The 57,671-nt window shown below is 43.7% G+C and carries 52 protein-coding genes and 1 tRNA gene (1 of these 53 running past the window's edge); 16 read left to right on the top strand and 37 right to left on the bottom strand.

The genetic code is table 11. The features are described 5' to 3' along the window. Nucleotides 1-1,507: the start of a hypothetical protein gene (locus N5J47_RS15400; RefSeq protein WP_279958585.1), read on the bottom strand. 6,950 nt of this gene lie to the left of the window's left edge; the window shows 1,507 of its 8,457 coding nt (coding positions 1-1,507); the start codon lies at nucleotides 1,505-1,507; its stop codon lies beyond the left edge, outside the window. 510 nt (nucleotides 1,508-2,017) lie between these two features. On the opposite strand from N5J47_RS15400, the gene N5J47_RS15395 reads away from it, so the two are divergent. Then, nucleotides 2,018-2,094 (top strand) — tRNA-Arg (locus tag N5J47_RS15395). A gap of 60 nt (nucleotides 2,095-2,154) precedes the next feature. Here the strand turns inward: N5J47_RS15395 and N5J47_RS15390 are convergent. Then, a complete protein-coding gene (locus tag N5J47_RS15390) occupies nucleotides 2,155-3,453 on the bottom strand; it encodes an SRPBCC family protein (protein ID WP_279958584.1) in 1,299 nt (432 codons plus the stop codon). A 195-nt stretch (nucleotides 3,454-3,648) separates the two neighbouring features. Between N5J47_RS15390 and N5J47_RS15385 the strand changes: the two genes are divergently transcribed. From N5J47_RS15385 to N5J47_RS15375, 3 genes are all read left to right on the top strand, one after another. Continuing rightward, nucleotides 3,649-4,146: a YcxB family protein gene (locus N5J47_RS15385; RefSeq protein WP_267980648.1), complete on the top strand. Its 498-nt coding sequence runs from the start codon at nucleotides 3,649-3,651 to the stop codon at nucleotides 4,144-4,146. A 29-nt stretch (nucleotides 4,147-4,175) separates the two neighbouring features. Next, entirely contained in the window at nucleotides 4,176-4,817 is a 642-nt protein-coding gene (locus tag N5J47_RS15380) for a fumarylacetoacetate hydrolase family protein (protein WP_279958583.1), read from the top strand. A 76-nt stretch (nucleotides 4,818-4,893) separates the two neighbouring features. Beyond that, on the top strand, nucleotides 4,894-5,229 hold the full coding sequence (locus tag N5J47_RS15375; protein ID WP_279958582.1) for a septal ring lytic transglycosylase RlpA family protein: 336 nt from the start codon (nucleotides 4,894-4,896) through the stop codon (nucleotides 5,227-5,229). 52 nt (nucleotides 5,230-5,281) lie between these two features. Here the strand turns inward: N5J47_RS15375 and N5J47_RS15370 are convergent, their stop codons facing one another. After that, on the bottom strand, nucleotides 5,282-6,544 hold the full coding sequence (locus tag N5J47_RS15370; protein WP_267980645.1) for a YihY family inner membrane protein: 1,263 nt from the start codon (nucleotides 6,542-6,544) through the stop codon (nucleotides 5,282-5,284). A 111-nt stretch (nucleotides 6,545-6,655) separates the two neighbouring features. Between N5J47_RS15370 and wrbA the strand changes: the two genes are divergently transcribed. Then, the gene (wrbA, locus tag N5J47_RS15365) at nucleotides 6,656-7,255 is read left to right on the top strand and encodes an NAD(P)H:quinone oxidoreductase (protein WP_279958580.1); all 600 of its coding nucleotides are present in this window, start codon (nucleotides 6,656-6,658) and stop codon (nucleotides 7,253-7,255) included. Here the strand turns inward: wrbA and N5J47_RS15360 are convergent. Together N5J47_RS15360 and lgt are read right to left on the bottom strand one after the other, a co-directional pair. Next, on the bottom strand, nucleotides 7,252-7,626 hold the full coding sequence (locus N5J47_RS15360) for a type ISP restriction/modification enzyme (RefSeq protein ID WP_279958579.1): 375 nt from the start codon (nucleotides 7,624-7,626) through the stop codon (nucleotides 7,252-7,254). The two genes, wrbA and N5J47_RS15360, sit on opposite strands and share 4 nt — an antisense overlap. A 117-nt stretch (nucleotides 7,627-7,743) precedes the next feature. Next, nucleotides 7,744-8,556 carry a prolipoprotein diacylglyceryl transferase gene (lgt, locus tag N5J47_RS15355; protein WP_279958578.1) on the bottom strand — a complete coding sequence of 271 codons (813 nt, stop codon included), beginning with the start codon at nucleotides 8,554-8,556 and terminating at the stop codon, nucleotides 7,744-7,746. A gap of 121 nt (nucleotides 8,557-8,677) precedes the next feature. Here lgt and N5J47_RS15350 point away from each other — a divergent pair, with 121 nt between their 5' ends. Continuing rightward, a complete protein-coding gene (locus tag N5J47_RS15350; protein WP_279958577.1) occupies nucleotides 8,678-9,460 on the top strand; it encodes an NRDE family protein in 783 nt (260 codons plus the stop codon). 43 nt (nucleotides 9,461-9,503) lie between these two features. Here the strand turns inward: N5J47_RS15350 and N5J47_RS15345 are convergent, their stop codons facing one another. From N5J47_RS15345 to rdgB, 5 genes are all read right to left on the bottom strand, one after another. Beyond that, a complete protein-coding gene (locus tag N5J47_RS15345) occupies nucleotides 9,504-11,492 on the bottom strand; it encodes an alkaline phosphatase PhoX (protein WP_279958576.1) in 1,989 nt (662 codons plus the stop codon). A 201-nt stretch (nucleotides 11,493-11,693) separates the two neighbouring features. Then, nucleotides 11,694-12,464, bottom strand: coding sequence for a twin-arginine translocase subunit TatC (gene tatC / locus N5J47_RS15340; protein WP_279958575.1), 771 nt, complete (start codon nucleotides 12,462-12,464; stop codon nucleotides 11,694-11,696). Continuing rightward, nucleotides 12,461-12,901, bottom strand: coding sequence for a Sec-independent protein translocase protein TatB (gene tatB / locus N5J47_RS15335; RefSeq protein WP_279958574.1), 441 nt, complete (start codon nucleotides 12,899-12,901; stop codon nucleotides 12,461-12,463). The genes tatC and tatB overlap by 4 nt, the downstream gene beginning before the upstream one ends. 12 nt (nucleotides 12,902-12,913) lie before the next feature. Next, on the bottom strand, nucleotides 12,914-13,129 hold the full coding sequence (gene tatA, locus N5J47_RS15330) for a Sec-independent protein translocase subunit TatA (RefSeq protein WP_151974925.1): 216 nt from the start codon (nucleotides 13,127-13,129) through the stop codon (nucleotides 12,914-12,916). A 167-nt stretch (nucleotides 13,130-13,296) separates the two neighbouring features. Further along, nucleotides 13,297-13,920 carry an RdgB/HAM1 family non-canonical purine NTP pyrophosphatase gene (gene rdgB, locus N5J47_RS15325; protein WP_279958573.1) on the bottom strand — a complete coding sequence of 208 codons (624 nt, stop codon included), beginning with the start codon at nucleotides 13,918-13,920 and terminating at the stop codon, nucleotides 13,297-13,299. A gap of 150 nt (nucleotides 13,921-14,070) precedes the next feature. Here rdgB and N5J47_RS15320 point away from each other — a divergent pair, with 150 nt between their 5' ends. After that, the gene (locus tag N5J47_RS15320) at nucleotides 14,071-14,361 is read left to right on the top strand and encodes a hypothetical protein (protein WP_279958572.1); all 291 of its coding nucleotides are present in this window, start codon (nucleotides 14,071-14,073) and stop codon (nucleotides 14,359-14,361) included. Nucleotides 14,362-14,435: 74 nt separating this feature from the next. On the opposite strand, the gene N5J47_RS15315 is transcribed toward N5J47_RS15320, so the two are convergent. From N5J47_RS15315 to N5J47_RS15275, 9 genes are all read right to left on the bottom strand, one after another. Further along, on the bottom strand, nucleotides 14,436-15,074 hold the full coding sequence (locus N5J47_RS15315; protein WP_279958571.1) for a hypothetical protein: 639 nt from the start codon (nucleotides 15,072-15,074) through the stop codon (nucleotides 14,436-14,438). 77 nt (nucleotides 15,075-15,151) lie between these two features. Continuing rightward, nucleotides 15,152-15,739 (bottom strand): tetratricopeptide repeat protein, encoded by a 588-nt coding sequence (locus tag N5J47_RS15310; protein WP_279958570.1) that lies wholly within the window; start codon nucleotides 15,737-15,739, stop codon nucleotides 15,152-15,154. After that, on the bottom strand, nucleotides 15,736-16,329 hold the full coding sequence (gene metW, locus N5J47_RS15305) for a methionine biosynthesis protein MetW (protein WP_267980634.1): 594 nt from the start codon (nucleotides 16,327-16,329) through the stop codon (nucleotides 15,736-15,738). Before metW ends, N5J47_RS15310 begins: the two co-directional genes overlap by 4 nt. Next, complete coding sequence (locus N5J47_RS15300) at nucleotides 16,329-17,489, bottom strand: homoserine O-acetyltransferase (protein ID WP_279958569.1); 1,161 nt, start codon at nucleotides 17,487-17,489, stop codon at nucleotides 16,329-16,331. Before N5J47_RS15300 ends, metW begins: the two co-directional genes overlap by 1 nt. An 81-nt stretch (nucleotides 17,490-17,570) precedes the next feature. Next, nucleotides 17,571-19,268, bottom strand: a complete 1,698-nt coding sequence (leuA, locus tag N5J47_RS15295) for a 2-isopropylmalate synthase (protein ID WP_279958568.1) — start codon at nucleotides 19,266-19,268, stop codon at nucleotides 17,571-17,573. A 404-nt stretch (nucleotides 19,269-19,672) separates the two neighbouring features. Beyond that, nucleotides 19,673-20,776, bottom strand: coding sequence for an alpha-hydroxy acid oxidase (locus tag N5J47_RS15290; protein ID WP_267980631.1), 1,104 nt, complete (start codon nucleotides 20,774-20,776; stop codon nucleotides 19,673-19,675). Beyond that, on the bottom strand, nucleotides 20,776-21,459 hold the full coding sequence (locus tag N5J47_RS15285) for a Fe2+-dependent dioxygenase (protein ID WP_279958567.1): 684 nt from the start codon (nucleotides 21,457-21,459) through the stop codon (nucleotides 20,776-20,778). The genes N5J47_RS15290 and N5J47_RS15285 overlap by 1 nt, the downstream gene beginning before the upstream one ends. A gap of 200 nt (nucleotides 21,460-21,659) precedes the next feature. Next, nucleotides 21,660-23,987, bottom strand: coding sequence for a TonB-dependent receptor (locus N5J47_RS15280; RefSeq protein ID WP_267980629.1), 2,328 nt, complete (start codon nucleotides 23,985-23,987; stop codon nucleotides 21,660-21,662). A 470-nt stretch (nucleotides 23,988-24,457) separates the two neighbouring features. After that, nucleotides 24,458-26,869 (bottom strand): TonB-dependent receptor, encoded by a 2,412-nt coding sequence (locus N5J47_RS15275; RefSeq protein WP_279958566.1) that lies wholly within the window; start codon nucleotides 26,867-26,869, stop codon nucleotides 24,458-24,460. A gap of 276 nt (nucleotides 26,870-27,145) precedes the next feature. On the opposite strand from N5J47_RS15275, the gene tig reads away from it, so the two are divergent. From tig to N5J47_RS15255, 4 genes are all read left to right on the top strand, one after another. Further along, complete coding sequence (gene tig, locus N5J47_RS15270; RefSeq protein WP_267980627.1) at nucleotides 27,146-28,477, top strand: trigger factor; 1,332 nt, start codon at nucleotides 27,146-27,148, stop codon at nucleotides 28,475-28,477. A gap of 197 nt (nucleotides 28,478-28,674) precedes the next feature. Next, on the top strand, nucleotides 28,675-29,280 hold the full coding sequence (clpP, locus tag N5J47_RS15265) for an ATP-dependent Clp endopeptidase proteolytic subunit ClpP (protein WP_004678498.1): 606 nt from the start codon (nucleotides 28,675-28,677) through the stop codon (nucleotides 29,278-29,280). A gap of 41 nt (nucleotides 29,281-29,321) precedes the next feature. Next, nucleotides 29,322-30,632, top strand: a complete 1,311-nt coding sequence (gene clpX / locus N5J47_RS15260) for an ATP-dependent Clp protease ATP-binding subunit ClpX (protein WP_279958565.1) — start codon at nucleotides 29,322-29,324, stop codon at nucleotides 30,630-30,632. 161 nt (nucleotides 30,633-30,793) lie between these two features. Further along, nucleotides 30,794-31,510 carry a DUF2846 domain-containing protein gene (locus N5J47_RS15255; protein WP_279958564.1) on the top strand — a complete coding sequence of 239 codons (717 nt, stop codon included), beginning with the start codon at nucleotides 30,794-30,796 and terminating at the stop codon, nucleotides 31,508-31,510. A gap of 18 nt (nucleotides 31,511-31,528) precedes the next feature. On the opposite strand, the gene N5J47_RS15250 is transcribed toward N5J47_RS15255, so the two are convergent. The 3 genes from N5J47_RS15250 to N5J47_RS15240 all read right to left on the bottom strand — a co-directional run bounded on the left by N5J47_RS15250 (nucleotide 31,529) and on the right by N5J47_RS15240 (nucleotide 34,708). Further along, a complete protein-coding gene (locus N5J47_RS15250) occupies nucleotides 31,529-32,071 on the bottom strand; it encodes a DUF2059 domain-containing protein (RefSeq protein ID WP_279958563.1) in 543 nt (180 codons plus the stop codon). A gap of 101 nt (nucleotides 32,072-32,172) precedes the next feature. Beyond that, entirely contained in the window at nucleotides 32,173-33,699 is a 1,527-nt protein-coding gene (locus N5J47_RS15245; protein ID WP_279958562.1) for a fumarate hydratase, read from the bottom strand. A gap of 148 nt (nucleotides 33,700-33,847) precedes the next feature. Further along, nucleotides 33,848-34,708, bottom strand: a complete 861-nt coding sequence (locus N5J47_RS15240; RefSeq protein ID WP_279958561.1) for an AraC family transcriptional regulator — start codon at nucleotides 34,706-34,708, stop codon at nucleotides 33,848-33,850. 179 nt (nucleotides 34,709-34,887) lie between these two features. On the opposite strand from N5J47_RS15240, the gene N5J47_RS15235 reads away from it, so the two are divergent. Continuing rightward, entirely contained in the window at nucleotides 34,888-35,793 is a 906-nt protein-coding gene (locus tag N5J47_RS15235) for a DMT family transporter (RefSeq protein WP_279958777.1), read from the top strand. 329 nt (nucleotides 35,794-36,122) lie between these two features. Here N5J47_RS15235 and pta read toward each other — a convergent pair whose 3' ends face one another. The 3 genes from pta to N5J47_RS15220 form a co-directional block, all read right to left on the bottom strand. After that, nucleotides 36,123-38,258 (bottom strand): phosphate acetyltransferase, encoded by a 2,136-nt coding sequence (pta, locus tag N5J47_RS15230; RefSeq protein ID WP_279958560.1) that lies wholly within the window; start codon nucleotides 38,256-38,258, stop codon nucleotides 36,123-36,125. Nucleotides 38,259-38,289: 31 nt separating this feature from the next. Then, nucleotides 38,290-39,465: an acetate kinase gene (locus N5J47_RS15225; RefSeq protein ID WP_279958559.1), complete on the bottom strand. Its 1,176-nt coding sequence runs from the start codon at nucleotides 39,463-39,465 to the stop codon at nucleotides 38,290-38,292. A gap of 305 nt (nucleotides 39,466-39,770) precedes the next feature. Beyond that, nucleotides 39,771-41,036: a glutamate-5-semialdehyde dehydrogenase gene (locus tag N5J47_RS15220; RefSeq protein ID WP_267980613.1), complete on the bottom strand. Its 1,266-nt coding sequence runs from the start codon at nucleotides 41,034-41,036 to the stop codon at nucleotides 39,771-39,773. A 354-nt stretch (nucleotides 41,037-41,390) separates the two neighbouring features. On the opposite strand from N5J47_RS15220, the gene N5J47_RS15215 reads away from it, so the two are divergent. Continuing rightward, nucleotides 41,391-42,704: an alpha/beta hydrolase gene (locus N5J47_RS15215; RefSeq protein WP_267980611.1), complete on the top strand. Its 1,314-nt coding sequence runs from the start codon at nucleotides 41,391-41,393 to the stop codon at nucleotides 42,702-42,704. A gap of 67 nt (nucleotides 42,705-42,771) precedes the next feature. On the opposite strand, the gene N5J47_RS15210 is transcribed toward N5J47_RS15215, so the two are convergent. Both N5J47_RS15210 and nagZ read right to left on the bottom strand, forming a co-directional pair. Beyond that, nucleotides 42,772-43,614: a class I SAM-dependent methyltransferase gene (locus tag N5J47_RS15210; protein ID WP_279958558.1), complete on the bottom strand. Its 843-nt coding sequence runs from the start codon at nucleotides 43,612-43,614 to the stop codon at nucleotides 42,772-42,774. Between the two features lie 286 nt (nucleotides 43,615-43,900). Further along, entirely contained in the window at nucleotides 43,901-44,920 is a 1,020-nt protein-coding gene (nagZ, locus tag N5J47_RS15205; RefSeq protein ID WP_004683210.1) for a beta-N-acetylhexosaminidase, read from the bottom strand. Between the two features lie 469 nt (nucleotides 44,921-45,389). On the opposite strand from nagZ, the gene N5J47_RS15200 reads away from it, so the two are divergent. After that, nucleotides 45,390-47,573, top strand: coding sequence for a carboxy terminal-processing peptidase (locus N5J47_RS15200; protein ID WP_279958557.1), 2,184 nt, complete (start codon nucleotides 45,390-45,392; stop codon nucleotides 47,571-47,573). Nucleotides 47,574-47,637: 64 nt separating this feature from the next. Here N5J47_RS15200 and N5J47_RS15195 read toward each other — a convergent pair whose 3' ends face one another. The 6 genes from N5J47_RS15195 to N5J47_RS15170 all read right to left on the bottom strand — a co-directional run bounded on the left by N5J47_RS15195 (nucleotide 47,638) and on the right by N5J47_RS15170 (nucleotide 51,494). Further along, a complete protein-coding gene (locus tag N5J47_RS15195; protein ID WP_279958556.1) occupies nucleotides 47,638-48,081 on the bottom strand; it encodes a DUF2147 domain-containing protein in 444 nt (147 codons plus the stop codon). 235 nt (nucleotides 48,082-48,316) lie between these two features. Continuing rightward, the gene (locus N5J47_RS15190; protein ID WP_267980869.1) at nucleotides 48,317-48,757 is read right to left on the bottom strand and encodes a DUF2147 domain-containing protein; all 441 of its coding nucleotides are present in this window, start codon (nucleotides 48,755-48,757) and stop codon (nucleotides 48,317-48,319) included. A gap of 90 nt (nucleotides 48,758-48,847) precedes the next feature. After that, a complete protein-coding gene (locus N5J47_RS15185; RefSeq protein WP_279958555.1) occupies nucleotides 48,848-49,516 on the bottom strand; it encodes an LrgB family protein in 669 nt (222 codons plus the stop codon). 12 nt (nucleotides 49,517-49,528) lie between these two features. After that, entirely contained in the window at nucleotides 49,529-49,891 is a 363-nt protein-coding gene (locus tag N5J47_RS15180; RefSeq protein ID WP_279958554.1) for a hypothetical protein, read from the bottom strand. A 42-nt stretch (nucleotides 49,892-49,933) separates the two neighbouring features. Next, on the bottom strand, nucleotides 49,934-51,280 hold the full coding sequence (gene hflX, locus N5J47_RS15175) for a ribosome rescue GTPase HflX (protein WP_279958553.1): 1,347 nt from the start codon (nucleotides 51,278-51,280) through the stop codon (nucleotides 49,934-49,936). 73 nt (nucleotides 51,281-51,353) lie between these two features. Then, nucleotides 51,354-51,494 (bottom strand): hypothetical protein, encoded by a 141-nt coding sequence (locus N5J47_RS15170; protein WP_267980598.1) that lies wholly within the window; start codon nucleotides 51,492-51,494, stop codon nucleotides 51,354-51,356. Between the two features lie 182 nt (nucleotides 51,495-51,676). On the opposite strand from N5J47_RS15170, the gene N5J47_RS15165 reads away from it, so the two are divergent. Continuing rightward, nucleotides 51,677-52,507, top strand: coding sequence for a lysophospholipid acyltransferase family protein (locus N5J47_RS15165; protein ID WP_279958552.1), 831 nt, complete (start codon nucleotides 51,677-51,679; stop codon nucleotides 52,505-52,507). Here the strand turns inward: N5J47_RS15165 and N5J47_RS15160 are convergent. Then, nucleotides 52,500-54,128: a phospholipase D family protein gene (locus tag N5J47_RS15160; RefSeq protein ID WP_279958551.1), complete on the bottom strand. Its 1,629-nt coding sequence runs from the start codon at nucleotides 54,126-54,128 to the stop codon at nucleotides 52,500-52,502. The genes N5J47_RS15165 and N5J47_RS15160 overlap by 8 nt on opposite strands. Before the next feature lie 104 nt (nucleotides 54,129-54,232). Between N5J47_RS15160 and N5J47_RS15155 the strand changes: the two genes are divergently transcribed. Beyond that, nucleotides 54,233-55,243, top strand: a complete 1,011-nt coding sequence (locus N5J47_RS15155; RefSeq protein ID WP_279958776.1) for a metallophosphoesterase — start codon at nucleotides 54,233-54,235, stop codon at nucleotides 55,241-55,243. Nucleotides 55,244-55,294: 51 nt separating this feature from the next. On the opposite strand, the gene N5J47_RS15150 is transcribed toward N5J47_RS15155, so the two are convergent. The 3 genes from N5J47_RS15150 to N5J47_RS15140 are packed head-to-tail and all read right to left on the bottom strand — an operon-like array spanning nucleotide 55,295 to nucleotide 57,485. Continuing rightward, the gene (locus N5J47_RS15150; protein ID WP_279958550.1) at nucleotides 55,295-55,774 is read right to left on the bottom strand and encodes an OmpA family protein; all 480 of its coding nucleotides are present in this window, start codon (nucleotides 55,772-55,774) and stop codon (nucleotides 55,295-55,297) included. An 8-nt stretch (nucleotides 55,775-55,782) separates the two neighbouring features. Next, entirely contained in the window at nucleotides 55,783-57,006 is a 1,224-nt protein-coding gene (locus tag N5J47_RS15145) for a diguanylate cyclase (RefSeq protein WP_279958549.1), read from the bottom strand. 5 nt (nucleotides 57,007-57,011) lie between these two features. Further along, entirely contained in the window at nucleotides 57,012-57,485 is a 474-nt protein-coding gene (locus N5J47_RS15140) for a YfiR family protein (RefSeq protein ID WP_279958775.1), read from the bottom strand. Nucleotides 57,486-57,671 lie beyond the last annotated feature (186 nt).

The following is a 57,671-nucleotide window of genomic DNA, read 5'->3' as shown; positions in this document are numbered from 1 at the left end:
TGGTGCCGTCAACATCGTCGCCGTTGCCATTGCCAATCCCGTAATTTTGTTCACCATTGCCTGCCGCAGGACCATTGCCTAAGCCGCCAACGCCTGTATTTCCAACCCCTGTCGAATTATTGCTGTTATTGGTGGTGTCATTGTCCTGAATATGTGTAGTGGAGGTTGTTGCTGATGTATTGACAGAATTAACATCGCCACCGCCAATGATGGTGGCTGCATTTCCTACCGCCTGAACAGGGGTCGTCCATGGCGTTGTGATATCAACATCGTCACCGTTGCCATTGCCAATGCCATAGTTATGTTCATCATTGCCTGCTGAAACACCGTTTAATAAACCACCGCCATTGCCATTACCCGCCGTACCGACACCATTGTTGCTGTTGTTGATCGTGTCATTGTCTTCAATGAGTGTGCTGGAACTGGTTGAGGTGTTGTTCACAGAATTGACATCGCCGCCACCCACTCCAGTAATGGCATTGCCTACCGCCTGAAATGGGACGGTGACTGGCATGGTGGCATCTACATCATCACCATTGCCACTGCCGATTCCATAGTTTTGTTCACCATTGCCCGCAGCAGGGCCATTACCCCAGCCACCACCATTGCCATTGCCTGCACCACCTGTACCGTTATTGCTGTTATTGGTGCTGTCATTGTCCTGAATATGGGTGGTAGAGCTTGTGGTGGCTGTATTAACTGAGTTTATATCTCCTGCACCAATCGCAGAAATTGAGGTGCCCACAGCCTGAACAGGTGTGGTCCATGGTGTGGTGATGCTGGCATCGTCACCGTTGCCATTGCCGACACCATAGTTATGTTCACCATTGCCTGCTGAAACGCCCGTCAGTAAACCGCCATCATTGCCGTTGCCTGCCGCACCAGCGCCGCTATTGCTGTTGTTGGTTGTGTCATTGTCTTCAATAATGACCTGAGAAGTGGTGGGTGCAGTGTTGATCGCATGAGTACCACCACCAACGGCAGAAATTGAACTGCCTACGGCATCAAATGGCATGGTTAGGGATGGCGTGAGATTGACATCATCACCGTTACCATTGCCAACGCCATAATTGTGATCCCCATTACCTGCCGCCGCGCCACTCAATAAGCCGCCACTGCTGCCATTACCAGCAGTACCTGTATTGCCATTATTGGTGGTGTCGTTATCGTGGAGCAAAACGGAGGAACTGGTTGAGGTTGTATTGATAGCTGGTGTCGTGTCTGTGGCTGGATTGTTGATTGAATGGAAAGCTGTTGTGAAAGGAAGAGGGAAAGTGAGACCGTAACCGTTACCTACACCAGCACCATAGTTCTGTTGACCATTACCTGCTGAAATTCCATTTAATAAGCCTTGCCCGCCGTTAAGGCCACTATTTGTAGTGACTGTACTGCTATCGACCACCACGTTATTCGTCGTGTGAGTTATAGGTGTAGTCGTTGTTTGGCTATTGCTATTAGAATGAAAGAGGATGCCTGTAATTGGTGATAAAATACTTTTAAATAACATATCGATATACCTATAATTATTGGAGTTTTGTTTTATTTACTTCTAAATAATTATGTGACTCATGTCTCATAATTTAATCAATAGTATTTATTGGTTATCTATTTATTGTCAATATAGTTATTTTTATCACGATATTTTTATATTGCTTTGAAGTTTAAATAAATCAAAAGCTTATATTTGATTAACGATATATTTAATTTAGGCGGGATATATGCAAAGGCCATCAAGAGGCAGGGAAAATACAGGGTTTTAGGCCATTAACAGTCTATTTAGTTAAATTAAAATAATTTTATTATGTTGAAATTAAATAAGAAAAGAATGTGAAAATGGATATTTTTATTGTTTCTCATAAACAATTTATAAGCCTGTATTTGAATTGAAAATAAATGTTTCGTTTATGTATGCATGTTTTTAGGCAGAAAGTGTTGAATCTATAATCAGTTAAACTTGTTTTGAGCGAAAGTTCTTATCAATTGGAAAAAAATGCGTATAATGCCCTCCATCAAATATGCGCTCATAGCTCAGCTGGATAGAGCACTTGGCTACGAACTAAGGGGTCGGGAGTTCGAATCTCTCTGAGCGCACCAATTTGATTTATCGAAAGATAAAGATTGAAAAAAACCGCTTAAATGCGGTTTTTTTGTGCTTTATGCCTTTGTCTTGATTTTCTGCACAAACACAGCATTACCGCCAACTGCTGGCAATACGTCATGATATGGCAGGCTTCGCATTGCCCTGAGTAAAAATGGCGCTTTTTCATCAATTTTCATGCTGGTGGTCATTTTAAATAAAGTACCCTGATTAAGCTCGGTAAATCCCATCTGGCCTTTAATAAAACGCAAGTCACCGCCATTGGCATAAAAATTATTTTCAGTGGCATTTGGATAATTAAAATGCAGTTTAAAGGCAAATGGAATATTAATGACACCTAAGCCCACATTGACCTGAATATCTGCATCCTGTCCCTGATTCTGAATGGGGGTGATCACCACCTTTTTGATTTGCCGAGGGAATAAATCCTTATAGGCCAATGGGGTGAGCCATTTTTTTAGCTGTTGTGGTGTCTGTTTATAAAACTGATAGGTGGTGGAAAACCGCATGGCTTCACGTCCATGCGTGTACATGATGCTGGTCGGGGCATGCAGAAAGCTAACGGGTTGCTGTGATGTCTGGCTGAGCTGGGCGATTTTTGTGAGCTGGGCTGCATTGAGTTGAGGACTTGGCATTTGCCCGCCATCAAGTGGAGCAGTGTTTTGTCCAATAAAACGGGTTCTTAAAGCCTCTAGAACAAAGGCGTTGCCAGTGCTGGGAACTCCAAGCTTGACCTCAGGAATCGCGTTTAAAATTTTCTTTAAAATAAATCCTTTCGGTTGGTTGAGGTCACCCCACTGGGTTAATGTCACCAGGGTCCGATGCTCATCCAGCGCAAACCATTCCAGTTTTCCGACCCCATAGGGAATGGGGGCGTCAATGACCAGACTGGCGATGCTGTTTGGCTTGATCTGGTGTTGCAGGGTGACATCCTCATTGAAATTGAGTACAGGAATTGGTGTTGGAATTGAGACCTTGTATTTCACCTGTACGATATTGCCCGACTGTTCAATGGTCTTGGCCGATTTTAGGGTTGGAAATAGTCCTACATAATGGCTAAAGTCCGTCAGCGTTTTCGCCACCTGTTGTGTATTGGCGGGAACGATGATGGCGGCGGAAGTAAAGCTGACACTGGGTTGAGGATTGCTTTTCAGGGTGGGTACTGAGGTTTTGACCGCAGGGTGGCCATAAATGAAAATAGTATCCTGGGTATAACTGGCCAAGAGCTGTGGATTGTTATGAAAAGGCTGCAAGGCACTTGGGATATTGTCTGTCCATGTAATGATTTGAGTAAAACCAATTTGACTTATCCCGAATAAAATACCTGTACATAGCAGGCGGGTAAAATAAGACATCACATTCCTTTGATTTTTTATAAGTGACTGAGTTAGAAATTCAGCATTTCAATCTTGATCAATGCCAGTAAATTGGAAAATAGTTATAAATTTTTTTGTGTGTAAAGAATAGCCATATTGTGTAAAACAACGTCTTAGCCTCTAAACTGGTGTAATATTTACGCCCATCCATGATGAAACAAATTGAAGTCGAGCATGTCTGAACAACGTCCAGCGCTATCCCTGCGTTATTACCTGAATTTAGAAGAGTCCCAGGATGGTTTTGCTTTAGTGACCTTTGGTAAAAAGACCTTTACCCGTTTTTTAACCCCACTGATTAGTATCGCCATTATTGTATGGGGTGTTTATCTGGGTTTTTCGGGTGTCGGGCGTTACTACGTTGCATTGGGTGCCTTTTTCCTGATCATGCAGGGGCTGATGCGCTATTGGTTGCTGCCGATGTTGTTTAAACGCCAGTTTGTCCGCTATCAGTTTGGCAAGAGTGAACAGGGCATTGACCTGTATCAGGATCATTTTGAGCTTTATGCCACAGGTAAAAAGCAAAGTGCGCAGTATGCCGAGGTGCAGTCTTTCGCCATTGGTAAACTGACCTATATGCTGGAACTGAAAAACCATACCGTGGTGATTGTGCCAAAGCGGGCGTTTACAGATTCAGCAGCGCAAAGTAAATTTGAAAATAGCTTTAAAAAATAAATAATCTTTCGCATAAATAAGGAAATGCCATGAGTATTCATCCATCAAAAATTGTGTGTGTCGGTCGAAACTATGCAGAGCACGTTAAGGAGCTGGGCAATGCCATGCCTGAGCGTCCCATGTTATTCATGAAGCCACCCAGCAGTTTAGGCACTTTGCAACAGGGGATCACTTGGAACAAGGCCTTGGGTGAATGCCACTATGAATGTGAAATCTGCCTGCAAATCGCACATCCCCTGTCTGGAGAAACAGATCGGGAAAAAGTGCTGGAGGCGGTGGGAGCACTGACACTGGGACTGGATTTAACCCTGCGTGATTTACAGGGTGAGCTAAAAGCCAAGGGACATCCGTGGGAACGTGCCAAAGCCTTTGATGGTGCATGTATTTTGGGTGAATGGATTGAAACCGATGAGATTGGTGACCTACAGGAACTTGAACTGATCTTGACCATCAATGGTGATGAACGCCAGCATGGTTTCACCAAAGATATGATATTTGATATTGCCGATTTATTGATTGATATTAATCAGGCATTTAGCCTACAGACGGGCGATGTGATCATGACGGGAACACCAGCGGGTGTAGGTGCTTTACAGCCAAATGATCAACTCACCCTAAAACTGATTACCCAGTCTGGGGAATATGACTGGAATACTTTTGTCCGACCATAATTATGCATTTGCAACATGCTGAGGGTTAAGATTGCAAATATCAGCATGTTGTCATGTGTATAAGAAGTCATCAAAAATGAAATATATTTTCTTCGTCTTCTGTTTGGTCAATAGTTCTGTATTTGCCCAGGTGGGTACAGCAAGTCTCTATGCAGACCGTTTTCAAGGGCAGAAAACCACCAGTGGGGAACGTTATAATCCCTCACAGGCAACGGCTGCACATTCCAGTTTGCCATTTGGTACCAAGGTGCAAGTGACCAATCTGGAAACCAATAAATCGACTGTGGTACGGATTAATGATCGTGGTGCATATGGTCGCCATTTGATTGATTTATCAAGGGCTGCCGCACAGGAAATTGGTTTAACGCCTAAACAGGGAGCCTGTAAGGTAAAAATTAAAGTTTTAAAATAAATATCTGAAAGCAGCCAATGACTCACCTGTTAAAGTCATTGGCTAGGCAGATTTATTTTGGTTCCGTTGACATCTCAAAGATGGTTGAAAGGGGAATAGACAGTTTAGCCGCCAAATAGTCGTTGCTTTCAATCAGGGCTGGGCCAAGTCGCTCCATCCATTCATCATCCTGATGCACATTGAATACATCAGGGCGTAAAGGCAAGGGATAAGGAAGAGCGGTAAAGAAACTCCAGAAATCAACCTGTGCCAAATTCCGTACCAACACATATTCATCCTTATCTGTGCGCTTGATGAGATTTTGATTTTCAAGTTGCAGGACATAGGCAGGTAAACGCCCCAATTCACCACGACCAATAATATCTAGTAGTTCCGTTTCACTGACACTTTCACCGATTTGCTGTTTTTTATAAAACAGCTCCAGCATGTCGAGTAGCATCAAAATTGGGTGGCGCTTTTGCTCCTTGCCTGAATGAAATGCAGTGAGGGCATAGCTGACTTCCACACCCAGTAAGATGATGTTCCAGGACAGGTAGATCCAGAGCAGGAAAATGGGAACGGCAGCAAATGCACCATAGACAATTTCATAGCTGGTGAAGTTGCTCATGATCCAGCCAAATAAACGTTTCAGGGTTTCGAAAACCGTTGCACTAAAACAGGCGGCAATGACTGCTGAAAAGATCGGGACAGTGCGGTTTGGAATGGTCCAGTATAAAATGAAGAAGCCAGCAATCGTAAGTAGAAATGAAATCAACCATAGGATTAATGAACCATTAAGTTGATAGCCTGCAAAGTTGTTGCTGAGAATGTTCATTGAGGCGACAGTTGAGGAAAGTACAAACGCACTGCCTAAAATGATCGGGCCCAGTGAAATAATGGTCCAGTAACGCATAAAGCCAATCAGGCCTGTACGGGTTTCCTTGACCCGCCAGATACGATTGAAAACGGTTTCAATCGAAGACAGCATTAATACGGTGGTGACAAAAAGAAACAGCACCCCAATCACGGTGAGGTTACTGGATTTCTCGGTAAATGCGTTCAGTGCCTTATCAAAGGCAATCGTGCTTTTAGGCAAAAAGTTGCTGTAGATCAGTTGTTGCAGTTGTTGTCGGGCAGGTTCCAGTGCCTTGATGGAGGAAATGATGACCAGAAAAACGGTCAGCATGGGAACAACGGCAAACAGGGTGGTATAGGTGAGGGAACCCGCTTGTTCCTGACAGCGATCGGCCTTGAAACGCCGTAACACAAATACAATAAATTGAAACCATGTTTTTTCTAAAAAAGGCAGTTTGTTTAGATATCGTTCGAAGATCATGGGTTCATCCTATTGTTTTAATCAAAATCCTATGCGTTTCACAGGACTTATTACCGCTAAAAATATAAAAAATATCGTATAGTGTTCTTTTTAACAAAATTATTGAAAGTGATGCAACCTTACGTTCTTGTTCTCTATTACAGTAAATATGGTTCAACTAGACAGATGGCACACCTGATTGCAGATGGAATTGAGGCTGCGGGTGTCACTGCCCGTATTCGTACCGTTCCAAATCTCACCACTGTGGTGACTGAGGCTGAGCCGAGTATTCCTGTTGAGGGAGACATTTACTGTACCCTGGATGACCTCACCCATTGTTCAGGTTTGGCGCTTGGTTCACCAACACGTTTTGGCAACATGGCCAGTGAGATGAAGTATTTCTGGGATCAAACCACCAGTTTGTGGCTGAATGGCGCATTGCACAATAAGCCTGCCTGTGTGTTTACCTCTTCAGGTTCAATGCATGGTGGGCAGGAAAGTACCTTGCTGAGCATGTTACCGCCGTTATTTCATCATGGCATGATGATACTGGGCTTACCCAATTCAATTCCTGCATTATCCAATACCAAAACAGGTGGCACCCCCTATGGTGCAAGCCATGTCAGTGGGCCTCGCCATGACCAGGGTCTCAGTCAGGATGAAAAAGTCCTGTGTGAGGCGCAGGGCAAACGCCTGGGTGAAGTGGTTCAGGCTTTGGCTGATAAACTTTAGCTCAGGGAAAGTCGATATTGCTGGCCCAATTTTACCAATTTCCAGAAATTTAGGTTGTCAGTAGGATAGGGAATCGCGGGTAAGCTTGGACTGAGCAGTTGTATTCTGTCAGTAGTTCCCTTTTCTGAGATCAACACTGCATAAACATAATCCAGTAAATCAGTTGCGGTAAACACCTGTTTATAGGCATCCTGAAGTTCTGCGTTCTGGTTGGCAAAACAAACCCGATGTGGCTGTTGTTCTGAAATAAGGGTGAGGCCTAAAGTTTTTTCAATCTGGGTAACAATATCAAGATTAAGTTGCAGTGGGGATAGGGATAGAAACAGTTGATCAGTTTTAAAATACTGTGAATTTCCATGTGCTGTTTCCATTTGATAAATTCCCCCTAGTCTTAGATGAACTATAAAGGCTGCTATTCAAGATTGGCAATTCAATTGAATGGATGACAATTTTAAAAATAAAAATGGGAGCATCAGCTCCCATCATGTTTATTTGGTTATTTGCCAGTCATAGATTTTTCTACGGTAGGCATACCACATCATCCATAGCCCAATAATAATCATTGGGAAGCTTAGGATTTGCCCTTTGGTCATCCAGCCAAACAGGATGAAGCCCTGATCCGCATCGGGTTGGCGGAAGAATTCCATAAAGAAGCGCGCCACACCATAGCCCATCAGGAATAAAGCTGAAACTGCCATACGTGGACGGGGCTTTGAGCTAAACCACCACAACACGATAAACAGGATGAGGCCCTCACACAGTGCCTGATAAATCTGTGACGGGTGACGAACCAAGCCTAACGGGTCTGTTGGGAAAATCATGCCAAAAGGATAATCTGGATTGGTTACCTGACGGCCATAAAGTTCGCCACCAATAAAGTTGCCGATACGACCAAACATCAGGCCTGTTGGTACACAGGGTGCAATAAAGTCCAGTGTTTGAAACCATGTTTTTTGGTATTTCCGACACCAGAACAGCATGGCGATCATCACACCAAGGAAACCGCCGTGGAAGCTCATGCCCCCTGTCCAGACCTGAAACAACCACAGTGGGTTTTCCAGAAACTTGCTGAACTCGTAAAACAGGACATAGCCCACCCGACCACCCAGCACCACACCCAAAGCGCCGTAGAAGACCAGGTCGGATACCATGTCGGCTGTCCAGCCATCGCGCTGTTTGGCTCGGTAAGATGCCAAGCCCCATGCACATAAAAATGCCAAGAGATACATCAATCCGTACCAGTGTACCTTGACTGGCCCTAAACTCAGTGCCACTGGATCAATATTTGGATAGGTCAGCATCGCTGTTCCTCAATTTAGAATTTGAAATTAAGTTTTGAGCAGATTGTAGCGGAATGATGTGAAAAATGTTGTACATTCAATGTGAAAGTCAACAGACGCTAAATGAGTGAAAACAGGATCAATGTGTATTGTCGCTTTTGCATGGCATGTGCTGGATGATATGCCACTTTGCCTCATTTCAAACCGTGATGAGTTTTACCATCGTCCCAGTGCTCCCCTGCATCAGTGGGAAAACTGCCCAATTGTGGCAGGGCAGGACTTGCAGTCGGGTGGAACATGGATGGGCGTGACCGCAGCAGGTCGCTGGGCGATTGTGACCAACTTCCGCAATGGTCGGGACAAGAACCAGTACAGCACTTCACGCGGACACCTGATTCAGGACTTTCTGGAAAGTGATTTAGCTCCCATCCGCTTTGCACAAATGCTGGAACAGAAGCAGCAGGACTATGCGGGCTTTAACCTGTTTGTGGGTGATCGTGAACAGGCGGTGTATATGAGCAATCGTGGTGAAGCGCCACAGGTTCTGGCCAATGGTGTCTATGTCGTCTCAAATGGTTTAATGTCTGAGGACTGGCAGAAAACCAGACATTTGCGTAAACGCTTTACCCAGGAGCTTTTACCCATGCTACAGCAACCCCGAGTCGCAGAATTGGATTTGGAGTCTGCGGTTTGGGATATTCTGGAGGATGAGCGGAAAATCATCCCAAACCTATTGCCAGATACAGGTATTAGTCAGGAAATGGAAGCGTTGCTGTCCTCGACTTTTATCCAAAGCCCGATTTATGGGACACGCTGTTCAAATTTTTTAAGGCTTACATTTGAGCAATGGCAGTGGCTGGAAAAGTCACAACAGGGTGAAGATCAGGGAAATACTGTGGAAATGAAGATTGACTTACTGAAATAACAAATGCCGACATAAGGTCGGCATTTGCATTGAACAATCTGGTCTATTTGGTGGTTGTAGTCTTTTTCTCAACCGATGGCAACACATCCGCCGTGATATAGCCAACACATGCACTAAAACCATTGTTATAGTTGTTCAGCACCGCTGTTTTTACATCTGCTGGAATCTTTGAACTGTCGCCTGGATGCTGGAAATTGCTCATGATATAGGTCCAGCCGTTGACCGAATCTACTGCATGTAAACCTGTTGACTCTGCACCTGCTGGGGTGGAAAGAATACGGTCCAGCGTCTTGTTATCGACATTGTATGCCCATAGGAAGTTATTGGTATGGTTACCACTATCTTCACCAATAAACAGGGTACGCAAGGTTTCAGAGAACTTCAGGTTGTCTGGGCTGGCAATGTTGTTTGGATCAGCAGTGTTTTTCAATGCATCTTCCGCAATGTCTGTACCAATCAGCAGCATATGGCTTTGGGCAGGCACCCATTCACTGTTGATCACGCCGTTCTGCTGGTCAACCTGACTGCCTTTAAGGTCATGGGCAAGCACGCCACCTGCCTTAATAGTTTTCTTGAATTTTACGTTATATGACTCAACCCAGGCTGAATTTCCACCAATCATGGAATCCTGAATATTTGCCAGCGCGGAATAAGCCACTTTATCCTTGATATTGACTGTGGTGCCTTCCATCTTGGTAAATGCCATGCTACCGCCTTTCAACGCCGCATAGCGGTGGGTTTCAAGGAACGCGGCAGCCAGTTCAATCTCAGCCTTGCTAAAGCCGTTGTTGGCTTCCTTGAGTTTTACCCAGAGTGATTTTCCATCCAGCACAATCTTGGTATAGCCTGTTGCATCAGCAGGCTCAGCTTTCAGGCTTTCCATGATGTGTTCAGCCTTGATGCCACGAACATTGACCAAGTCTTCAATGGTCTTGCTGTTGGTCTGACCGAGCTTGATCCACTTGATGGCAGCGGTAGAGCTCTCATTTAGCTCAGAGGTGTACTTGGCCACATACAAGGTCCCCGCAGATAGGTCTTTTTCCTTATCCGCAATGAACATGAAGAAACCGCCATTGGTAAAGTCATCACCCATGATCACGGTACGGTTGTCTGGCATTACTTGAATCAGTTCGTGTGAGATACGGCCCAGGCAGTAATGTTTAACAGCTTTTGCACGTCCCTTACCATCCAGGATGATTTCTGGCAGATGACCATAGTTATATACATTCGCCGTGGTTTCATTGCCATACAGGTTTTTACTGTAGGCTTTGAGCATGGCAAGGTCTGAACCGATCTGGTCAAAGGCATCGGGTTCATATTCTTCACTTGAAAGGTGGGTGTTCCAAGGAGAAAGGCTTGCACCACAGGTAATCCATAAACCATGCACTTTAGACATATCAACATTGTGGTATTTTTTTAATGCCAAATGACCTGTCTTTTGGTCCTGATCCAGCGTAAGCACCGCAATTGGTGATGGCAACTTGCCATACATGCTTTGATTTGCCAAGTTTTTAGTCGTGTATTCAAACTGAACCACATGGAATACAGGGTTGGTTACGCCTGAAACACTTGCGCCCTCAAGATAAATCAGCGATGAACCATCAGGAGAGTCAGAGAAGAACTGGCGTGTCTGTGCTGGAACAGAGCTGTCCTTGATTGGCTGGTTGTTAATGTCGTAGTAACTACCCGCAATAATCTTGCCACCATCAATGTTGTCAACTTCCGTACCTGTACGGAAAAATTCCTGATAACCCAGTTTGTACTCGGTGGTTGTATTGTCATCCCAGGTAATGGTGAGGCCTGACTTGACCGAAGTGGTGGCCATTTCCGCAGTGGTTGATGGCGCCGCCATTGGGGTGAATTTGGCATTCTTGAATTTAGCCAGTTTAGGCGGGGTAACAACATTATTGTCATCATCATTGCAACCCGTTAACACGGCTGCTGTGCTCATTGCCCCCAATGGTAAAAACGGAACACCCGCGAACCATTTTAAAATATCACGACGACTTGGCTGATTGGTATTGGCTGTCATAATAAATCCGTATCTTTAATTAATGGTAAATAAGTCCTGATAGATTCTATGAATGACAGATGACATTTTTTTGACACTTTTAAGGCAGTTTAAAGACACTTTTCTATGTGAAATCAAAATAATATAAAACTGCAATAAAAATGAGGCCAATGATAGGCCTCGATTCTTGTCGTATTTTTATCTCAGGTAAAAGCTATTCTTTTAGCTATTTTCATTTTCAAGTTTGCGTTTTTCCAGTAACTTTCCTAACAACAGTCCTAACTCGAACAGCATCCACATCGGTACAGCCAGCATGATCATCGACAAGGCATCGGGTGGGGTCACGAACATGGCAATAAAAAAGCAGCCCACCACAATAAAACGTCTTTTTTCAATCAGGCTTTGTGTACTGACTACACCAATTAAAATCAACACTAAAGTAATAATTGGAATTTCAAAGGTGAAGCCAAAGACCAGAAATAGCTTTAGACAGAAACTCAAATAACTATTGATATCTGTCATGGGTGCTACAGTTTCAGGTGATACGCTAATAAAGAAATGCAGAATGGCTGGCAAGGTAATGAAGTAGGCAAAAGCCACTCCTAAATAGAACAACACAATACTGCCCAACAATAGGGGAATGGCTAAGTGGCGTTCTTTCTCATATAGCGCAGGCCTGATAAATGACCAAACCTGATAAATGATGTAGGGCATTGCCAGCATAAAAGCGACAAACAGGTTTAGCTTAAAGGGGGCCATAAATGTCGCCGTGACATCTGTGGCGATCATGGTTGAAGTGGCTGGCAATTGCTGTCTTAGCGGTTCAGACAGCCATTGATAGGTCTGGTTTCTAAATGGCAATAAACAGAAAAATAGAAAAATCGTCACGCCAACGATCTTAAACAGGTATTGGCGCAACACAATCAAATGCTGCATCACAGGCATTTGTTCAAGGCTTTCAGCACTGACTGAAGTGGAGGGCAACTGACTCATACGGCAATCTTTAATTCTGTTTCAAAGGTATTGGTCGATGGATTGAACTCAGGCTGTTGAGCCAATAATGCTTGATATTGAACACTGTAAGGGAAAACAGCCTGTCTGGAATGAGGCGTGTATTTTGCTGGACTTTTGGCTTGATGCTGTACCTGTTCAGGTTCAGTTGCTGCCTGAGTATTTTTTAGCTCATCCAACTGTTTTTGCACTCTACGTTCGAGTTCGGTAATTTTCTCAATCTCTTTTTGCATTTCTTCCCGAAACTCGGAAAGTTTTAGCTCACGATCAATCTCATTCTGAATGTTGTTGATAAACTTCTTGATTTTTCCATACCACTTGGCTACAAAACGTGCAGCTTCAGGGAGTTTTTCAGGACCGAGCACCAGCAATGCAATCACGGCAAAGCAAAATATCTCGGTCATTCCCAAATTCAGCATAGTGACGCTCGCTTAGCTTTTAACTGAGCTTTCAGTATTTTTAACCTGGGCATCAATGGTGCGAGGTTCATTTAAAGATGCTGCCGCCTCATCTTCTTTCATTGATTTTTTAAAGTCCTTGACTGCACCGCCCACATCTTTGCCGAGATTTTTAAGCTTTGATGTACCAAACAGTAAAATGACCACAATTGCAAAAATCAGCACATGCCAAATTGATAAACCCGCCATAATGATATTCCTCTAAAACTCTGGATATATCTCAACAGTTTGGCATGACAGGGATGTGACACTTATATTGCAGTTTTGCGACAAGAATGATGCAAAATGATTTTTATACGAAAGGGAAAGAATGAGGAGAAAGAAGCCTGAATATGCGGTTCAGGCTTCTATGGAAATTAGCTCAAACTCGCTTTAAACAATTGCATTGCCTGACCACGGTGACTGATTTTACTTTTCTCTTCCTTGCTGAGTTCCGCACTGGAAAGATTGAGTGCAGCCAGCCAAAATAGGGGATCATAGCCAAAACCATTTTCTCCACGGGCAGCTTCTAAAATCTCACCTTTCCAAATGCCCTGAAAGATTTGTGGCAGTGGGTCTTCTGCATGAGTCACCAGCGCCAGAACACAGACAAACATGCCCTCAATCGCTTCACCCTCTTTGCGGAATGGTACAAGGTCAGCCAAAAGCTTTTGGTTATTGGCAGCGTCATTGCCATGTTCGCCTGCATAACGTGCGGAGTAAATACCAGGTGCACCACCCAGAATTGGTACACAAAGTCCTGAGTCATCTGCAATCGCAGGTTTACCCGAAATTCTGGCTGCATGACGTGCCTTGATAATGGCATTTTCCACAAAGCTCAAACCATCTTCGATGGCATCTTCAATATTGAGTTTTCCTTGTGGAATGATTTCAACAGGCAGATTGAGTTGCTGAAAAAGATGTTCAAATTCTGCAACTTTACCTTTGTTATTGCTTGCGAGGACAAGGCTGCTTTGATTGAACCAGTGAGGAGTAGACATATTAATTTTGAATGCTTTATTAAGAAATAAACTGGATTTTAGAACTTTTTTTAAAATTATAGTAGAGATTATGTATGTCTTTAATAATTAGATCGTATAAAATGATTGTTTTTTAGTCTGTAATAAATATTTTATCGTTAGGGGAAGTTCTTGAAAAATATAACATTATCTTTATTCTTGTTTTTAATATTAAGTGGATGTGATTCTTCAAATAACGATTTATCTAGTAATAAAGCAGAGTCAAATGTTCCAGCATTGGAAAGTGAGTGTGTGGAGTTGCGAAATCAGTGGAAAAGTATTATGGAATTGAATGTAACAACAAAGAATGAAGAGCAGGCTTTCAAAATAAGAAATGAATATAAAAATAAAGGTTGTTTTGAAACGTGTGGTCGTTTAATTGAGGATACTGATACTATCGAAAAAGAAACATGGTGTGAATAAATATTAGACCTTTTGCATAAGTTATTTTTTTCATCCAATAGCTTTTCTTTTGTAAAGGGTCTATTTGTAAATTATTATTCAGTAAGCATTTTTTCATAAATTTTTTTTCTTTCAGAATAAACAGCTCGTTGTGCACCAAAAACCCCAATCATATTGCAAATTAAATGAGCTTTTGCTGCTATTATATTATTTTGTTTATACAGTGGTTTTTCTTCAATATTTTTTGAATTTTTATAATATCCTTGGAAGATAACTTTTTCCTCTAGTACTTTGTCATTTGGTTCAAAATGCATAGCAACAAATCTTTTATGACCATTTTCATCGTGATATACTACTTTATGTTCTGTTGTTGTTTCAATAACTGGACAGTTGATTATAAGCGTGTCAAGTCCTTTTGGGGATTGCGATATTCTATTATCTATAGTCTTATAAGGAATAAGAATTTTTGTTTTATTGTATCCATTCTCTGGGTGGACATAGATAATTAAGTCATTGAAAATTAAATTGTATTTAATATTTTTGTCAATAATAATACTATTAACTTCTTTATATAATTCTTCAGTTTCTTCTTTTGTTAATTGAACGGGGTTTTTATCAATAAAAACGCTATTACTTTCCCCATCAACTGATTTTACTATTTCAAACTCTATCTTTTCATTAGAAAATGTATTAGTTGAAATTACTAAGATAGAATATAAGAAATATTTTTTCATTATTAATTTAACTCAATTTTTAAATTAATAGAGAAAGCTAGATTATTGGTTATCAAGCTTTCTTCTTTTAGGTGTAATTACTGTGCCTGAATCCATTTATCCGCACGGTCACGCGCTGTACGAATCTGTTCCTGGGTCAGGTTGGCAGCCAAAGCAGTTTTCTTACCTTCAGACAGGCTAATCACTTTAGTGTCAAGCATGCCATCACGGGTTGAAAGCTCATACCACTGGTAAGCACCCACATAGTTTTTCTTCTGTTCTTCCATCATCGCAAGGTTAAAGCTGGCGCGGTTATCGCCATTGCTTGCTGCCTTTTCAAAATACTTGCGTGCCAAAGCCTCATCTTTATGTGTGCCAATACCATCAGCATACATACGTCCAACATTGAGCTGTGCAGCAGACAAGCCTTGGTCAGCCGCTGCCTTAAACAGTGTGAAAGCCTGTTTCTCATCTTTGGCAACATCTTTACCATACTGGTAACGCGTTGCTAAATAAAACTGTGCACCTGCCTGACCTGCTTTCGCTGCGCTTTGTAATTCACTGACACTCATCACTGAATACCGTGCTGCCTGCGTTGCAACCGATTGCGGTTGGGCAACATAGTCAGCGTGCGCCTGCATACCGATCAGACCAAATAAAAACGTGCTGATTAATGTCTTTTTCATAGAGCGCTCACTCGATAAATTGCGACTTCACCAAATAGGTTCGGCATATGCTTGCTCAGCATACTACCTTGTTGGTCACCATTAACGGCAAGTCGATTAATAATTTTAATCCGATTCTCAGCACATAAGGCTTCAAAGTCACGGAAAGTACATAAATGAATATTCGGCGTGTTATACCACATATACGGTAAAGCTTCCGAAACAGGCATTTTCCCTTTTAATGCTAGAAAAGATCGGGTCTTCCAATATGCAAAGTTTGGAAAAGTAATGATTGCCTGCTTGCCAACACGCACCATGTCACGGAGCAGTACATCGGGCGCATCGACCGCCTGCAATGCCTGTGCCATGACCACGGAGTCAAAAGACTGGTCGGCAAAACGACTTAACCCCAAGTTTAAGTCCTGTTGAATAATATTTAACCCCCGACTGATGGCAATTGCAATCTTTTCTTGATCAATTTCTAATCCATAAGCACGAATATTATGCTGTTTGCTCATATGGGCCAGTAATTCACCATCACCACAGCCTAAATCCAGTACGCTGGAATCAGGTTTAATCCATCTTTCAGCCAGTCGTTGATCTATACGCATCAGATATTCTCCAAACGGGTCGATTGCAACTGTTGCGCTCCACCTAAAAATGCCCGTAATGTTTTCACATACAGGGGGATAGGGAACAGGAACGAGTCATGACCCTGTTCAGCATCAATATCCAGGTAGCTGACAGGCTGATGATTATCAAGCAAGGCATCTACCAGTTCCTGCGAACGGCTTGGACTAAAGCGCCAGTCGGTGGTAAATGAGATCACCAAAAACTGGCATTTCGGTTGACGCATGGCCTTGGTCAGGGAATGTTCATATTCACGGGAGGGGTCAAAATAATCCAATGCCTTGGTCATAATCAAGTAAGTATTTGCATCAAAATTACGGCTGAATTGTTCGCCCTGGTAACGCAGATAGCTTTCAACCTGAAACTCAACATCAAAGCCATACATAAACTTGCCCGATTTTAAGTCCCGACCAAATTTCTGTTTCATCGCTTCTTCGGATAGATAGGTGATATGACCCACCATCCGCGCCAGAATCAAGCCACGTTTTGGATAACTGTCATGTTCCAGATAACGTCCATGATGGAAATCAGGATCAGACAGAATCGACTGACGGGCAACCTCATTAAAGGCAATGTTCTGTGCCGAAAGTTTTGGTGCACTGGCGATAATGGCACATTTCTTTAAGCGGTCTGGATAGTCCAGAGACCATTGCAGGGCCTGCATACCGCCCAGCGAACCACCGATAATGGCAAACCAGATTTCAATGTCCAAACGGTCAGATAGCATGGCTTGGGTTTTAACCCAGTCACGTACAGTCACTAATGGAAAGTCTGGACCGTAAGGACGGTTTTCATTTTCTGGATTCGGTGAGGTGGGACCTGTAGAACCGTTACAACCGCCAATATTATTTAGTGACACCACAAAGAAATGGTTGGTATCAATGGCTTTTCCAGGTCCAATGCAACCATCCCACCATCCCGCCTTTTTATCATCTTCGTGATGATAACCAGCGGCATGGTGATGTCCTGACAATGCATGGCAAATGAGAATGGCATTGGATTTGTCAGCATTGAGTGTTCCATAGGTTTCAACCATTAAATCAAAACGGGGCAATATACGCCCACACTCAAGTTCTAAAGGTGCTTCAAATGAAAATTTTTGTGGAGTGACTAAGCCCACAGAATCCGATGGAAAAGACACTGGAATCGTTCGTCCTATAAATCTTTTATCAATAATAAAAAGGATACCAACTCTGGTATCCTTTTTAAATGATTGTTTTCGTTAAACAGCTGCGGCAACCACTTGCTCCGTCGTCAACACACCCTGTTCAATCAAGCGGTTGGTACAGGCAATAATTGCCTCAATGGACGAGGTGACGATATTGTCATGTACACCTGCACCAAATGCGCTCTTACCTGTGCCTTTGACCTGAAGTTCAATCAAGGCAAGGGCCTTGGCATTCGCACCTGAACCGATGCTGCGCTCTTCATAGTTCACCACATCAATTGGCAACTGTAATGCATTTAACATGGCAGAGATTGGACCATTGCCTTCACCACGCAAGCGCTGGATTTCACCCTCAATCTCAATGTCCAGTTCAATGATCTGTGTACCATTAATATCAGACAATTGATAATGCTTGGTTTGGTAATGACGATTTTTCACATCAACATAAGTATTTTGGAACAATTCCCAAATTTGATGCGCGCTGATTTCTGTACCGTTTTCATCGGTATGCTGCTGTACGATCTGGCTAAACTCGATTTGTACACGGCGTGGTAAAGCCACGTTGTAGTTCGATTCCAACAAGTAGGCGATACCACCCTTACCAGACTGACTGTTGACACGAATTACTGCGTCATAATCACGTCCCAAGTCTTTCGGGTCGATTGGCAAGTATGGCATATCCCAGATCTCTTCATTTTTCTGGAACTCAAAGCCTTTCTTGATTGCATCCTGATGTGAACCAGAGAATGCGGTAAAGACTAAATCACCTGCATATGGATGACGTGGGTGCACAGGCAAGCCCGTACATTCCTCAACGGTTGCAATGATTTCATTGATGTTGGAGAAATCCAAGTTTGGTGCGACACCCTGTGTGTACATATTCAAGGCAATTGCGGCAACGTCAACATTACCTGTACGCTCACCATTACCAAATACACAGCCTTCAACGCGATCAGCACCTGCCATGATGGCCAATTCGGAAGCGGCGATACCACAACCACGGTCGTTGTGACAGTGAACTGAAATGATCACGCCATCACGGCGTGCCAAGTTGCGGTGCATCCACTCAATTTGGTCGGCATAGACATTGGGTGTAGACACCTCAACTGTGGCAGGCAAGTTCAAGATTACCTTGTTGGTTGGAGACGCTTCCCAAATTTCAGTGACCGCATCACAGACATCTTTGGCAACTTCCAATTCGGTTGCAGAGAAACATTCTGGGCTGTACTGGAATATCCATTCAGTTGCAGGATATTGCGCCGCATATTCCTTGACCTTGTTGGCTGCATTGATGGCAAGCTGTTTTGAACCATTGGCATCGACATTCAATACTTTCTTACGGAAAGTCGGAGAGTTTGAGTTGTAGATATGCACAATCGCACGTTTTGCACCGACCAAAGACTCAAAGGTACGTTCGATCAAATGGTCACGGGCCTGTACCAACACTTCAATATACACATCATCAGGAATCAAATTCTCCTGAATTAATTTTTGAGTAAAATCAAAATCAATTTGTGAAGCCGATGGAAAACCAATTTCAATATGTTTAAAACCAATTTTGACCAACATATGGAACATTTTTAATTTCTGGTCCATGTTCATCGGTTCAAAAATGGCCTGGTTACCATCACGAAGATCGGTACTCATCCAGATTGGCGCCTGATTGATTTCATTGTTCGGCCATTGGCGATCTGGTAAATCCACGCGTTGATACATACGGCGGTATTTTTTGCTTGGGTCAGCCAACATCATGAGATAACTCCTTGTTGTAGCATGGGTTGCCGCTTCAAAATAAATGCAACGTGCTACGAATATATATGGTGTCTATAACAATTAATTTAAAGAGAATATGTTTTAAGTACCTGAAACCAGGCAGAAAAATTTATACGCGCGCGAGGCGCAGCATCAGCAGGGCAGCGAGGTTTTTTATATAAGACGGATGGATAAAGTCATCACTTGTTTTCATCATCTACCATTCACAGAATGAGTTATTCGGTTTTGCAGCTATATTAATCACCTGACAAGAATCAGTCTAGGTGAAAATGCAAGCCTTAGCAAAAGGTCTATGCTGCTATTTTAATATGTATGGATAAAAAATATTTCCCTATTTTTTGCATCATATAGCGAAAACTAGAAAATATTTTCCAAAATATAAATCAATCTTGGTAAATATAATCCTGATTAATCTCGTTTATGGTTGCCGTTCCCATCAGCGCCATGGTGATTTCAAACTCTTCCTTTAAGATGCGTATGACATGGGCGGCACCCAAAGCCCCCGCAACTGCCAAGCCATAAATATAGGGGCGGCCCACCAGCACTGCATTTGCACCCAAGGCAATCGCCTTGAAAATATCCGTTCCACGACGAATCCCACCATCCAGTAAGACTGGATAATTGGCTGGGACAACGGCCCGAATTTTCTGTAACGCAGTCAGGGGTGAAATGCTGGTATCAAGAATACGTCCGCCATGATTGGAAACAATAATGCCTGATACGCCATAATCCAGTGCCTTTTGTGCATCGGCTGGGTGGAGAATACCTTTAAGAATCACAGGGAGTTTTGTGTTTTCAATCACCCATGCAATGTCTGACCATTTCGGTGCAACCTGCATCAGACCCTGAAATAACGGATGCTCAGAGGGGGATACATTGGGAAAATCAAGGTGGGTTGGCGTATGTGGATGAACCATGTCTTCAGGTAACTGAAAGCCAATTTTCCGTTCCCGATCGCGTATTCCGACATGCGGGGCATCAACTGTAATCACCAGGGCACGATAACCATACTGTTCAGCCTGCTGAATCAGGGGCAGGGACTTTTCACGTGAACCCTGCCAATACAGTTGAAACCATTTATAGGGATGTTCAGGATTGGTCTCGCCCATATGGGTATTGCTAAAGGTGCTCAGCACAATATTGCTGTGCATGACCTGTGCCGCGAGGGCAGAAGCCTTTTCCGCCTGTGGATGGAATAAAGCCTGATGACCAATCGGTGCAAGAAAAATGGGATGTGGATAATCACAGCCAAATAAATTGATCTGGGTATGCCCTTGCGTTAAATCGTTTAAATGACGTGGTACTAACTGAATATCCTGAAATTGCAGCATATTTTGTTGCACACTGATTTCATGCATCGCACCGCCATTCAGGTATGACCAAACTTCCTCGGTCAGGTGTTGTGGTGCCTGTTGCTGATAATCCAGCACGGTTTGAAGATGTGCAGGAATCGCATTTAAAGGTGGGAGAGGGACACGCTGTGACATTACAAATCACCCCACTGTCTTAGAAGATTATGGTAATGACTGGTGAGTGCCACGGTCTCTTCAGTGTCTCCTAATTGCTGGCGCAGTTTTAAAATGGTCATGTCCAAATTAAACAACATAGTTCGTTGCCAGTCATCTTTTACGATACTTTGAATCCAGGTAAAAGCGGCAATTCTTGCGCCGTTTGTGACGGGTTCAACCCGATGGAGACTGGTAGCAGGATAGACAATCGCATCACCTGCATCTAGCTTGACTTCATGGGCACCATAGGTGTCCTCAATAATCAGCTCACCACCTTCATATTCGTCTGGTTCTGATAAAAAGATTGTCATTGAGACATCGGTTCTGACATTTTTGCCTTTTTCATTCATATAAAGAATGGCGTTGTCGACATGGTTGCCATAGTTCCCCGAATCCTGATAGCAGTTAAACATTGGTAAAAGTATTTCATTGGGTAGGGCAAACGACTGAACCAGTAAGCTTTTCTTAATATTTTGTATCACGAATTGGCTGAGTTGCTGATATAGCTCGCTTTCAATGTCGATCTGTAAATTATTTTTAATTTTAATGGCCTGACTACCCGCAGTTTTTTTCCCAGAGACCCATTGGTTGTCTTGTTGTATTGCCTGACGAATAGATTGAACTTGGTCCTTACTCAAAACATTGGGGACATGTAGTAACATTGTGATAACCTTTTCTATGTCAGGTGAGTTAGATGGGAATAAAAATCATTCTACTCATGTTTCTGGCTTTTTAAAAATGATATTGTCATTCAATGATGAGGAGAGGTTGGGGTTCCTAAAATAATAAAAATCAGTAAATTTAAGGCAAATAAAAAAACCCTAATATGAAATTAGGGTTTTTGGGTAATGCTTAACTCAAATTAGAATTTGTAGTTAACATTGAATACGCCTTGACGACCTTCACCTGGAGTAGCCCAACCGTTGTTACGGATACGAGCATAGTATTCCTTGTCGCTTAAGTTTTTACCAATCAACTGGAAGCTAAGGTCTTTGTTATAACTATAGGTTATAGAAGCATTATGGATCAGATAGTCCTCTGATTGTACTTGAGGAATCAGGTTGGTTGTTGCACTTACACTTGATAAATACATTTTACCCTGATATGTCAAGCCATAACCAACCTGCCACTGGTCATTGAATTGATAAGTTGTCCAGAGGCCACCAGATAATTCTGGCACATTCGTCATTTTTGCACCTTTGGCAAAGTCTGTTGCCGTTGCCGCGCTTGCAATGGTCTGGTCGTACTCACCTTTCATATAAGCCAAGCTTGCAGAAATTCCCCATTGTGGTGTGATGTTGCCAGCCGCGCCGATTTCTACGCCGTCTACATGGTTTTTACCATCAAGAACATTATTCATGCCAGCAATTGCGCTTGCAACACGAACTTTATTTTGCTCATTGCGGAACACAGCCGCGTTGATCAGGAAGTTCGGGTTCATTTGCCATTTTGCACCTAACTCATAGTTTACAGCTTCTTCTGGTTTGGTGTCACAGGTTGTACCTGTTGTACAGCCAGCATTGGCAGAGTTCTGCGTTGGTTTTTGGGCATTGGCATACGTTGCATATAAACTTGTACTTTCCGTAGGCTTATAAGTAAGGCCCAGATTATATGAAACGAGATTATTATCCTGTGAGGTAGCTGGGTTGGTTGTCCAAGTGTTTTTCAGTGTACCTTGAACCAGAGTAGGATCTTTTTTAACATCATCAGCAGTTACGCTGTCTCTTGATGTGGTTGCATACTGACCCTCGGTACGATCAAAGCGTACACCAGCATTCACAAGGAATTGTGAACCCAACTTGATTGTGTCAAATAGATAAGCAGAATAAATATCAAGCTTGCCTAGACCTGTGCTGTTGGCAAAGTAGTTGGTTTCACCATGCCAGTAATTGTCAGGATGATAAACATCCATATTCGGCTTAGCTAAAGGCGTGCCGTTGCTGTTATATAGATAGCCACCAACATTTAAAGCGTAATCTTCAGTGCTGTACGACACACCCGTTACCAATGCATGTTCAAGAATGCCCGTCTTAAATTTGCTGATCAGGTTGGTATCATTGGAAAACTGTTTTGTATTGGTTTCACGGTGATAGCCACGAGGTCCGCTTGGAATGTATTGTCCAATAATGCCTTTTTTACCACAGTTTGCATCTGTATAACCTGTTTGGTTGTCATTAGTAAAACCAGTTGGTGACAAACCGTTAGCCAGGCAATATGTACCCTGTGGAGCGGTAACCACCATGTCCTGAGTAATATCACTAAAGCGGGTGATTGAGTTCAAGGTAAACATATCGCTAATAGCGCTAGTTACCTTTAACGTGGTAATATCGGTATCTGACGTTTGGTTGTCTAGATTACGGTAGCCATAGTTGTTTGCTGTGGAGATACCAGGTACGGCTTTACCATTGTAGTAAGGTACGCCATATAGTGGGTCATTATCATCTTCCTGATGGAAGTAAGATAAGGTTGCCTGGGTAGTATCATTGATACCTACTGTAATAGATGGGGCATATCCCCAGCGTTTACGTTCTTCTGGACGACCAACATAAGTGTCCTGATGGTTCATCACATTTAAACGTACCGCAACATCATCACTAAGGACTTTATTGAAGTCTCCTGTGATACGTGTGTAGTCATCGCTGCCTTTACCAAGGGTCACTTCATTAAAGTCACGATTTTTTGGTGCCTTGGAAGCAAGGTTGATACCACCACTGACCTGTCCAACACCACTTTCTGATGAGTTGGCGCCTTTAGTGATTTCCACAGCTTCATAGTTGAATAAATCTGAACGTGTCTGAACGGCAGCATCACGTAAACCATCAATGGTGATGTTGGATTGGGCATCATAACCACGTAGATTGATTTTATCTCCATAACCGCCTCCACCTTCACCCGCACCAAAGCTAATACCAGGAGTGGTTGCCAAGGCATCCTGCAAAGACAGTAAGTTTTGTTCTTTCAACGATTGTGCAGTAATGATTTGCGTTGTTTTTGCGGTATTTAGAAGTGATTCGGTTCTTTTGGTTGAAGTGGATTCAGCCTTATAGTTGTTCTCTGCATTCACTTCAATTGTTGGAAGTTTTGCAACATTGTCCTCTGCGGGTGCAGCATGTGCCGCCAAAGGTAAGGTTGCCGCAAGTGCAACTAACTGTGTAGTACCAAGATGTTTACGACTTTTGATCTTTGCCATTGAGAGAACCCTTGAAATTGAAGTGGCGAATGACAGAACTTTCAACCTGAGAAAACTTTTACAAAACTGTAGTAAAAGTGGATAAATTGTTAATCAATGTAACAATCTGTGCGAAGTCTAATGATAATTATTATCACCATCAATGCTTTTATTTGTCGTAGAAAAGTTGGTATATATTTAACAAATTGATTTGTATATTTTTTTATATTAAATTGATATTAACGATACAAATTCTATAAAAAAACGAAAAAAATGATAGGTAAAAATAAAAATCATTTATTGTTATGAAAATCAAATAATTATGTAAGTAATTTAAAGAAATATTGAAGATATCAAGTTCCTTTAAATTAGCTGGGCTATGCCGATGTAGCATGCTGGCTAGATTGTTAAACTTCTCATGAGGAAAACAATTTGAACCCATATAAATAAAAAATGCCACCCTCAGGCAGCGCTTTGTGAATTAAGGATACTTAGAATTTCACATTGACACTTAACCAGTAGTTACGTGCCTTATCCTTGTTGTTGTAATGATCTAGATAGCTTGGCTGGAAACCACCCACACAGGTGCTGCCACTGGTACATTCGGTAAAGCTGAGATCATAAGTGGTAAAGTCACGGTCAAAAAGGTTGTTGACTCGACCATTGAATGTCACTGTATCACTAGCTTTATATGATGCGCCTAAATGGAAAACCTCATAGTTTTTGAAATATAAAGGCTTGTTGTTGACAGCATCCCAAGAGCGGTAACGGTCAGAACGGGCTTCTGTGGTTAGGAACAGGCTGAAATTATTGGTGGCAGCCCAGTCAATTGTTGCGTTTGCCATATGTTTTGCAGTGTTGCCTAAAGGACGTCCCTTATTGGCACCACTTTTCTGTTCACTGTCGGTATAGGTGTAGTTGGCGCGGAAAGACAGGTTGTCCAGAATTTCATAGCGGCCCGCGAGTTCAAGACCCTGGATTACTACTTCATCAATATTGGTTATACGAGTGGGATTTGCAGAAAAATCAGAGTCATATCCTAAATCACGATATTCAGTTGATGGTGCGCATGCTAGGTTTGTATTTGTTCCACATGGCTGATCTGCAATTTTATCATCAAATTTATTGTGGAAAATGGTGGCATTCAGGTTGTGACCTGCTGGATGTTGCCAGTAAACCGCCAATTCAGAACTCTGGCTGGTTTCAGCCTTTAAGTCTGGATTGCCGAACATAGGTGAAGTTCCTTGACCACCAAAGCCTTTAATTCCATCATATAAGTCAGAGGTTTTTGGGGTTTTATAGCCTGTACTGATTCCACCTTTAAAGGTGAGTTGGTCATTTAAGGTATAAACACCATAGAGGCGAGGGCTGACCTGGCTACCAAAAATCTCATGATTGTCGTAACGCAGGCCAGCGGTGATGGCTAAAGGATCAATAAGGCGGTAGGTATCTTCGGCAAACAATGACCACATATTGTGTTCCTGCACTTCACCTGGCGTACCTTTTTCCATACCAAACACGCCATCTTTTAATTCACCACGAACGATTTGTGTTCCCACAATCGTGTTATGGGAACCATAAAAGTCAAATGGCATATCCAGTTTGGCGTCCAGGGTATATTGGTTACTTTCCATCACACGCTTGTTGCGGGGCAGGAAAGTGGACTCAGCCAGTTTCTTGCGATCGGTCTCGCTCATTCCAGCATAAGCACCCGTTCCATCAATCATGGCCAATAGCTGTGTACGTTCAGCCACAGTAAATGGCAGGGTACGGCCATCATTATTGGTCTCAACATAAGCAAGGGAAACAAAACTCTTACCGATGTTCCAGTCACCCTCATGGGTAAGGGACCAGGTGTCACGGGTGAACTTCTGGTCTGCCGCATAACCGACCTGTGGATTGGCACGGCGTTCCCAGGTTCCGCCATTGCCTGTACAGGCATTCTGGTTATTGCCCGTTGCACCCTTACAGAAGTTAGCTGCTGACCAAACTGAACCGATGTTGTCCACTGTACCGACAGGATATTCCTGTGTGCCTGAATCATTCAGGCGAGGCGCATTGTCATATTCCTGCTTTGATGTATCCATTTCAAACGAGATGCTTTGGTTCTCTGTTGGTGTCCATGAAAGTTTTGCACCTAACGATAAGTTTTCATTATCAACAGTTTTTCCGCCACTACCGAACCCAAGTGCACGGATGCGTGTTTCACCATTTGGATAGGTTACAGGGGTATAAGTGGGATTGGATGCCATGCGGTTATAAAAACTACCACGCAAAGTAAGACCTAATTGATTGGCAATCAAAGGTCCCATTACATTGAAGTCGGTGGTAATGTCATCACCGAAATTGTCATCTGTCTGATAAGTGCGGCTGTGTGATAGCGATCCCTGCCATTTGTCAGTGACTTTTTTGGTGATGATGTTAATCACACCACCCATTGCGTCTGCGCCATAAAGTGTTGATGCGGGACCACGAATCACCTCAATACGTTCAATCGCATCCAGTGGTGGAATATGGTTGAACTGGTTGCCGCCAAAGTTGTTTGGATAAATGTCGCCGTGATTGTTCTGGCGTTTACCATCCACCAGGATCAGGGTGTAGTCGGCCCCCATTCCACGCATGGAAATTGTCCCTTGTCCCGTTTTGTCACGGGTTTCACCAATATCAACCCCCTCAAGATCACGAACCGCGTCCAGCAGGGTCATATATGGCTTTTTTTCCAGCTCTTCTTTGGTGATGACCGAAATACTTGCTGGTGCGTCTGTAATTTTTTGCTCGAAACCTGATGCTGTCACAACAATAGTGGAAAGCTGGTGGGTAGCTTCCGTTTCGGCTGCATAAAGTGAACTGGAGGCGAGACCAATAAAGGCTGCCGTTAAAGGGTGCAGATTGAATTTACGCATGATAAACAGTCCAAAAGTGGAGAAAAATCAAAACAAAAAAAATTAAAACAACTGACACTCATAATGTTAATGATATGTTTTATCATTTACAACAAAAATTAACATTTATTTAAGGTTATTTTAAGAAAACTATTTTTTGAATTAATTTGTATTTAAATGGACGAAAATCAAAGAAAGCGAGTTGCTTTTTCATCATGTGTTTTGTATATCTGCAAAGTTGTCATATAATGTGGCACTTTTAAAAACTGTTACTACTAACTAAATATCGAGGAAGCCATGCAAGTAACGACTGAAGCGGTTTCGGGCGTTGCCCGTCGTTTAAATGTTTCTGTACCGACGAGCCGTGTTAACGAGCAATTTGAAGCTCGCTTAAAACGCACTGCCAAAACTGTGAAGATCAACGGCTTCCGTCCAGGTAAGGTGCCTTTAAACGTTGTTCGCCGTGAATATGGTGCGGGCATTTATCAGGAAGTGGTGAATGACATCATTCGCGACACTGTGTTCGAAGCAATTCAACAAGAAAAAATCAATGCGGTAGGTATGCCGAACATTGAGAAAGTTGAAAACAAAGATGACGCTTTAGTATATGAAGCAACTGTTGAAGTTTATCCAGAAGTGGAAGTGAAGACTTTTGCCGATTTGGAAGTTGAACGCAAGGCTTCAGAAATCAACGACAAAGACGTTGATACCATGATTGAGAACCTGCAAAAGCAACGCGCTTCCTGGGCTGAAACCAAGGGTATGGCGAAGAAAGACATGCAGGTGACTTTCGACTTCGAAGGTACTGTTGATGGTGAGAAGTTCGAGGGCGGTTCTGCTGAAGACTTTAAACTGGTTCTTGGTTCAGGTCGCATGATCCCTGGTTTTGAAGACGGTATCGTTGGCATGAAGAAAGGCGAAGAGAAAATCATTGATGTGACTTTCCCTGAAGACTATCAGGCTGAAAACCTGGCGGGTAAAGCTGCTCAGTTCAAGATCACTGTGAAGCTTGTTGAAAAACAGAAACTTCCAGAAATCGATGCTGAATTCCTAAAAATCTTTGGCTTGACTGAAGAAGAAGGTCTGGACAAGTTAAAGGCTGATGTTCGTAAGAACATGGAACGTGAAGTTCGCAACGGTCTGCGTAACCAGGTTAAACAAGCTGCGTTTGATGCACTTGTTGCTGCAAACGAAATCGAAGTTCCAGCTTCTATGGTTGCCCAGGAAATTGACCGTCAACGTCAACAAATGATCCAGCAGTTCACTCAACAATTTGGTGGTCAGGGCGCAGGCGCATTTGACAGCAGCATGCTTCCAGATGAATTGTTCAAGGAGCAAGCTGAAAAATCAGTGAAACTTGGTGTGTTGGTGAGCAAAGTATTGGCTGACGCTAAACTTGAAGTTGACCAGGCACGTGTTGATGCTTATATCGATGATATGGCTTCTTCTTATGAAGACCCAACAGAAGTGGTTGAATACTTCAAAAATGACAAGCAGCAACGCGCTCAAATTGAAGCTGTTGTGCTGGAAGATCAGGTTGTTGACCACATCCTGGCTTCTGCTAAAGTAAGTGATGTAAATGTAAGCTATGAAGACTTGTTAAAAGAGCAACAGGCACGCCGTGGCTAATCTTTTAAAAGTTTAGAAGAAAGGCGCTTGATGCGCCTTTTTTTATGCGTGTTATGAAAGTGTTAATTTGTCGAAAAATGACTCGGTTTTGCCATAAATAATCGAATATTTCAGGTTGAACCTTTTGCAATTTCATCGATTATCCCTCATATTGTTGGCATAGATCGAGTCAGAATAATTTAGGAATAAATAAACCTATGTATGTTCCAACAATTGAAAATGCTTTAGTTCCTGTTGTCGTTGAACAATCCTCTCGTGGTGAGCGTTCTTTTGATATTTATTCACGCCTGTTACGTGAGCGTGTGATTTTTTTAACAGGTGAAGTTGAAGACAACATGGCCAATTTAATCGTTGCGCAGATGTTGTTTCTGGAAGCTGAGAATCCAGAGAAAGATATCCATCTTTATATTAACTCACCAGGCGGTTCAGTGACTGCTGGTATGGCGATTTATGACACCATGCAGTTCATCAAGCCAGATGTGGTGACCTACTGTATGGGGCAGGCGGCATCGATGGGTGCATTCCTGTTGAATGCGGGTGCCAAGGGCAAGCGTTACTGTCTTGAAAATGCCCGTGTCATGATTCACCAGCCGTTGGGTGGTTTCCGTGGTCAGGCTTCTGACATTGAAATTCACGCGCGTGAGATTCTCTTTATCAAAGAGCGTTTAAACCGTTTGATGGCTGAGCATAGTGGTCAGAACTATGAAACTGTCGCACGCGACACAGACCGTGACAACTTTATGACTGCACAGGCAGCAAAAGAATATGGTTTGGTTGATCAGGTGCTGAGCAAGCGTCCTTGATTTTTAAAAACTAGGTTTAAGATTTAAGTTGTGGAGTAAATATGTCCGAACATCCTCAAGGACAAAAACATTGTTCATTTTGTGGTAAGACGCAATCTGAAGTTGGAAAATTGATTGCAGGTGAGGACGCATATATTTGTAATGAGTGTGTGGATGTCTGCTTGGACTTGGTACAAACCAGCCAACAGGTTGAAGCGGGGGATTGGGCAAGCAAGGCATTGCCTAAGCCACATGAAATACGTGCTGCCCTTGACCAGTATGTCATTGGACAGGATATTGCGAAAAAAACCCTGTCTGTTGCTGTGTATAACCACTACAAACGGTTGAAGGTTGGGCAGTCCCACCACACACATCAGGATGTTGAAATCGCAAAAAGTAACATTCTACTGATTGGTCCAACAGGATCAGGTAAGACCTTGCTGGCGCAAACACTTGCCCGCTTGCTGGATGTTCCATTTGCCATGGCAGATGCGACTACACTCACGGAAGCAGGTTATGTGGGTGAAGATGTCGAAAACATCGTGCAGAAGCTATTGCAGAAAGCGGACTATGATGTAGAGAAAGCCCAGAAAGGCATTATCTATATTGATGAGATCGACAAGATCACCCGTAAGTCTGAAAATCCATCCATTACCCGTGATGTTTCAGGTGAGGGTGTGCAGCAGGCGCTGTTGAAAATGATTGAGGGCACTGTTGCCTCAATTCCACCTCAAGGTGGACGTAAGCATCCTCAACAGGAATTTATCCAGATTGATACCTCAAATATCCTGTTCATTTGTGGTGGCGCATTCTCTGGTCTGGAAAAAATTGTCCAGCAGCGTCAGGAAAAGGGCGGCATTGGCTTTACCGCTGATGTGAAGAACAAGGATGATCGCAAGAAAGTCTCTGAATTGTTCCGTCAGGTTGAGGCAACTGATCTGGTCAAGTTTGGCTTGATTCCTGAGTTCATTGGTCGTTTGCCTGTGATTGCCACTTTGGAGGAACTGGATGAAGAAGCGCTGATGCAGATTCTGACAGAACCGAAGAATGCATTGACACGCCAATATCAATACCTGTTCACAATGGAAGATGTGGATTTGGTGTTTGATGAGTCTGCATTGCGTGCGGTGGCGAAGAAAGCGCTGGAACGCAATACGGGTGCACGTGGTCTACGTTCAATTCTGGAAAATGTTTTGCTTGAAACCATGTACGATTTACCAAGCCGTACAGATGTTGGTACAGTGGTTGTGGATGAAGCCGTGATCAATGGCACCGCAAAACCAACCTATAAGGCTGAGCGTCTCCCCCAGGTGACCACGCCTGAACTGGTGGAAAAAAAAGACCTGAAAGTGATTGATTCCAAATCGGCCTAACGGCAACGGTTTATCACTCATCTAAAAAAGCATGAAAGGTTTAGCTTTTCATGCTTTTTTTATTTGCAATTGGTCAGTGAGGTGTTAATCTTAAAAATTGGAAAATCCGCATAGTTTTGCGCTGTTAACAATAAATCCAAGAAAACGCCTTGAGGGATGTCATGCGTTATTTAATATTGTCATTATGTTGTGCTGGGGTATTGGCTGGCTGTCAAAGCCACAAGGCCGTTGAGGAAAAACCAGCAGCACTGACTGCAACGCTACCACCAGTGGATACTGAAAAAGAACCAGGCCTGTTTGATCAATACCATGTGGGTGGCTTCACTGTAGGAGGTTGGGTCAATCAAAAGTTGGGTCAATACTTCACACCAGTTAAACCGCAAAATGAACAGGCGGCCATTGTGTATCTGTATCGACCAGATTCGCGCTGGAACCGTCAGGAAATTGCGGCGGTCAACCTGTTTATCAATGGTCATCGTATTCCAAGCCTGTTACATAATCATTATTACTGGGTTGAACTCCCTGCGGGAACCTATCGTTTAAGTGCAAGCCGTCCTTTGGCAGGATTACATTTCCAGAAACCAAAATATCTGGATTTGACAGTGGATGCCGCGCAAACCTATTTCATCAAATATGATGAGGAAAACAAGATTTCCCGCAGTGAACATACAGGTCCCTGGATGGTGATGCCTGACAAGGTTGCCCATCAGGAAATTGCGTTTACCCGCCTAAAATCTTCGAGCTATAACTTTGTTGCACAGGATGAATCGGGAGAGGTTCGTTCCAAGCCTCAGGAACTCAAGCCTATTAAATATGATGAAAAGTCTGAAGTACTTTTGGTCAAGCCATTTAAAATCTGGAATCCTTTAACCTGGTAAACTGATACAGAACAGGGACTAATCAGGTTGAACCAGTGGTTTGATGATGGTTAGGAACTGTTCCTTTAGCTGTGAGCTTTGCTCTGGATCATTCAGGCTTTGCTGGCTCAAATGATTCATATACTGAAAAACATTGGTGCTGATTTTCAATGTTTTTTGATTAATGGATCTACCCTCAGGCGTTTTTAGGAATGTTAAATAAGCCTGCACCTCTTCCTCACTTAATGTCTCGGCATAAATTTTTTCTATGGCCTGTAAGGTTTCGGGTCGGGCAAACACTTTTGAACTGGTGTCTTTCAACAATTGGCTGAGTTCGAGTACAGCCAATTGTTCCTGTGTAGTGGTTAATTTATCCTTGTTTAATACCCTTAGCAGGATGTTTTCAGCTTCTGAATCCAATGTCGGCTGCATTTCATCCAAAGAGGTATATAGGATATTTTCAAACTCACTCAGTTTGATCAGCTCTTTTACAGACTGGGTTCGCGCTGGTGTGGCAAAGACACTTTGTATGGCACTGATCAGGCATAAACCGACCAGCACCCTCGATATATTTCTACTCATGTCTTTGCCCTTATTGTTGTTTTGTTTTTTATAATCTAACAGAAGCACTGGGCAAAAAAATAGCCGAATACGATGATTCGGCTACCTGAATTGTATAAATATTATGACGCAGCGGCATCAACCACTGGAATCTTGCCAATTTTCGCTTGCCAGATTTTTGGTGCAATGGCGTGGATTGAGGTGCCATTGACATCAACTGCAACAGATACAGGCATGTCTTCAACCACAAACTTGTAGATCGCTTCCATACCCAAGTCTGCGAATGCAACCACTTCGGCTTCACGTACTGCTTTAGATACGAGGTAAGCTGCACCACCAACGGCCATCAGGTAAGTTGCCTTGTTGTCCTTGATTGCCTCAACCGCAGCAGGGCCACGATCCGCTTTACCAATCATACCAAATAAGCCTGTAGCTTCCAGAACCTGACGGGTAAACTTGTCCATACGGGTTGCAGTTGTTGGGCCAGCAGGACCAACCACTTCATCGCCAACTGGATCGACTGGACCAACGTAGTAAATAAATTTACCTTTTAGATCTACAGGAAGTTCTTCACCATTATTTAACATATCGACCATGCGTTTATGTGCAGCATCACGACCTGTATAAATGGTGCCATTGAGAAGTAAGGTGTCACCTGGTTTCCAGGAATTCATTTCTTCCTGAGTAATGGTATCCAGATTTACACGCTTAGACTGAGAGGAATCCCAAGTCACGGCAGGATAGTCTTCAAGTTTAGGTGCCTGAATATGCGCAACACCAGTACCATCTAACTGGAAATGTGCATGACGAGTTGCAGCACAGTTTGGGATCATCCCCACTGGTTTGCCCGCAGCATGACATGGGTAATCCTTGATCTTGATATCAAGCACTGTGGTTAAACCGCCAAGGCCTTGTGCGCCAATACCCAGCGCATTTACTTTCTCGAAGATCTCGATACGGAGTTCTTCCATTTTGCTTTGTGGGCCACGACGAAGTAATTCGTCCATGTTGATTTCTTCCATGAGTGCTTCTTTGGCAAGCATCATGGCTTTTTCAGCAGTACCACCGATACCAATACCGAGCATACCTGGTGGACACCAACCTGCACCCATGGTTGGAACAGTTTTAAGTACCCAGTCCACAATCGAGTCAGATGGGTTCAACATTGCAAGCTTGGATTTATTTTCTGAACCACCACCTTTTGCTGCAACAGTAATATCAACCTTGTTACCTGGAACGAGCTTGTAGTGAATCACGGCAGGGGTATTGTCTTTAGTATTTTTACGACCAAAAGCTGGATCGGCCAACACAGAAGCACGGAGTACGTTTGAGTTCTCTAGGTAACCTTGGCGTACTCCTTCGTTGACTGCATCATCCAGACTCATGCTTAAATCAAATTTAACGTCTAAGCCAACTTCAAGGAAAACGTTGACAATCCCTGTATCCTGACAGATTGGGCGATGACCTTCAGCACACATACGTGAGTTGATAAGGATTTGTGCAATTGCATCTTTTGCAGCTTTGTTTTCTTCACGATCATAAGCACGGCTCATCGCTTGGATGAAGTCTTGTGGGTGATAGTAAGAAATAAACTGCAGGGCATCCTTGATTGATGTAATCAAGTCATCTTGTTTGATGATCGTTGTCATATCAAATTTCTCTTGAGCGGGCGATTAGCTGGCGGGCTAAATTATATGACAAAAAGGAATGAATGTGGGAGTTTTAGCTTAGATTTGGCTAAAGGTCTAAAGTAAGCCTTTGATCTAAATTGCATCAACCAAAGGTGCGCTTTGGATTTTAGTTTTTTCTCAGTTGAGATGGACTATAGCCAAACTGTTTCTTAAAGCGATGGCTAAAATGGCTGCTTGAACTAAATCCATATTGCACAGCGATCTCAGTCAGATTGGTTGTGGTCTGTTCAAGTGCTTGATGGGCACGCTCAAGACGGCGTTGCATTACATATTGATGCGGTGGCATCTGCATCGATTGTTTAAACATATGCGCAAAATGATACTCGCTGAGTTGCACTTGCTGAGCCAGATCAGACAAGGTCAGACTCAAATGGAGATGTTGATCAATCCATTCTAGTAACTGCTTAAGCACATAAGGGGAGAGGCCACCTTTGACTTCGGGCACTTGCCACTGTGCATGACTATAATTCTTGATCAGGTGGTTGAGCAACAAGGTTGCTGCGGTACTCATCTGTAAATGATTTTCGCGTTCTTGCCATGCACCATTGAGTAAAAAATGACGATAGATCATGGAAATTTGAGGATCAGCCACAAAAATTTGTGGGTTTAAAGTGATCTGACTCGGTTCACGATCCCAGACTTGTTCAGCTACCCGTTGTAAGTGTTGTTCAGTATAGTAAAGATGTACAAAGGTAAGTGGATCGCGTAAATCCCAGGTCGATTCAAAGTCCTGTGGCATCAGGCACATGCGATCAGGACCACCGCCATTGTGCCAACCTTGTGCGGTCTTTTGATAGCTTTCATAACCGCCCTGAATATACATGCTCAAAGTGTGATGATTGCTACACACGCTGACACGATCTTGGTTATTTTGCCACATGGCCAACTGCATACCCGAACCCAGTTCAACCGAGTCGAGCAATTGTGCTTTATATTGCTGTAATTGATCGAGAATCTGATATTTCATCTTCTATATGCAGTGCCAAATAGAGTATTTAGTGTAGGACTTTCATATCGCCTTGTCATCTAGCAAAAGCATGAATAAAAATCGCAAGTTGATGACAGGCATCGCAAGATTATGCAAGAAATCATGGACCCAAAACTCGCAAAATAGCAGTTATGGTCATTGAGTTCGGTTTAAAAGAGATGAATGTGCTGTTATATGCTTTGGTTGTGGTGATCTGGGGAACCACATGGATTGCGATTAGTCTGCAACAACAAAGTGGAATATCGGCCAGTGTGGCGGTGTTCTGGCGATTTTTTATCTCGGCAATAGTGTTATTTATTTTCGTTGTATTAAGTCGAAAGTTGCGGAAACTGGCGATTCAGGATCACCTGTTTTGTATGTTGCAGGCCTGTTGCATTTTTGGTTTTAACTTTGTCTGCTTCTACTATGCGGTGCAATATATCAGTAGCGGTTTGGAAGCCGTGATTTTCTCCATGGCGGTGATTTTTAATACCATTAATGCCCGATTATTTTTCTCTCAGCAGGTGTCTTCACGGTTCTATCCTGCTGCTTTACTCGGTGTGTTGGGGGTTATTGCCTTGTTCTGGCATGATGTGGCGGGCACCACTTTAAATCGCAATACCTTAATAGGTATTGGACTATGTATCCTAGGCACTTATGGTTTTTCTTTAGGGAATATGATCAGTACGAGACATCAAAAACATGGTCTGGATATTTTTACCACCAATGCTTATGGCATGTTGTATGGCTCGCTTTTAATGGCCTTGATTTCATGGTTTAGGCAGGATGATTTTTTTCCAAGTATGCAGTTTAGTGCAATCAGTGCCTTACTCTATCTGGCGATCTTCGGTTCGGTGATTGGTTTTACTGCCTATTTTTATCTGGTAGGTCGTATTGGCGCAGGTAAGGCAGCGTATAGTACTTTGTTATTTCCTTTAGTGGCTTTACTGATTTCAATGGTATGGGAAAGCTATCACTGGCAAATGAATGCCGTGATTGGGGTGATTCTAATTTTATGTGGCAATGCGATTTTCTTTGTTAAAGGTCCACACTCTAAGATGGTTCAAGCTTCCAAATCGGTTTAAGTGAAAAGGCTTAACGTTAAAGAAGTTTGATATACAAGAGGTCTCGATTCTTCTTATTTTGCTTCATGAGCATTTGCTCTCGTGACAGGTGGCATGGATGCCACCTTGTTAGACTGTGGTTTACAGGGATGTACCATCAGTCTAACAGAGGGGTTTTGTTACTTTTGCCCAGTCAAAAGTAAGGCAAATGTCTATACAAAAAACTTATGATGACTCATGGTTTATGAGACTGTGAGTGCTTCATTTAAAATAAAAATGATTTGATTCAACTGGTAAAACTTATCTGCTTGTGCATTTTACAGCTCAAGCAGAGGGCTATCGTAAGTTGCTTAATCTTGCTGTTTTGCCTGAATTGCAGTCAATGCAATGGTAAATACAATATCATCCACCAAAGCCCCGCGAGACAAGTCATTCACTGGCTTGTTCAAACCTTGCAGCATTGGGCCAACACTGACCACATTGGCGGCACGCTGTACTGCTTTATAGGTGGTGTTACCTGTATTTAGGTCAGGGAAAATAAACACATTGGCACGACCAGCGACCTGAGACTCAGGTGCTTTCTGACGACCAACACTTTCAACCGAAGCTGCGTCATATTGCAACGGACCATCAATCAGTAAATCTGGTCGGCGTTGCTGTGCGATCTTGGTTGCCTCAGCCACTTTCTCAACATCTGCACCCGTACCAGACGTTCCTGTTGAATAACTAATCATGGCGATGCGTGGGTCAAGACCAAAGGCCTTGGCTGAGTCTGCGGATTGAATCGCGATTTCGGCAAGCTGTTCTGCATTTGGATCAGGGTTGATCGCACAGTCACCATAGACATACACTTCATCTGGCAGCAGCATAAAGAAAATTGATGAGACCAGTGAGTAGTTCGGTGCGGTCTTGATTAACTGGAACGCAGGTCGCACTGTATTGGCTGTGGTATGAATCGCTCCCGAAACCAGACCATCCACCTGATCCAAGGCCAACATCATGGTGCCAAGTACAACAGTATCTTGCAATTGTGCTTTGGCTTGCAACGCATCCAGCTTGCCTCTGCGTAACTCAACCATTGGTTCAATGTATTGATCACGGATACTGTCTGGATCAATAATCTGTAGATCAGCAGGGAGCTGAATCCCACGTGCCTTGGCAACCTCGGCAACAGACTCTGGTTTTGCCAACAGGATACATTGGGCAATGCCGCGTGTCTGACAAATCACGGCAGCCTGTACGGTACGTGGTTCATCGCCTTCAGGTAACACGATTCGTTTCTTCGCTGAAATGGATTTCTGTACCAACTCATAACGGAAAGCTGATGGAGAAAGGCGAGGATGCAGGTTGTTCTGGGTGTGTTGATCCAGCCAGTTATTGTCAATATGGCTTGAAACAAAACGGGTAACCTGCTCAGCGCGTTCAGTATCATCAATTGGAATTTCATTGCCAAAACGATTTAAGCGTTGTGCTGTTTCCAGTGTATCAAGTGAAGTATGCAGAATTGGCAAACCTTGCTTAATTGCACTTTGGCAAAACTCTAAAACATTGTCTGAGGGTGGGGCCTGTTCAGTTAAAACCAATCCTGCCAATGGCGTACCATTGCTACTGGCAAGACTGGCTGCAAGCAGGGTGTCGGTACGCTGTGAGGCACTGATGATCAGTTCACCCGCAATAAACTTGTGCAGTTCAGATTCAATATTTGAGGCAATCAGGCTGGTATGTAAAATACGGCGCTGTTTTGCTTCTCCCTGATGCAGCCATGTCCCCTCAACAATTGCTGCAATATCCAAACTACGTGGCACACTCAGGATATTGCTGAATGGAACCAGACCAATAATGGGCAACTCATCTGTTCCCATAAAGCGGTTATAGCGTTGCAGTTCTAATGAAAATTCAGCAATTTGCTGGTCCAGACGCAGGCTTGGGTCAAGTGTGACAGGAATTTCAGCCGTGCCGTCAGGAAGTCCCTTGGTTCGCATGAACAGGACCCCTGTGGTCCGCGTCGAGGCTGCGCCGCCAAACTGGCGTAGATGGGCATCCACTTTTTCTGCTGTCTTGCGTGGATTAGCCAGATCAGCTGTACTGACCAAAACTACCTGGGCATCCAGCGCCTGCGCAAGTGCCGCATTGATTTCACTGGCAAAATGGTCTTGTCCATTCGGAACAAGCCCCTCGACAATAATTACATCATGATCAACCGCAATCTGGCGATGCAACGCAACTGCTTCTTCGAGCAATTCATCTGTCTCACCTAATGCAATCAGTTGAGTCAATCTTTCATAAGTAATCGGTTCAACCGAATGATGCTGGAATAGATGACGATATAGGGTGGTGGTGCGGTCAACAGTTGCATCTGAAATTTGTGAAAATGGTTTTAAGAAACCTGCATTGATTCCTTTACAGTCCAGTGCATAAATCATGCCTAAGCAGGCAGAGGTTAAACCAACACCCTCGCCTGTAGGAATCAGTAAAATTGTGTTCATAATGACCTTGGTATTATCTAAATATGATTGTTTAAGCTATTTGTGCAAGTACCTGACGGGTCTCTTTGGCGATACGACCCTCTTCATCAGTTGGAATCACCCAGATTTGTGGGCCAGTTCCTGTGTCAATACGCCCCTCTGTGCCACGGGCCAAAGTATCATTGTTTTCCTTGCTGAATTGCAGACCAAAATGAGGCAGGTAAGCGAGAGTTTTTTCACGCACATAGGCAGAATTTTCACCAATGCCGCCAGTGAACACCAATCCATCTAAACGCGGCAGGCCACAACTTAAGGCGGATAATGATTTTGCCAGACGATAACAGAATACTTCGATGGCAAGCGTTGCATCCTCATGACCTTTTTCAGAGGCTTCCACCAGTGTACGCATATCATTGGATAAACCTGACAGACCAAGTAGACCACTTTCCTTGTTGAGCATGTTGTCGATTTTTTGAATGTCCCAACCTAGATTGTTTGCTAGGAATAAATGCAGGCTTGGATCAACATCACCGCTTCGGGTTCCCATCACCACACCTTCCAGTGGCGTTAGACCCATTGAGGTATCAATACTCTGACCATTCCACACCGCACAGGTTGAGCTGCCATTGCCCAAATGCGCACTGAGCCAGCCCCCCTGATTTTTCTGTTCTGCCAGCTCGCTGGCACGTTCAGTCACATAGGCATGACTGGTGCCATGAAAGCCGTAACGGCGTACCTGATGTTCAGTATATAAGAATTGTGGAATTGCGTAGCGGTAGGCATGTTCAGGCATGGTTTGATGGAAAGCCGTATCAAACACCGCCACTTGGGGAAGTTGTGGGAACAGGCTCATGGTCGCCTCAATTCCAATCAGGTTGGCTGGATTATGTAGCGGTGCCAGTGGAATGGCATCACGGATACGGTCAATGGTCTGCTGGGTGAGGCGTTCTGCCTGAGTGATGTTGCCACCATGCACCACACGGTGACCAATCGCCTGGGGATTATAGTTGGCTAAACGTTCAAGCAGGGTCTCAAGTGCCTTGGCGTGATCTGCATAGGGAATGGAAAGCTCAAGCGCTTCACCTCCCACAGTGATGCCCTTGATCCGCGCATCCGCGGCACCCAGATTTTCTGCCAAACCATAGATACGATCTTCACGGCGTTCCGAGATCAGTGCATATTTGATGGATGATGAACCACAGTTAATTACAAGTACAGATATAGCCACGTTTGAACACCTAACAGGTTTTAATTTTATAAACGAATACTTTTGATTTTGCTGCAATGCATGGGGCAGTAGAATCAAGCGCAATGTTTTAACATGGGAGGCCGTATTGACGAAAATAGACTTTAGCCTATACGACTGATTTATAAGTGAAACAAATTGATATTTCAGTATAGTATGCAAATAAAAAGTTATTTTGGGTGATCTGTTTGTTTTGCTACAGTTTTTTGTATGAAAATATATGAAAACACGATAAAGATCAAATAAATGAGCTTTATCGTGCCGAAAATTAAATCGATAGAACCAGTTTACTGGCGAATTTGACCATCACCGAAAACAATCCATTTCTGTGAAGTCAGGCCTTCTAGACCGACTGGACCACGTGCATGGATTTTGTCGGTCGAAATCCCGATTTCCGCACCGAGACCATATTCGAAGCCATCGGCAAAACGGGTTGAGGCATTGATCATCACTGAGCTGGAGTCAACACGTGCCAGAAACTCACGCGCCAGACTAAAGTTTTCGGTAATAATCGCGTCGGTATGGTGTGAGCCGTATTGATTGATATGGTCAATCGCCTCATCCATACCACTCACCACCTTAACTGCAAGAATCGGCCCCAGATACTCTGTATACCAGTCTTCCTCAGTCGCGGTTTTGACAGATTCACCCAGAATGCGCTGGGTTTCTGGACAGCCACGAAGCTCAACCTGTTTTTCCGCATAAAGCTCAGCAATGCGGGGCAGGAATTCTTCAGCAATCGCCTCATCAACCAACAGGGTTTCCATGGCATTACATACACCATAACGGTGTGTTTTTGCATTCAAGGCGATTGGCAAGGCTTTTTGCAGGTCAGCCTGTGCCTCAACAAAGATATGGCAGTTGCCATCCAGATGCTTGATCACAGGAATACGCGCCTCATTGCTGATGCGTTCAATCAGGCTTTTTCCACCACGTGGTACAATCACGTCAACATATTCATTCATGGTGATCAGGTGTCCAACAGCGGCACGGTCAGGTGTGTCAATTACCTGTACGGCATGTTCAGGCAGGCCTGAAACCTGTAGGCCATGCTGAATTGCAGCTGCGATCGCCTTGTTCGATTCCAGCGCCTCAGAGCCACCACGCAGGATAATCGCGTTACCTGATTTTAGCGCCAATGATGCCGCTTCAAGTGTCACATTGGGACGTGACTCATAAATCATTCCAATCACGCCAAGCGGCACCCGCATTTTACCCAACTGGATACCCGACGGACGGTAAGCCATATCGGTGATCTCACCAATCGGGTCAACCAATGCGATGACATCCTTTAGGCCCTGTAACATGCCTTTAAAGCGGGCAGGGGTCAGCTCCAGACGGTCAAGCAGGGCGCTGTCCAGTTGGCGTTGACGACCATTTTCCATATCAATCTGGTTGGCTGCTAAAATTTGTGCTTGATTATTTTCCAAGGCAGTATAAATTGCAGACAAGGCATGATTTTTCAAATGTGTCGATGCACTGACTAAAATACGGGACGCTTTACGCGCCTGTATCCCGACCTGCTGCATATAAGTTTGAATAGAGTCTTGCATAGCATTTTGATGATTGCATGTATTTATAAAGATAGTAACAGTCAAATGCGGAACAATGAATAGCCTGAACTGACTAATTCACAAATTATAAACTGTTATGTTGCGCGGGTATTTTTGCTGAAATGCGATGAATATGTTGAATTTAAAGGCATGACTACATATTTTGCAAAAGATTGTTGAATTAAACAAGATAAATGGTTAAGGAAATCATTGCGTATAAAACATGCATTTGTATAGAATGAAAATGTATAGGATAAATGTAATACAAATTTTATAAATTTGTTAACTTGCAAGTTGAAATCGTCAAAAATGAGACTCTTGCATCAAAAAAATAAACAAGGATGGAGGAAGGATATGAATTCCATTATCCAAATGGACTCGGATTTAAACCACACCTACACTGGGTTTGGTTTTTTCGACATTTACAATAAAAACAGTTTTAAACAACCAGCGCGTGCTACATGGATAGATGGTTGGAAAATTGAATATATGGCGATTGCTGATCCTAAAACGATCTACAACACGCCAATTGTAATTGTCGGAGGCGCATTTCAGAACTTTAACTCTTATAAGTATTGTGTTGAGCAACTCTTTGAGAGTGGTCCTGTCATTTTGATTGATTTACCTTCAATGGGCGCAAATCAACAGATTCGCAATGTGGATACTGGTGAATCCGCAGCAGTGCTGGAATTGCCTGATTTATCAAAAATGCTGGGTCAATGGCTTGATATTGTTGGAATCGACAAGGTTTCAGTGATGGGAATGTCATTGGGTTCAGTGGTCGCTTCTTCATTTGCATATCAACGTCCAGAACTGGTGGACCGTATGGTGCTGATGGGCGTGATGCAAAAGACCCGTAAAAGCTGGCGCATGCTGCTTGAGGAGTCACTACACCTGATGCGTGAAGACCGCATGGAGGAGTTTGGGCAGGCGGTTATTTTGTATCTGGTCAACCACGCCAAGCTGGACAAGACACGTATGTCACCAACAGCCAAGCGCCTGTTCTTCAGGCAGATGGCTGATTTCACCACAACTGAGCGCGAGCGCTATGAAATCAACTGCAACCGTTTACTGCGCCTAAGCGATGTGCCTGTCGCACAGTGTAAGACACTGGTTGCCGCTGGGCAGTATGACAGTTTTACCCTGCCGCATGAAAACGCCGACTTTGCCTTGCAGTGTGAAGACATGCAGTTTGCCTTGATCGCCAATGCCGACCATGTGCCACAGTTGCAGCGCCGTAAAGAAACCATGAATCTGTTTACCACATTCCTAAAAGGTGAATCCATCGATAACCTTGATGGCATCATTAGCATGACGCGCGAGCAAATGAAGCAGATTGAACGCCGTGGTGAAGAGCGTATCCCTGTTTTACAGCCAGAAAGCAAGCTTAGCCACCGTCATCTGGATAGCGAAGCGCCAGTCACAATTGTCGATATCACGTTCTTTGGGGTGTACCTGAAACTTCACCAACTTGAGCAGCTTGATTTTGTTAGTCAGCATCCACGTGATTTAGCCTTGCATTTAGCTGATGAAGAGGGCGAGTTTAAAATTGAATGTTTAATCTTTGATGCCACCGAGCAAGGTCTACGCATCTTGTTTAAACATGGTAGTTTTGAGATTGCTGACCGTTTAACCCGTTTTATTGAGCGTCAGAAACTGGCTAATTAATGCGTAAAAACGTGTAGGAAAGTTAAAAAAGAGAAGTGGTGTATTCCACTTCTCTTTTTTGTAGAGATTATTTATTGGTTGCCTGAATTGTCCAGACCAGATCACCCAAGTGCTGCTGACTGTTTTGCAGGGAAATTTGATCAAAAAACTGTTTGGGCTGTAGAACCTCTACCTGTTTAAAGCCAGCTTCATGAAAAAACTGTTCGACTTCAACAGGAGTCTGAAAGTGGAAACTAAAGGCACTACGGGACATCCACTTCAATAAACGGCTGCTATTCCAGATGATGGTGGCGAGTTTATTTTGGGTCGGTTCTGGATAAAGGTCAGTTAAATAATGCAGTTCTTTAAAGTCTTTGCCATAGGTAGCAATGGCTTTAATCAGTTGTTGCAATAATGGTTTCTCAAAATAGTTAATCAAGCCTTCGCTAATCACCACCAATGGACGTTGAGGATCAAATACCTGAAAGGCGGAAGCGAACGCATCCGTGAATAAATCGACTGAAAGCACCTCATCAGTTTCGCTTTCAATTTTTTGTAGTGCCGCCTGTTTGGTCGCAGCCATGTCAGGCAAGTCAAGTTCACGGTAAGTAATGTCTGGATAATGCTGTCTAAACCACCATCCACGAGGGGAGAGTCCACAGGCAATCTCAAGCACCTGTAAATCAGGATGCTGCTGAATTAGGGACTGCAAATGGGTGTCGAGCATGGTGTGGCGTTGTTTTAGCGTGGTACGCATACTACCACCCACATATTTCTCTGCCCAGCTTTCAATTGGATGAACTAGGGCGGCAAGCGTTTTCCCTTTTGCCGTTGCCAATGCTGGATGAGAAATTCCCATTTGATACCAGATATAGCCTGTGTAATGTGCAGTAAATGAAATATGGCGATGTTTTGAAAGTTGTTGTGTCATCTGTCCTAGACTCTGTTTTTATCTTATTTTTAGGGAAATGAAATAAATCTTTTTTAAATTGAAGATTCCTTTCATTCAAATAAGACTTTAAGTTTGTTATTTACTCTCATGAAGCGACATGGATGCCCTCGTTGACCAGCCTGAACTGTTTTAAAAACAACGCAAAGCTGATCAAAAAAGGATTTTCGTTACTTTTCATCCCTGAAAAGCAAGGCATTACCTATAATAAAAAGTATCTGATTAGATATAGCTTCTAAGGCAGCGCCAACTTATTCTTAGACACAACTTAAAACGAATTCTTAAAGTCTTCAATGACTTTTCTGACGTTTTGCCAAGTTTCGTCCAAAGTGAGGGTAGTACCGATCTGAATCTCTGGAATTTTACCGCGCATACGCTCCAATCGTTGCTGGTTTGGCAAGGCAAGGTTTTGAATGCCATCCAGCGCGGTACATGCTGCCGCACGGTCATTGCAGACTAGACCCATATCACAACCCGCGTTTAATGCAGCCTGAATCCTCGCATCCGCACCGCCTGCCACACATGCAGCCTGCATACTCAGGTCATCCGAAAACAAAACCCCATCAAACCTGAGCTGCTGGCGCAAGACATTTTGCAGCCAGAAAGGAGAGAAGCCTGCTGGGTTAGGATCAACCTGATCATAGATCACATGGGCTGGCATCAATGCATCCAACTGAGGCATCAACTGGATAAAGCTTTGCATATCCTTGTCGTAAATTTCCTGATAGCGACGGCTGTCAATTGCCGCCGCCACATGCGAGTCTGCCTTGACTGAACCATGACCTGGAAAATGTTTGCCAGTGGTTGCCATGCCTGCTTTTTTCATGCCCTGCATAAATGCACCTGCCAGCGGCACGATGTCCTGCATATTTTTGGCAAAACCGCGGTCACCAATCACATCGCTAATATCGTTCAGGTCCAAAACAGGCGCAAAGCTGAAATCAATTCCCACCGCAAGTACTTCAGTTGCCATTAACCAGCCACATTGTTCAGCCAGTTCAATTGCCTGCTGCGGGCTGTGCAGATAATGCTCTCCAAGTCGTCCCATCGCTGGAAGCAAGGTAAAACCTTGTCTTAAACGTTGTACACGGCCACCTTCCTGATCAACGGCAATCAGGATGTCAGGGCGCACCTGCCGCATATGGTCTGTCAATGCACGGACCTGTTGAGGGGATTCAATATTTCGGGCAAATAAAATCATGCCGCCGACTTGCGGAGCCTGTAATAGTTCAATATCTTCTTGGGTAAGTTCTGTGCCAGCAATATCCAGCATCAATGCGCCGATCATAGTGATTCCGTTTGAATTTTGATATAAATATTAGGGTCTGTTCATACTTCACAGATGCTTGCGACAGAGGATATTTTTTAGCTGATACAAGGCATGTTTTGCGAAATTTAGCTCTCCTAAATGAGCAAGACATAACGCAGTAACGGCAAAAAATATCCCTGTCCCGCAGGGTTATGGCTAAAACTGCCTCAAACTTCGTTATGAAACTGGACAAGGGAGTCGCCATTGTCTGCGTTTCATGCCTTGTTTGCGTGGTTTTAGCCGATAACGCAAGCATGGTTGAAATATCAACAGACCCTCTGGATAAATTGTGCAATGATTTGCTACATTTTGTCAGTACAGAATATGATAAAACGACATGATATTGATGAATAAGTTATACGGGTTGCCAAGATGTTGAATGAATGGCATTCATATTGACATTGTCCCTGTGTAATAATTGCCATATCCAAGGAAGCACCAAAATTTTATGAAACTTCAAATGATAGCGTGTGCGGTTGCAATTGCGACTGGTGGTTTATTTTTCTCTCATACCATAAATGAGGCATTTGCGGCGACAGAAGCTCCAATAGTTTCAACAACGATCAAGCCATCACAAGAACAAGCATTGGTCTCGCGTCAGTTGGCAACATTGGTTGACCGTCAGCATTACTTAAACATGCGTCTGGATGCGGCCACCTCAAACCGTATTCTGGATATGTATCTGGACAGCCTTGATCCAGACCATTCGCTGTTTCTTAGTGGTGAGGTTGAAGAATATAAGAATAAGTACGGCTCAACCTTTGGCAGCTCATTGAAGGCAGGCAACTTAACAGGGCCTTTTGCCATTCATGGGCAATATCGTGAGCGTTTGAAACAGTTTTACGAATACATGCTGGCTGAACTCAAGAAACCACAGAATCTGCATCAGAAAGATGTGTATCTTGATATTGACCGTGAAAAGGCACCTTATTTCAAAACAACTGCCGAGCAACAGCGTCATTGGCAGGGCATGCTGGTGTCACAGTTGATTAACCTGACCATCAGTAAGGAAGAGGAGCAGGCCAAGCAAAAGGCGTTAAAGGCCAATCCATCGCTTGCCAATGGACAGGACCTGACAGGGCCTGAAGACTTAACCCCTGTTCAGACCCTGACCAAGCGCTATACACGTCAGCTAGAGCGTATTGGTCGTGTAAAAAGTGATGATGTGCTGGATAAAACATTGAATGCAATGTTGGCAACCTATGATCCACACAGTAATTATTATCCACCGATTGATGCGATGGAGCTGAACCGTCAGACCACCTTGCAGCTTGAGGGGATTGGCGTTTCGATTCGTCCTGAACGTGGCAATGAGGACTACACCAAGATCGAAACCATCGTTGAGGGTGGTCCAGCCAGTAAATCTGGTCAAGTGAAGTCGGGAGATCGCATTATTGGGGTTGCCCAGGATGGCGATAAAATGGTCGATGTCATCGGCTGGCCTAGTTCTGAGATTGTGGGGCTGATTCGTGGTAAACGTGGTACCAAAGTCACGGTACGCTTGCTGGGTGCTGGCGCAGCCATGAGTCAGGCGCGTAATGTCACACTGACACGTGATGTGATTCAGGAAGAGGATGCGGGTGTTCGCTCACGTACGGTTGAAATCACGCGTGATGGCAAGAAGCATGTCTTTGGTGTGATTGAGATACCATCATTCTATTTTGACTATCGTTCACGCCGTGCTGGCACTGAGTATCGTTCAGTGTCTGAAGATACTGCAAAAGCATTTGAAGAACTGAAAGCCAAGAAAGTCGAAGGCATTATGGTTGACTTGCGTAATGACCCAGGTGGCTCTCTGGAAGAGGTTGCCCGTATGCTGGGGCAGGTGATTAAGTCAGGCCCAGTGGTTCAGATCCGTGATGGCAATGGCAACGTCAATGTGTTTGAAGACACCGATGGCGGTGAACAAATTTATGCTGGACCAATGGCGGTATTGGTGAACCTGGCCTCTGCTTCGGCAAGTGAAATCTATTCTGCGGCGATTCAGGACTATGAACGCGGCATCATCATTGGCAGTACCACCACAGGCAAGGGAACCGCTCAGGTTCAACTTGATTCTTTGGCACATGGTCAGGCAACGCTGACCCAGCGTAAGTTCTATCGTGTTACAGGGGGCAGTACCCAGAATAAAGGCGTGATTCCTGATATTCGACTGGTGGATATCTACAATGAGGAGTTTGGCGAGCGTAAGGCCAAAAATGCCCTGAAGTGGGACACCATTCCAACAGCGCCATTCAAGCGTGAAGGTTCGGTACAGCCGTATGTGGCTAAACTGAACCAGACCTCTGAACAGCGTGTTGCGACAGACCCGCAGTTTAAGTATTTGGAGACACGCAAAACGCTTGCCAAGAAGACCGCTGATGAGAAGAAAGTGGTACTGGATATTGACCAGCGTCGTGCTGAACTGGTTGATCTGGAAAAGCAAACGCTGGATGCTGAGAATCAACGCCGAGCTGCAACAGGGCAGCCACCTTATGCAAACTGGGAAAGCTACCAGGCCTCTATTGATGCCTTGGTTGAGTCACGTGCCAAGATGAAAGCTCATCTGCGTCCGCCTTTACCAGAGGAAGAGGCATTTATTACCGAAGCGGCAAATGTGCTGCTGGACTATGCAGCATTGCAAGGCCGTTAAATTTTAGGTTTTGCCGTTAAAAAAATAGCCCTGTCATGCAGGGCTATTTTTTATTGTTTAAATTTTAATTGACTCGAATCCAGATTTGGCTGCGCCCCAATACAGAAACCCCGACATAGCCACGTAAATGCAGGCGTTGTCCATTTGTACTGAGTTTTGCAGTCAGGCTATATACACGGCCACTGTTCGGGTCCAGAATTCGCCCGCCTGTATAGGTGAGGTCTTTCTTGTGTTTAAGCTTGGTAATTGCATTTAAACCCAGAATCGGTTTGTTGGTATAAGGGGTAGGGCAGCCCGTACAGAACTCTTTCGGTGTATAACCTGTACGTGGAGTGATTTTGATGATTTTGCCTGTATAGGTGCCATCCGCTTCTTGGATAATTTCGACCTGACCTTTAGGTGCGCCCGTGAGGTCATCAATACTTTGCCAAATACCAGTAATATCTTGAGCAAAGGCCAGTTGGCTAAGACCAAATAGGACAAAAAAGGTAACGAGTTTTGAGTACATGCTTAAGCCTCCTTGCTGCCTATCACTGTCTTTCTATTATTTCGGATTTCTAATAATAGATTCAATCATTATTTTACAATTGTTCGCTTTTTTAATAATTGAAATTTCAACGAATTTTTGAGGGCGTAATAAAAAAGCCACCTCGGTTTGAATGACAACGAAGCGGCTTTTTTTGATTAAACCGTGATCAAAAATGATCAAATATAAGATGGTGGGTGCATTACAGCATCATGGTTTATTCGGCGCGAATCCAGATCTGGTTGCGGCCTAATGCAGATACACCCAGATAACCGCGCAAGTGCAGGCGTTTACCATTTGCGCTTAACTTGGCTTTCATACTGTAGATTTTGCCTGTATTTGGATCAAGAATACGGCCATTGGTATAGTTAAGACCATCTGTAGACTTTAGACCTGTCACTACATCCAGGCCAACAATAGGCTTGTTGGTATAAGGCGCTGGGCAGTCTACACAGGTTTCCTTTGGTGTATAGCCTGCGCGTGGGGTGACTTTGACGATTTTGCCCACATAAGTATCATTTTCTTTACGAATCTCAACAAGTCCTTTGGGTGCGCCTGTTTTGTCATCAATCGTTTGCCAAAGACCCGTAATGTCTTCCGCAAAAGAAAAGCTACTGACTGCTGATAAGAGTAATGCACCTATAAGTTGTTTGCCCATCATCATTAAAAATCCTTTTAACGTTTGAAACTCCATTATGTAGGATATTTGACAACTAGTTCAATCTTTATGTGATATTTGCGGCAAATTTTAAGACAAAGACAAAATAAAGGTGGGTAGCCAAATGGCTGTAAACACGCCATTGACTGCCATACCAAATGCGGCATAGCGACCTGTGACAGGACCACGCTGCCATGCCTGTGCCGTGCCAATGGCATGGGCAGCCAGACCGAGCGCCAGGCCAGAGGCACGTTCATCATGGATATGTTTTAATATCCACGGTGAAAATGCCGCTCCAATCACACCTGATAAAATCACAATCAGTGAAACCATCATCAACGGGGCATGTAGCAGTGTGGCAATGTTAAGTGCAATTGGTGTGGTCACCGCACGTGTGGCAAAGGCCATGATGGTCGGTTCAGACATATGCAGCAGATACGCCAGTCCCATTGGCAGGGCAACCGCACTGATGCTGGCAAAACATAAAATTCCAATCATGGACTTGATGGGTAAATCATCATAACGCATGGCAGCCAAAGGAATGGCTAGGGCAACCGTGACATAACCAAGCAAGTGGTTAAACACATCATTGACGTTGTTCATGTAGTGTTCATAGGGAATGCCGAGAACTGCCAACAAGCCAATGACGATGAACATGGCAAACACAATCAGGGGAATCTGTGGAACCCTTTTATTCAGTGGTTTTGCAAGCAGATAGCTGATCAGGGTGAGCACGAAGCCATAAATAACCATCAACATAAACAACGACCTCTATAACCAGCGTTTTGCCATTTTTGCGTAAATCCATAATGGCAATAAGGTGCTTAGGGTGAGCACAAACAGAAACACAGGAATTTCCTTGCCCAGATGAACCAGCATGATCAGCGAGCCTGCACAAATCGGCAGAAACGCAAATGCACTTTCTTTCATGATCTTGTTGTTGGTATCAATCAGGCGGTTGGAGATTTTTTTAAACCTCCTCCAGATCAGCAGGGTGGTGAGTAGCGTAATCAACCCCACCAGATTGCCCAGTTCAGGGTGATGAAAGGCTTTGGTGATCAGGACGGCACCCTCACGAAATACGACAATCAATAAAATCGTGCAAAACCAGGCTGCCCAATCAATATCTTTCATGTGCTTTTTACTCTCGTCGATCTGAACGATGGGTGATCGTAATTATAGTGATGAATGGTCTTTCCGTTCAAATTCTTCCAAAGGATGCTCAAACAAGGAAGCTTTTTTTCCAAGAATTTCGTCTAATGGTAAATGTGCCTGTTTAATGAGTTGCTCCAGCTTATGCGGGGCAATACAGACTGACAGGTGCAGGTCGCCGTGATCATCATGGTGTTCAGACTGAATTACGTTTAGGGTATAGAGCTGGGTGCGCAGTTTACCGTAGGCAGGTTTTAGTACAAGGTCAAAGTGTTGTAGCTGCCCCATTAAACATTGTTGTACCGCCTGGCTTAAGAATTCCAAGCCTTGTCCTGAATGTGCTGAAGCATAAACACGATCTGGTAGGTCTGGTGCCTTATATATGATTTTTGCGGCATCACCGCTCAGGTCGATTTTATTGTAGACATGCAGAATCGGGGCATCGGCACCAATTTCCTTGAGTACCGACTCCACTGCTTCAATCTGCTCAGTCATGTTGGGACTGCTGCTGTCAATCACATGCAGCAGCAAGGTTGCTTCCAGTGTTTCTTCCAAAGTGGCCTTAAATGACTCAACCAGATCGTGCTGCAAGTTTCGAACGAATCCAACCGTATCCGCCAGAACAACTGTACCTATGCCATCCCAGTCCAAACGCCGTAAGGTAGGATCTAGGGTTGCGAACAGTTGGTCGGCAGCATAAACGTCACTTTTTGCCAAGATGTTAAATAAGGTTGATTTTCCCGCATTGGTATATCCCACCAGTGAAATGGTTGGAATCGCCGCTTTTTGACGCGCGGCGCGGCCTTGCAGGCGGGTTTGCTGAACCTTGACCAGTTTTTCCTTGAGTTGGGTAATGCGTACCCGAATCAGTCGGCGGTCTGTTTCCAGTTGTGATTCACCTGGACCACGTAGACCAATTCCCCCTTTTTGCTGTTCCAGATTGCCCGTAAAGCCACGAATCAGACGGGTGGACAAATGTTTAAGCTGGGCCAGTTCGACCTGTAGCTTCCCCTCATGGGTGCGGGCACGTAAGGCGAAAATATCCAGAATTAAACCTGTACGGTCAATCACCCGACATTTCAGCACCCGTTCCAGGTTGCGTTCCTGGGCAGGGGAGAGTGAGTGGTCAAAAATCACCAGTTCAGCTTCAAGGTCTTTGACTAGTTCCGCAATTTCATCAACCTTACCTGAACCAATAAAGAATTTAGGGTCAGGCCTGTTACGTTGCACGGAGATATGTTCAAGGATTTCAGCGCCAGCGGATTGAGCGAGCAATCGGAACTCTTCAGCATCCAGGTCATCAAGCAGTTGTACAGCCACACTGACTAAAATTGCCCGTTCACCACCTTGATGCTGCTCAAAATTTTCCACGCGTTCTCATATCCTGAGTATTGAAGTCTTATTCTAAAATAAACTTAAAGCAAAGGGCAAAGACTAAGTGGCGTTAGATGACATTTCGGCGTAAAAGCTCAATAAAACCAATCAATGTTCCCATATACAGGATTGACCAGCCTAAAAACATTCTGAGCGCATAGCCATAAGGAATGGTGGTCTGTGATTCTGATGTGTTGGCATGTGGATTCATCGCATCACCTTTAAATCTGTAAATTCGATTTATTTATGGTAATTGATCTGATAAAACATTTAAAATTGAAAAAATTTATCCCCACATTCGTTTTTTATTATGGTCACAACATTTATAAGTGGATATGGGCATGATATAACTTCGCTAATTTAATGCATACATGCATACGGTTTTGATGATTTATGACTCAAGAAACACCAGCAGTAAACAACCCACCATTCAGTTTATTCTCTAAGTTCAGTCTATATAGCAAGAAATTGGCCGCAGGCCTTGAAACGATTGGTGAAGGCTTTTATCTCATCTATCGTCATGGCCTGTATAAAGATCCCAATAATCCTGTAAATACCCGTTATGTGCAGTATTTTTGCCGCCGTTTGTGTGAAGTCTTCAATATTGAGGTACAGGTTCATGGTGCCATTCCCCGTGAACCCGCACTTTGGGTCAGCAATCATATTTCATGGCTGGATGTGGCGGTACTGGGTTCAGGTGCCCGCATTTTCTTTCTGGCGAAAGCCGAGGTAGAAAAATGGCCCATTTTAGGAAATCTGGCAAAGGGTGGTGGAACCCTGTTCATTAAACGTGGTTCGGGTGACTCCATTCGGATTCGTGAGCAGATTACCGAGTTTTTAAAACAGGATATTCCCGTGCTGTTTTTCCCTGAGGCCACCACCACAGATGGCACAAAGGTTAAAAAAGTACATGGCAGATTGCTTGGAGCCGCTATTGAGGCCCAGCGACCAGTCCAGATTTGCGTGATTTGCTATGTCAACCAGAATGGTGAGCTGGACATGGTGGCCCCATTTATTGGTGAAATGACTTTTGCGGAGCATGTGCAGCGCGTTCTGGAAATGCCCAAGGTCACAGCTCACCTACTGACATTGCCCGCAGTTCCTGTAACAGGGCATACCGTGGAGACCTTGACCAGGGAAGTTGAACAGCAAATGCGTGCAGGTTTGCTGGAGTTGCAACGTAAGGTACTTAAGGTGATGCCAGATGGCACGGAGACTACATAAATCCCTCGATTGGCAGCCATGAAAGAATCTTGATGCCAGCCCTTTGCCACCATTTCATGCGTGGTTCCTTGGTATAAATAACAGGGCCTTGGGGTGTCTGGCGCTGCCAGGTGATTTTCTTGTTGGCATCCAGCACCAGTTGATAGGCATACTTGCTGAGGTTCTCATCCATTGTGGTGTGGACTGCCTGGGCAAGTGGAGGGCTGTTGAGCAGCACACCAATCTCAGTATTGAGATAGGCCGAGCGTGGGTCAAAATTAAACGAACCAATAAAAACCTGTTTTTCATCCAGTGCCATCAATTTGGCATGCAGGCTTGAACGGCTTAACCCCTTGATGCTGACCTTGGCCTTTTTCGCCAAATCCTCGGTGTGTTTGTCCAGATCATTTTTATCCAGCGCAGGTAAAAATTCATAGAGCTGTACACCGTGTTCCAATAAGTTCTGCCGATACTTGCCATAAAATGCATGAACCACTGCAACGTCATTGGCCTTGAACGAGTTGGTCAGAACCCGAACCTTAATGCCATCCTCTGCCAAATCGGTCAGCATTTTTGCCCCTTTTTTTTCAGGAACAAAATAGGCAGAAATCAGGTCAACATTTTTTTCAGGTTGTTCAAGATGCTGAATAAGCTGAAAGTTGAGGTGTTCTTTCTTTTTTGCCTTGGACTTAATCTTGTCGGGTGAATCCTTGACCACTTCCGCCTTGACCCAATCGAGAGGAATATCCCGACTTATCAGCGAGTCAATGGCCTGAGAGTTGCTGGTTAAATCCAGATAGTTTTGTACAGTAACCCGCTTGTAGTGCTCATCAAGCTGCCTTTTTAAACTTTCATAGCTAAGATGATGGGCACTTTGCTTGACCACTTCCTGCACCTTGTAGGCATATTCATGGTTCCAGTATTCATCAAAGGAATGGGAAATATCTTTCACCGCCGTGCCAACCAGCATCACATCGACATCAGAGAACTGGTAGTTGTCACTGACATTGTAATATTGGTTGGTCATGTTGCGCCCGCCAATCAGGGCAACCTGATGGTCTGCGATGAAGCTCTTGTTGTGCATGCGTCGGTTGATGCGTTTCAGGTCCAGAATCATGTCGAGCGCACGATATTTCCGAAAACGATAGGGGTTAAACAGCTTGACTTCAATATTGGGGTGCTGTGCCAATGCCAGAAAAATTCCCTCGGTTGATTTGGCATTGTTGTCATCAATCAGCAGGCGAATCTTGACCCCACGATCTGCGGCACGAATCAGCGCATGCAGCGCCAGTGCGCCAACCTTGTCGTTGTCCCAGATGTAATACTGTAAATCCAGTGTTTTCTCCGCCTTGTCAATCAGGCGCAGGCGGGCAGCCAGGGCTTCCAGTGGCTCAAACAACACCAGATAACCCGTAAGGTCAGGATGCTGTTCTTGCAAGGGTTGAATGATTTGTGCCAGTGTGGTCTGGGCGGTGTCAACCTGTAATGTGGTTTCAGGAATGGACTCTATTTTATGTTTGGGTAAGGTGCTGCAACCTGTTACCGTGATCGCAATACTGCAATAAATCGCAAGCATACTTTTATTGTAAGTAGTTGTACTTATTTTCGTATGTTTGTGATTTATACGGGCAAATTGCGTCATAATCGTTACTGATTAAAAGTTGGGCTTGAGTATAGCATTTCATCGAAAAATATAAATATGAGATGTGATAACTGCCCCCTGAGGTGAGGTGAATGAGCTCTGCACTGTTAAATTCAGATACAGTTATTTTAGTTTTCTATCTCCTGTTTGCGGTACTTGCGCTATGGGCACTGATTCAGGCCTGGGTACATCAGGCTCGCACCGAAACCATCCATCCGTTTAAGGCATTTGTGCATTTGCTGGCTTTTTACCTGTCTTATTTGCTGGTGCCACTTTGGTTTTTTAGCCTCTATGCAGGTTGGTCAGGTTACTACACACTCCATCAAACCATTTTTGTATTCCTGCTAAGCAGTGTGTTGGTCTATGCGCGTTTCATTGAACCACATCAAATTCATGTGAAATACCATCAATATCGTTTAAATCCACAGCGTGAATTTACCAAGCCTGTAAAAGTGGCATTGGTTGCGGATATGCATGTGGGACTGTTTTCAGGACATGAGCGCCAACTCAAAACCATTGTCAGAAAATTGAATCAGGAGCAGCCTGATTTTGTTGTGGTGGCTGGAGACTGGACCTATGAACCTGAAAATCGTTTGGTACAGGAACTGGCGGTGCTAAGGGAAATACAGATGCCTGTTTATTCTGTGTCAGGCAACCATGATGAACAGTATCCAGGGCCACCAATCCAGGAACTATTGGCAAAAGCGCTGTCTGAAAACAATGTGATGGATATTGAGGGCAAGATTGTTGAGTTTGATGAATTCCGTCTGGTTGGCATCGGGGATTTGTGGGCAGGAAAGGCCAATATGCGTTTTTTACCTGAGTTGCCACAGGATAAGCCGTGGCTGATTTTATCCCATAATCCCGATACGGTGGATATGGTGCCAGAATTGCCAAGCCATCCTCTGATGCTGTCTGGACATACACATGGCGGACAAATTGAACTGCCGTGGGTCACCAACTACATTATGAAACGGGTTTCGATTTTGGGGCATAAAAAAGGCTTTTACTCACATGAGCATGCGGATGTATTTGTGACGGTGGGAACTGGGATGGTGGGCGTTCCATTTCGGTTTCGTGTACCCCCCACCATTGATATTATTGAGTTGATATAAATAAAAAAGCTGACTTGAATGAAGTCAGCTTTTTTTATGGGTTAAACCAGATTATGGAATGATAATAACCGCAACCCGACGATTACTGGCACGGTTTTCATCAGATGTATTTGGTACAAATGGCTGGCTTGAACCACGCCCAACCACAGTCAGGTCATTTTGTTTAAAACCTTGCTGTACAAAGATCGAGGCAACACTTTGGGCGCGTTCCTCAGATAATTTCTGGTTGTATTCTGGATTACCAATATCATCGGTATGACCCACAATTTTTAATTTGTGCAAATCGTATTTATTCAGTTGTTGCGCCAGACGGTTAATCTCTTGTGCATGCTCAGGCTTGATGTCCGCCTTGTTAAAGTCAAACAGCAAACGCTCAGGTAAACCCAGGCTCCAGCCCTCATCGGTAAGGACGAAACCCTCTTTCTTCAACATTTTGACCTGACGATATTTCAGGGGACCAAAACTTAAACAGCCAGCCAATGTTAGGCAAAGTAATGCTATAAATGAAATTCTAATGGTGTGGGTGTACATAGCATGTCCTAAATTTCTGGTTTATAAAGAAACCAATGCGGGTTTAAATTTTTAGCTTTATACATCGCCTGATCGGCCTGCATAACCAAGTCTTCTGGATTTTCTGCAAAATGGGAGAATGCGATACCTAAGCTAAAACCAAAATGAATCAATTGACCGTTAAAATCCAAGGGTTCCTTGCAACTTCCCAGCAAGGCTTCGGCAATTGCCTGCAAGTGGTCGGCATGGTGAATGGTATGTAAAATAATTGCAAACTCATCACCACCCAAACGGGCAATAAAGTCTTCATGCCGAACGGACTGCCCTAAGCGTGTCGCCATTTCCTTTAAAACAGCATCGCCTGCGAGATGGCCATACTCATCATTAATCGCCTTAAACTTATTATTATCAATAAACAATAAGGCTGAATTGTGACGGTATTGCGGGTTTTCAAAAATATTGAGTAATTCATTGTAAAAATAATGACGATTCGGCAGACCTGTCAACTGGTCATGATGTGCCTGAAATGAGAGCTGGCGGTTTTCTTTTTGAAGATGGGTGTGCCAAACCTGAATCTCTTCCAGAAGCTCATTAAATACGGTGTTTAAGTTTTGAAACTCTTTAATGTGGTTATTGGGAAAACGTAAATTATACGCTTTCTGATCACTTACTAGCTGGGCAATATGCGTTAAGGGTTTAATGGCCTGCATAATTTGTCGATAGGTCAAGTTCACTGACCATAACAGGGCAATCACGATAAAGATCATTGAAATGGCCAGACCAATAATGATGGTGATGAGAAAATGCAGAATATTCTCAGAGCTACCGTATAGCACCAATTCGCCCACTTTTTTCTTGTGATGCACAATCATCAGTCGAACTGGATCATGCAAAAACCATTTGTCCAACAAACCTTGCAGAAAAGTGGGATGGGCAATTTTCTTGGTGCTTTCTGCCAGTAACTGGTTTTGTGGATCATAGACATGGATACTACGGATTGCATGCTCAGTCGTGTAATCATCCAGTATCTGGTCAATTGCCCCTTTATCGCGGAAAACCACAGCGGGTTGAATCCGCTCAAGCACAGTTTGGCTAAGTAACTGTAGATTCTGCTTCGCGTAGGTTTCCATGGTAAACATGGAGATGGTGGCAAAGGTAAATGAACAGATCACAAAGGTAATCGCAAAAATCGTAAACTGTGATTTACGGAACAGCGCATGTAATGAAGTGGATTGATATAAATTCGAAATCACTTTAACTACTCCGCATTCTTTGCCAGAATCAAGACGCGAGGGTCGATGTGAACTTTGGAATAACTTAAAGCATCCAAATTAACCTTAAAGGTAGAAAAAGTTTTTTTATTATATAAACAGAAAATACTGCCGACTTCACAGGCAGGGTTATTGGTACTCAGTGACAGCAAAGAACGGGATGGATAGGCTTGAATCAAGCTTTGCTGCTGCTGAGGTATTGTTGTAGAAAAATAAGCAACGTGGCACTCTGACTTGGCAAAGTCTTTGGCTGTTACAGCCTGTACCTGATAATCATAGCTGAGCTGTTTAATACTGGTCTGGAATTGTACGGCTGCATCAGGGTTGTCAATGACACAAATGGTGGGTCGGGTTGTATTCGACCATTTACTATAACTTAATATTGTTAGGGCAAGTTCATAAAAGTTATGGTTTGAAATGGCGTAGCAAATCTGGCTCACAGTAATAGATACCGCAAGCAACATAAATCGTGCCTTTCTCGTTACGAACCGTATTTTCAATCAAAAGTGCCAAAAAGTGTGAAGCAAGATACATATTCTACTGGACTTAATTGTTTAAAAAAAGTTCTTAATCAAAAAGAAAAACTGTAAAAAGTAACTGTGGCGTTCAAAAAGCATCCAGTTAAATAAAATAACTGAAAAAAGCAC

This window comes from Acinetobacter sp. GD03645, from assembly GCF_029845285.1.
Classification (GTDB): domain Bacteria; phylum Pseudomonadota; class Gammaproteobacteria; order Pseudomonadales; family Moraxellaceae; genus Acinetobacter; species Acinetobacter corruptisaponis.
The sequence above is the reverse complement of the archived record's forward strand: the minus strand, read 5'-3'. Positions and strand labels throughout refer to the sequence as shown.

Bases quoted from the DNA above. Each gene is read 5' to 3' on its own strand.
- N5J47_RS15350 (WP_279958577.1), top strand. From the start codon at position 8,678: ATGTGTATTGTCGCTTTTGCATGGCATGTGCTGGATGATATGCCACTT.
- tatC (WP_279958575.1), bottom strand. From the start codon at position 12,464: ATGAGTCAGTTGCCCTCCACTTCAGTCAGTGCTGAAAGCCTTGAACAA.
- nagZ (WP_004683210.1), bottom strand. From the start codon at position 44,920: ATGATCGGCGCATTGATGCTGGATATTGCTGGCACAGAACTTACCCAA.
- N5J47_RS15345 (WP_279958576.1), bottom strand. From the start codon at position 11,492: ATGACAGCCAATACCAATCAGCCAAGTCGTCGTGATATTTTAAAATGG.
- N5J47_RS15290 (WP_267980631.1), bottom strand. From the start codon at position 20,776: ATGTCACAGCGTGTCCCTCTCCCACCTTTAAATGCGATTCCTGCACAT.
- N5J47_RS15390 (WP_279958584.1), bottom strand. From the start codon at position 3,453: ATGTCTTATTTTACCCGCCTGCTATGTACAGGTATTTTATTCGGGATA.
- N5J47_RS15280 (WP_267980629.1), bottom strand. From the start codon at position 23,987: ATGGCAAAGATCAAAAGTCGTAAACATCTTGGTACTACACAGTTAGTT.
- N5J47_RS15380 (WP_279958583.1), top strand. From the start codon at position 4,176: ATGAGTATTCATCCATCAAAAATTGTGTGTGTCGGTCGAAACTATGCA.
- N5J47_RS15385 (WP_267980648.1), top strand. From the start codon at position 3,649: ATGTCTGAACAACGTCCAGCGCTATCCCTGCGTTATTACCTGAATTTA.
- wrbA (WP_279958580.1), top strand. From the start codon at position 6,656: ATGCAACCTTACGTTCTTGTTCTCTATTACAGTAAATATGGTTCAACT.
- N5J47_RS15215 (WP_267980611.1), top strand. From the start codon at position 41,391: ATGAATTCCATTATCCAAATGGACTCGGATTTAAACCACACCTACACT.
- N5J47_RS15170 (WP_267980598.1), bottom strand. From the start codon at position 51,494: ATGAATCCACATGCCAACACATCAGAATCACAGACCACCATTCCTTAT.
- N5J47_RS15275 (WP_279958566.1), bottom strand. From the start codon at position 26,869: ATGCGTAAATTCAATCTGCACCCTTTAACGGCAGCCTTTATTGGTCTC.
- rdgB (WP_279958573.1), bottom strand. From the start codon at position 13,920: ATGTCTACTCCTCACTGGTTCAATCAAAGCAGCCTTGTCCTCGCAAGC.
- N5J47_RS15180 (WP_279958554.1), bottom strand. From the start codon at position 49,891: ATGAAAGATATTGATTGGGCAGCCTGGTTTTGCACGATTTTATTGATT.
- pta (WP_279958560.1), bottom strand. From the start codon at position 38,258: ATGAACACAATTTTACTGATTCCTACAGGCGAGGGTGTTGGTTTAACC.
- clpP (WP_004678498.1), top strand. From the start codon at position 28,675: ATGTATGTTCCAACAATTGAAAATGCTTTAGTTCCTGTTGTCGTTGAA.
- N5J47_RS15165 (WP_279958552.1), top strand. From the start codon at position 51,677: ATGACTCAAGAAACACCAGCAGTAAACAACCCACCATTCAGTTTATTC.
- clpX (WP_279958565.1), top strand. From the start codon at position 29,322: ATGTCCGAACATCCTCAAGGACAAAAACATTGTTCATTTTGTGGTAAG.
- tig (WP_267980627.1), top strand. From the start codon at position 27,146: ATGCAAGTAACGACTGAAGCGGTTTCGGGCGTTGCCCGTCGTTTAAAT.
- N5J47_RS15310 (WP_279958570.1), bottom strand. From the start codon at position 15,739: ATGAAAAAGACATTAATCAGCACGTTTTTATTTGGTCTGATCGGTATG.
- N5J47_RS15235 (WP_279958777.1), top strand. From the start codon at position 34,888: ATGAATGTGCTGTTATATGCTTTGGTTGTGGTGATCTGGGGAACCACA.
- N5J47_RS15150 (WP_279958550.1), bottom strand. From the start codon at position 55,774: ATGTACACCCACACCATTAGAATTTCATTTATAGCATTACTTTGCCTA.
- leuA (WP_279958568.1), bottom strand. From the start codon at position 19,268: ATGATGTTGGCTGACCCAAGCAAAAAATACCGCCGTATGTATCAACGC.
- N5J47_RS15195 (WP_279958556.1), bottom strand. From the start codon at position 48,081: ATGTACTCAAAACTCGTTACCTTTTTTGTCCTATTTGGTCTTAGCCAA.
- metW (WP_267980634.1), bottom strand. From the start codon at position 16,329: ATGCGTATAGATCAACGACTGGCTGAAAGATGGATTAAACCTGATTCC.
- N5J47_RS15285 (WP_279958567.1), bottom strand. From the start codon at position 21,459: ATGTTACTACATGTCCCCAATGTTTTGAGTAAGGACCAAGTTCAATCT.
- N5J47_RS15185 (WP_279958555.1), bottom strand. From the start codon at position 49,516: ATGTTGATGGTTATTTATGGCTTCGTGCTCACCCTGATCAGCTATCTG.
- N5J47_RS15190 (WP_267980869.1), bottom strand. From the start codon at position 48,757: ATGGGCAAACAACTTATAGGTGCATTACTCTTATCAGCAGTCAGTAGC.
- N5J47_RS15240 (WP_279958561.1), bottom strand. From the start codon at position 34,708: ATGAAATATCAGATTCTCGATCAATTACAGCAATATAAAGCACAATTG.
- N5J47_RS15220 (WP_267980613.1), bottom strand. From the start codon at position 41,036: ATGCAAGACTCTATTCAAACTTATATGCAGCAGGTCGGGATACAGGCG.
- tatA (WP_151974925.1), bottom strand. From the start codon at position 13,129: ATGGCGGGTTTATCAATTTGGCATGTGCTGATTTTTGCAATTGTGGTC.
- N5J47_RS15210 (WP_279958558.1), bottom strand. From the start codon at position 43,614: ATGACACAACAACTTTCAAAACATCGCCATATTTCATTTACTGCACAT.
- N5J47_RS15255 (WP_279958564.1), top strand. From the start codon at position 30,794: ATGCGTTATTTAATATTGTCATTATGTTGTGCTGGGGTATTGGCTGGC.
- N5J47_RS15160 (WP_279958551.1), bottom strand. From the start codon at position 54,128: ATGACGCAATTTGCCCGTATAAATCACAAACATACGAAAATAAGTACA.
- lgt (WP_279958578.1), bottom strand. From the start codon at position 8,556: ATGCTGACCTATCCAAATATTGATCCAGTGGCACTGAGTTTAGGGCCA.
- N5J47_RS15360 (WP_279958579.1), bottom strand. From the start codon at position 7,626: ATGGAAACAGCACATGGAAATTCACAGTATTTTAAAACTGATCAACTG.
- N5J47_RS15245 (WP_279958562.1), bottom strand. From the start codon at position 33,699: ATGACAACGATCATCAAACAAGATGACTTGATTACATCAATCAAGGAT.
- N5J47_RS15315 (WP_279958571.1), bottom strand. From the start codon at position 15,074: ATGAAAAAATATTTCTTATATTCTATCTTAGTAATTTCAACTAATACA.
- N5J47_RS15370 (WP_267980645.1), bottom strand. From the start codon at position 6,544: ATGATCTTCGAACGATATCTAAACAAACTGCCTTTTTTAGAAAAAACA.
- N5J47_RS15250 (WP_279958563.1), bottom strand. From the start codon at position 32,071: ATGAGTAGAAATATATCGAGGGTGCTGGTCGGTTTATGCCTGATCAGT.
- N5J47_RS15200 (WP_279958557.1), top strand. From the start codon at position 45,390: ATGAAACTTCAAATGATAGCGTGTGCGGTTGCAATTGCGACTGGTGGT.
- tatB (WP_279958574.1), bottom strand. From the start codon at position 12,901: ATGCTGAATTTGGGAATGACCGAGATATTTTGCTTTGCCGTGATTGCA.
- N5J47_RS15375 (WP_279958582.1), top strand. From the start codon at position 4,894: ATGAAATATATTTTCTTCGTCTTCTGTTTGGTCAATAGTTCTGTATTT.